At 66.6% G+C, this 50341-nt stretch carries 56 protein-coding genes; 18 read left to right on the top strand and 38 right to left on the bottom strand.

Going from position 1 to position 50341, the window contains the following annotated elements; genetic code table 11:
- The 5 genes from KNW02_RS13705 to KNW02_RS13725 form a co-directional block, all read right to left on the bottom strand.
- Positions 1 to 259 (bottom strand): electron transfer flavoprotein subunit beta/FixA family protein (locus KNW02_RS13705; protein WP_431356759.1); only part of this gene is annotated, 259 nt, incomplete at its 3' end.
- A gap of 132 nt (positions 260 to 391) precedes the next feature.
- The gene (locus KNW02_RS13710; protein WP_216033847.1) at positions 392 to 964 is read right to left on the bottom strand and encodes a cob(I)yrinic acid a,c-diamide adenosyltransferase; all 573 of its coding nucleotides are present in this window, start codon (positions 962 to 964) and stop codon (positions 392 to 394) included.
- Complete coding sequence (locus KNW02_RS13715; protein ID WP_216033848.1) at positions 964 to 1164, bottom strand: twin transmembrane helix small protein; 201 nt, start codon at positions 1162 to 1164, stop codon at positions 964 to 966. Before KNW02_RS13715 ends, KNW02_RS13710 begins: the two co-directional genes overlap by 1 nt.
- Before the next feature lie 24 nt (positions 1165 to 1188).
- A complete protein-coding gene (locus KNW02_RS13720) occupies positions 1189 to 2007 on the bottom strand; it encodes an SDR family NAD(P)-dependent oxidoreductase (RefSeq protein WP_216033849.1) in 819 nt (272 codons plus the stop codon).
- Between the two features lies 1 nt (position 2008).
- A complete protein-coding gene (locus KNW02_RS13725) occupies positions 2009 to 2521 on the bottom strand; it encodes an SH3 domain-containing protein (RefSeq protein WP_216033850.1) in 513 nt (170 codons plus the stop codon).
- A 155-nt stretch (positions 2522 to 2676) separates the two neighbouring features.
- Here KNW02_RS13725 and parC point away from each other — a divergent pair, with 155 nt between their 5' ends.
- From parC to rfbA, 5 genes are all read left to right on the top strand, one after another.
- Entirely contained in the window at positions 2677 to 4899 is a 2223-nt protein-coding gene (parC, locus tag KNW02_RS13730) for a DNA topoisomerase IV subunit A (protein WP_216033900.1), read from the top strand.
- A 154-nt stretch (positions 4900 to 5053) separates the two neighbouring features.
- Entirely contained in the window at positions 5054 to 5614 is a 561-nt protein-coding gene (gene rfbC / locus KNW02_RS13735) for a dTDP-4-dehydrorhamnose 3,5-epimerase (RefSeq protein ID WP_216033851.1), read from the top strand.
- The gene (gene rfbB, locus KNW02_RS13740) at positions 5611 to 6648 is read left to right on the top strand and encodes a dTDP-glucose 4,6-dehydratase (protein ID WP_216033852.1); all 1038 of its coding nucleotides are present in this window, start codon (positions 5611 to 5613) and stop codon (positions 6646 to 6648) included. The genes rfbC and rfbB overlap by 4 nt, the downstream gene beginning before the upstream one ends.
- Positions 6648 to 7502, top strand: a complete 855-nt coding sequence (gene rfbD, locus KNW02_RS13745; protein WP_216033853.1) for a dTDP-4-dehydrorhamnose reductase — start codon at positions 6648 to 6650, stop codon at positions 7500 to 7502. The genes rfbB and rfbD overlap by 1 nt, the downstream gene beginning before the upstream one ends.
- Positions 7499 to 8380, top strand: a complete 882-nt coding sequence (rfbA, locus tag KNW02_RS13750; RefSeq protein ID WP_216033854.1) for a glucose-1-phosphate thymidylyltransferase RfbA — start codon at positions 7499 to 7501, stop codon at positions 8378 to 8380. The genes rfbD and rfbA overlap by 4 nt, the downstream gene beginning before the upstream one ends.
- Here rfbA and KNW02_RS13755 read toward each other — a convergent pair.
- The 15 genes from KNW02_RS13755 to KNW02_RS13825 all read right to left on the bottom strand — a co-directional run bounded on the left by KNW02_RS13755 (position 8347) and on the right by KNW02_RS13825 (position 18820).
- Positions 8347 to 9372, bottom strand: coding sequence for a glycosyltransferase (locus KNW02_RS13755; protein WP_216033855.1), 1026 nt, complete (start codon positions 9370 to 9372; stop codon positions 8347 to 8349). The two genes, rfbA and KNW02_RS13755, sit on opposite strands and share 34 nt — an antisense overlap.
- Positions 9373 to 9466: 94 nt before the next feature.
- Positions 9467 to 9985: a hypothetical protein gene (locus KNW02_RS13760; RefSeq protein ID WP_216033856.1), complete on the bottom strand. Its 519-nt coding sequence runs from the start codon at positions 9983 to 9985 to the stop codon at positions 9467 to 9469.
- Positions 9986 to 9996: 11 nt separating this feature from the next.
- Positions 9997 to 10722: a flagellar basal body L-ring protein FlgH gene (flgH, locus tag KNW02_RS13765; protein WP_216033857.1), complete on the bottom strand. Its 726-nt coding sequence runs from the start codon at positions 10720 to 10722 to the stop codon at positions 9997 to 9999.
- A 27-nt stretch (positions 10723 to 10749) separates the two neighbouring features.
- Complete coding sequence (gene flgA, locus KNW02_RS13770) at positions 10750 to 11169, bottom strand: flagellar basal body P-ring formation chaperone FlgA (protein ID WP_216033858.1); 420 nt, start codon at positions 11167 to 11169, stop codon at positions 10750 to 10752.
- A complete protein-coding gene (flgG, locus tag KNW02_RS13775) occupies positions 11169 to 11954 on the bottom strand; it encodes a flagellar basal-body rod protein FlgG (RefSeq protein WP_216033859.1) in 786 nt (261 codons plus the stop codon). The genes flgA and flgG overlap by 1 nt, the downstream gene beginning before the upstream one ends.
- 11 nt (positions 11955 to 11965) lie before the next feature.
- Positions 11966 to 12682: a flagellar hook-basal body complex protein gene (locus KNW02_RS13780; RefSeq protein ID WP_216033860.1), complete on the bottom strand. Its 717-nt coding sequence runs from the start codon at positions 12680 to 12682 to the stop codon at positions 11966 to 11968.
- Between the two features lie 3 nt (positions 12683 to 12685).
- Positions 12686 to 12952 (bottom strand): flagellar biosynthetic protein FliQ, encoded by a 267-nt coding sequence (locus KNW02_RS13785; RefSeq protein ID WP_216033861.1) that lies wholly within the window; start codon positions 12950 to 12952, stop codon positions 12686 to 12688.
- Between the two features lie 9 nt (positions 12953 to 12961).
- Positions 12962 to 13252: a flagellar hook-basal body complex protein FliE gene (gene fliE / locus KNW02_RS13790; protein WP_216033862.1), complete on the bottom strand. Its 291-nt coding sequence runs from the start codon at positions 13250 to 13252 to the stop codon at positions 12962 to 12964.
- Between the two features lie 11 nt (positions 13253 to 13263).
- Positions 13264 to 13656 carry a flagellar basal body rod protein FlgC gene (flgC, locus tag KNW02_RS13795; protein ID WP_216033863.1) on the bottom strand — a complete coding sequence of 131 codons (393 nt, stop codon included), beginning with the start codon at positions 13654 to 13656 and terminating at the stop codon, positions 13264 to 13266.
- Positions 13657 to 13667: 11 nt separating this feature from the next.
- The gene (locus KNW02_RS13800) at positions 13668 to 14060 is read right to left on the bottom strand and encodes a FlgB family protein (RefSeq protein WP_216033864.1); all 393 of its coding nucleotides are present in this window, start codon (positions 14058 to 14060) and stop codon (positions 13668 to 13670) included.
- Between the two features lie 70 nt (positions 14061 to 14130).
- A complete protein-coding gene (locus tag KNW02_RS13805) occupies positions 14131 to 14619 on the bottom strand; it encodes a dihydrofolate reductase (RefSeq protein ID WP_216033865.1) in 489 nt (162 codons plus the stop codon).
- A gap of 6 nt (positions 14620 to 14625) precedes the next feature.
- Positions 14626 to 15432, bottom strand: a complete 807-nt coding sequence (locus KNW02_RS13810) for a thymidylate synthase (RefSeq protein WP_348524733.1) — start codon at positions 15430 to 15432, stop codon at positions 14626 to 14628.
- 64 nt (positions 15433 to 15496) lie between these two features.
- Complete coding sequence (locus tag KNW02_RS13815; RefSeq protein ID WP_216033866.1) at positions 15497 to 16918, bottom strand: M10 family metallopeptidase; 1422 nt, start codon at positions 16916 to 16918, stop codon at positions 15497 to 15499.
- A gap of 113 nt (positions 16919 to 17031) precedes the next feature.
- Positions 17032 to 17715 carry a YggS family pyridoxal phosphate-dependent enzyme gene (locus KNW02_RS13820; RefSeq protein WP_216033867.1) on the bottom strand — a complete coding sequence of 228 codons (684 nt, stop codon included), beginning with the start codon at positions 17713 to 17715 and terminating at the stop codon, positions 17032 to 17034.
- Positions 17716 to 17785: 70 nt separating this feature from the next.
- Entirely contained in the window at positions 17786 to 18820 is a 1035-nt protein-coding gene (locus tag KNW02_RS13825; RefSeq protein WP_216033868.1) for a porin, read from the bottom strand.
- Between the two features lie 267 nt (positions 18821 to 19087).
- Here KNW02_RS13825 and KNW02_RS13830 point away from each other — a divergent pair, with 267 nt between their 5' ends.
- From KNW02_RS13830 to KNW02_RS13855, 6 genes are all read left to right on the top strand, one after another.
- Positions 19088 to 19564 carry a DUF3576 domain-containing protein gene (locus KNW02_RS13830; protein WP_216033869.1) on the top strand — a complete coding sequence of 159 codons (477 nt, stop codon included), beginning with the start codon at positions 19088 to 19090 and terminating at the stop codon, positions 19562 to 19564.
- 75 nt (positions 19565 to 19639) lie between these two features.
- On the top strand, positions 19640 to 22177 hold the full coding sequence (gene leuS, locus KNW02_RS13835; RefSeq protein ID WP_216033870.1) for a leucine--tRNA ligase: 2538 nt from the start codon (positions 19640 to 19642) through the stop codon (positions 22175 to 22177).
- Positions 22164 to 22658 (top strand): LPS assembly lipoprotein LptE, encoded by a 495-nt coding sequence (gene lptE, locus KNW02_RS13840; protein WP_216033871.1) that lies wholly within the window; start codon positions 22164 to 22166, stop codon positions 22656 to 22658. The genes leuS and lptE overlap by 14 nt, the downstream gene beginning before the upstream one ends.
- Positions 22655 to 23683: a DNA polymerase III subunit delta gene (holA, locus tag KNW02_RS13845; RefSeq protein ID WP_216033872.1), complete on the top strand. Its 1029-nt coding sequence runs from the start codon at positions 22655 to 22657 to the stop codon at positions 23681 to 23683. Before lptE ends, holA begins: the two co-directional genes overlap by 4 nt.
- Positions 23680 to 24909 (top strand): BaiN/RdsA family NAD(P)/FAD-dependent oxidoreductase, encoded by a 1230-nt coding sequence (locus KNW02_RS13850; RefSeq protein WP_216033873.1) that lies wholly within the window; start codon positions 23680 to 23682, stop codon positions 24907 to 24909. The genes holA and KNW02_RS13850 overlap by 4 nt, the downstream gene beginning before the upstream one ends.
- Positions 24910 to 24996: 87 nt before the next feature.
- Complete coding sequence (locus tag KNW02_RS13855; protein WP_216033874.1) at positions 24997 to 25215, top strand: hypothetical protein; 219 nt, start codon at positions 24997 to 24999, stop codon at positions 25213 to 25215.
- A gap of 11 nt (positions 25216 to 25226) precedes the next feature.
- On the opposite strand, the gene KNW02_RS13860 is transcribed toward KNW02_RS13855, so the two are convergent.
- The 11 genes from KNW02_RS13860 to glpD all read right to left on the bottom strand — a co-directional run bounded on the left by KNW02_RS13860 (position 25227) and on the right by glpD (position 36241).
- Positions 25227 to 25814: a glutathione S-transferase family protein gene (locus KNW02_RS13860; RefSeq protein ID WP_216033875.1), complete on the bottom strand. Its 588-nt coding sequence runs from the start codon at positions 25812 to 25814 to the stop codon at positions 25227 to 25229.
- Between the two features lie 8 nt (positions 25815 to 25822).
- Positions 25823 to 26242 carry a PaaI family thioesterase gene (locus KNW02_RS13865; protein WP_216033876.1) on the bottom strand — a complete coding sequence of 140 codons (420 nt, stop codon included), beginning with the start codon at positions 26240 to 26242 and terminating at the stop codon, positions 25823 to 25825.
- A 66-nt stretch (positions 26243 to 26308) separates the two neighbouring features.
- Entirely contained in the window at positions 26309 to 26890 is a 582-nt protein-coding gene (locus KNW02_RS13870; RefSeq protein WP_216033877.1) for a transglycosylase SLT domain-containing protein, read from the bottom strand.
- A gap of 70 nt (positions 26891 to 26960) precedes the next feature.
- The gene (glpK, locus tag KNW02_RS13875; protein ID WP_216033878.1) at positions 26961 to 28436 is read right to left on the bottom strand and encodes a glycerol kinase GlpK; all 1476 of its coding nucleotides are present in this window, start codon (positions 28434 to 28436) and stop codon (positions 26961 to 26963) included.
- 127 nt (positions 28437 to 28563) lie between these two features.
- Positions 28564 to 30276, bottom strand: coding sequence for an ABC transporter substrate-binding protein (locus KNW02_RS13880; RefSeq protein WP_216033879.1), 1713 nt, complete (start codon positions 30274 to 30276; stop codon positions 28564 to 28566).
- Between the two features lie 37 nt (positions 30277 to 30313).
- On the bottom strand, positions 30314 to 30577 hold the full coding sequence (locus KNW02_RS13885) for a DUF2160 domain-containing protein (protein ID WP_348524734.1): 264 nt from the start codon (positions 30575 to 30577) through the stop codon (positions 30314 to 30316).
- 244 nt (positions 30578 to 30821) lie between these two features.
- Entirely contained in the window at positions 30822 to 31643 is an 822-nt protein-coding gene (locus tag KNW02_RS13890) for a carbohydrate ABC transporter permease (protein ID WP_216033881.1), read from the bottom strand.
- Positions 31643 to 32509, bottom strand: coding sequence for a carbohydrate ABC transporter permease (locus KNW02_RS13895; protein ID WP_216033882.1), 867 nt, complete (start codon positions 32507 to 32509; stop codon positions 31643 to 31645). The genes KNW02_RS13890 and KNW02_RS13895 overlap by 1 nt, the downstream gene beginning before the upstream one ends.
- Entirely contained in the window at positions 32509 to 33600 is a 1092-nt protein-coding gene (locus KNW02_RS13900; protein WP_216033883.1) for an ABC transporter ATP-binding protein, read from the bottom strand. The genes KNW02_RS13895 and KNW02_RS13900 overlap by 1 nt, the downstream gene beginning before the upstream one ends.
- Positions 33601 to 33623: 23 nt before the next feature.
- Positions 33624 to 34694, bottom strand: coding sequence for an ABC transporter ATP-binding protein (locus KNW02_RS13905; RefSeq protein WP_216033884.1), 1071 nt, complete (start codon positions 34692 to 34694; stop codon positions 33624 to 33626).
- Positions 34691 to 36241, bottom strand: a complete 1551-nt coding sequence (glpD, locus tag KNW02_RS13910; protein WP_216033885.1) for a glycerol-3-phosphate dehydrogenase — start codon at positions 36239 to 36241, stop codon at positions 34691 to 34693. The genes KNW02_RS13905 and glpD overlap by 4 nt, the downstream gene beginning before the upstream one ends.
- Positions 36242 to 36382: 141 nt before the next feature.
- Here glpD and KNW02_RS13915 point away from each other — a divergent pair, with 141 nt between their 5' ends.
- Together KNW02_RS13915 and KNW02_RS13920 are read left to right on the top strand one after the other, a co-directional pair.
- Positions 36383 to 37144 carry a DeoR/GlpR family DNA-binding transcription regulator gene (locus tag KNW02_RS13915; RefSeq protein WP_216033886.1) on the top strand — a complete coding sequence of 254 codons (762 nt, stop codon included), beginning with the start codon at positions 36383 to 36385 and terminating at the stop codon, positions 37142 to 37144.
- 356 nt (positions 37145 to 37500) lie between these two features.
- Complete coding sequence (locus tag KNW02_RS13920) at positions 37501 to 37701, top strand: hypothetical protein (protein WP_216033887.1); 201 nt, start codon at positions 37501 to 37503, stop codon at positions 37699 to 37701.
- 62 nt (positions 37702 to 37763) lie between these two features.
- Here the strand turns inward: KNW02_RS13920 and KNW02_RS13925 are convergent, their stop codons facing one another.
- Positions 37764 to 38129: a winged helix-turn-helix domain-containing protein gene (locus KNW02_RS13925; protein ID WP_216033888.1), complete on the bottom strand. Its 366-nt coding sequence runs from the start codon at positions 38127 to 38129 to the stop codon at positions 37764 to 37766.
- Positions 38126 to 39391, bottom strand: coding sequence for a glycosyltransferase family 4 protein (locus tag KNW02_RS13930; protein WP_216033889.1), 1266 nt, complete (start codon positions 39389 to 39391; stop codon positions 38126 to 38128). Before KNW02_RS13930 ends, KNW02_RS13925 begins: the two co-directional genes overlap by 4 nt.
- 176 nt (positions 39392 to 39567) lie before the next feature.
- Here KNW02_RS13930 and KNW02_RS13935 point away from each other — a divergent pair, with 176 nt between their 5' ends.
- Positions 39568 to 40749 (top strand): acetyl-CoA C-acyltransferase family protein, encoded by a 1182-nt coding sequence (locus KNW02_RS13935; RefSeq protein ID WP_216033890.1) that lies wholly within the window; start codon positions 39568 to 39570, stop codon positions 40747 to 40749.
- A gap of 332 nt (positions 40750 to 41081) precedes the next feature.
- Here KNW02_RS13935 and KNW02_RS13940 read toward each other — a convergent pair whose 3' ends face one another.
- From KNW02_RS13940 to KNW02_RS13960, 5 genes are all read right to left on the bottom strand, one after another.
- Positions 41082 to 41684 carry a queuosine precursor transporter gene (locus KNW02_RS13940; protein ID WP_216033891.1) on the bottom strand — a complete coding sequence of 201 codons (603 nt, stop codon included), beginning with the start codon at positions 41682 to 41684 and terminating at the stop codon, positions 41082 to 41084.
- A 202-nt stretch (positions 41685 to 41886) separates the two neighbouring features.
- Positions 41887 to 42798, bottom strand: a complete 912-nt coding sequence (locus KNW02_RS13945; protein WP_216033892.1) for an esterase-like activity of phytase family protein — start codon at positions 42796 to 42798, stop codon at positions 41887 to 41889.
- Positions 42771 to 43634 (bottom strand): penicillin-insensitive murein endopeptidase, encoded by an 864-nt coding sequence (mepA, locus tag KNW02_RS13950; protein ID WP_216033893.1) that lies wholly within the window; start codon positions 43632 to 43634, stop codon positions 42771 to 42773. The genes KNW02_RS13945 and mepA overlap by 28 nt, the downstream gene beginning before the upstream one ends.
- Positions 43631 to 45001, bottom strand: coding sequence for an MFS transporter (locus tag KNW02_RS13955; protein ID WP_216033894.1), 1371 nt, complete (start codon positions 44999 to 45001; stop codon positions 43631 to 43633). The genes mepA and KNW02_RS13955 overlap by 4 nt, the downstream gene beginning before the upstream one ends.
- 47 nt (positions 45002 to 45048) lie before the next feature.
- Positions 45049 to 45609, bottom strand: a complete 561-nt coding sequence (locus tag KNW02_RS13960) for an acyl-CoA thioesterase (RefSeq protein ID WP_216033895.1) — start codon at positions 45607 to 45609, stop codon at positions 45049 to 45051.
- 130 nt (positions 45610 to 45739) lie between these two features.
- Here KNW02_RS13960 and KNW02_RS13965 point away from each other — a divergent pair, with 130 nt between their 5' ends.
- The 4 genes from KNW02_RS13965 to msrQ all read left to right on the top strand — a co-directional run bounded on the left by KNW02_RS13965 (position 45740) and on the right by msrQ (position 50004).
- On the top strand, positions 45740 to 46033 hold the full coding sequence (locus KNW02_RS13965) for a YggT family protein (RefSeq protein WP_216033896.1): 294 nt from the start codon (positions 45740 to 45742) through the stop codon (positions 46031 to 46033).
- On the top strand, positions 46033 to 48066 hold the full coding sequence (recQ, locus tag KNW02_RS13970; protein ID WP_216033897.1) for a DNA helicase RecQ: 2034 nt from the start codon (positions 46033 to 46035) through the stop codon (positions 48064 to 48066). Before KNW02_RS13965 ends, recQ begins: the two co-directional genes overlap by 1 nt.
- Before the next feature lie 406 nt (positions 48067 to 48472).
- Entirely contained in the window at positions 48473 to 49369 is an 897-nt protein-coding gene (gene msrP / locus KNW02_RS13975; protein WP_216033898.1) for a protein-methionine-sulfoxide reductase catalytic subunit MsrP, read from the top strand.
- Positions 49369 to 50004, top strand: coding sequence for a protein-methionine-sulfoxide reductase heme-binding subunit MsrQ (gene msrQ, locus KNW02_RS13980; RefSeq protein WP_216033899.1), 636 nt, complete (start codon positions 49369 to 49371; stop codon positions 50002 to 50004). The genes msrP and msrQ overlap by 1 nt, the downstream gene beginning before the upstream one ends.
- Positions 50005 to 50341: the final 337 nt, after the last annotated feature.

A 50341-nucleotide genomic window follows, 5' to 3' on the forward strand; every position in this document is an offset into this window, starting at 1 on the left:
CCACCAGGATCGCCCGGTCGGCGCCCATCGCAAGCGCGGTGCGCAGCGTCTCGGCCGCCTGCTTGACCCCGATCGAGACGGCGATGACCTCCTCGGCCACCCCCTTCTCCTTCAGACGGATCGCCTCTTCCACCGCAATCTCGTCAAACGGGTTCATCGACATCTTCACATTCGCAAGATCGACACCCGACCCGTCCGCTTTCACGCGGGCCTTCACGTTGTAGTCGATCACGCGCTTCACCGGCACGAGGACTTTCATGCGCCTCTCTCCCTTGTTTGCGTCATATGTCGGGGCTTTGTTAGCGGCAGGATTTGCCGCTTTACAATGAAAAAACGTCAAACGACGCTGCGTTCGCGGCAATTTCATGCCGCACCGCAGAGATGTCCGGCGCTAACGGCTGGCGCCGGGAACCCAGAGGATGTCCTCGCTGCCGCCGCCATTGGACTGGCGGGCGGCCACGAACAGCCAGTCGGACAGGCGGTTGAGATAGCGCACCGCCGCCGGGTTCACATCGCCGCCTGCCGCCAGTTCGGTCGCGCGGCGTTCCGCCCGGCGGGCGACGGTGCGCGACAGGTGCAGATGCGTGGCCAGGGCGGTGCCGCCGGGCAGGATGAAGCTGCGCAGCGGCTTCAGATCCGCGTTCATCTCGTCGATCTCGGCTTCCAGCCGCGTCACCTGCGAATCGATGATTCGCAGCACCGGATAGCCCGCCTGATCGTCGGCAGCCATGTCGGGACGCGACAGGTCGGCGCCCAGATCGAACAGGTCGTTCTGGATCGTCGACAGGCGTTCGGCCATCAGGTCGGCGGCATGCAGCCGGCAGAGGCCCAGCGTCGCGTTCAACTCGTCCACCGTTCCATAGGCCTCGACGCGGGGATCGTGTTTGGCGACGCGCGTGCCATCGGACAGGGCCGTGTCGCCCTTGTCGCCGGTGCGGGTATAGATCTTGTTCAGCACGACCATCAGCCGGACCTCATCCAGATGAACAGGAGAATCAGAACGATGGCCACGGCCTGTGCGATGATGCGCCAGCGCATCAGCCGGTTGCCATGTTTGCGGTTGAACTCGCCACCGCGCGCGAAGCCGCCGATCCCGGTGGCAAGGATCACCAGCACGATCAGCACCGCGAGAACGACGACATAGAACAGGGGTTGGTCTTGCATCGGTACCGCCTTTCGCGGGCGAGCCTAGCTGCGCCGGGCGAACCAGTCCAGAGCGCGGGTCGGCAGCAGCCGCCTGCCGACGGCCGACAGCCGGGTCGGCGTGGTGACATGATAGCGCGGGCGCGGGTTCGCCGCGGTCAAAGCCTGAAGGATCCGGTCGCTGACGGCTGCGGGCGGCAGTTCGAACCGGTCCTTGCCCGCAGGTCCGTAGAGCCGCTTCAACAGGCTGGCGCGGTATTGATCGGCCCGGGCGCTGGCCTGCCAGTTCACCCAGCGTTCGAAATGCGGGATGGCGTTGGCGCGGATCCGGCTGGTGATCGGGCCGGGCTCGATCAGGATCACCCGGACCCCGGTGCCCGCCATTTCCAGCCGCAGCACGTCGGTCAGCCCTTCGAGGGCGAATTTCGTTGCCACATAGGCGCCGCGCCAGGGGATGCCGACCAGACCGAGGACCGAACTGATATTGACGATCCGCCCGCCACGGGCACGGAAATGCGGGATCAGCCGCATGCTCAGGTCATGGGCGCCGAAGAGATTGGCCTCGAAGATCGCCCGCAGCGCGCCGCGCGGCAGATCCTCGACCGCGCCGGGCAGGGCGAAGGCCGCGTTGTTGACCAGCGCGTCCAGCGGCCCGCCGGCCAGCACCTGATCGACCAGCCGGGCCACGCTGTCGTCATCCGCCAGTTCGAGATGGCGGCATTCCATCCCCTCGGCGCGACGGGCGGCGATATCCTCGGGGCGGCGGCAGGTGGCGACGACCTGCCAGCCTTCGGCCTGCATCCGCCGCGCCGCGTCCAGCCCGATGCCCGATGAGCATCCGGTGATCAGAACCCGGCCCGCCATGTCAGTTTGGCGCCTCGGACGACAGGAACTGCCCCGAGATATAGCCGATGCGCCCGTCGATATCGCGGATATTGACCCAAGGGGTATCGGTCGGCCCCAGGGCCTCGACCGCCGCGCCGCCGTCCAGCGCCCCGATCACCCGGTCCCCGGTCGAGGGGCCGGCGCGGAAATTCACCCGGTTGCCGGTGACATAAAGGATCGGCCCCTGTGCGCCGGGCGGCGGTGGCGCAGGGGCATCCGGCGTCCGTCCCGCATGTTCGGGCGAGGGGCGCAGGGGCGGGCCGGGAAACCGCTGGACCTGTTCGGGGGTCTGGGTCGAGGCCTGCACCAGATCGGCGGGCGGGTCGGCCGCCGGGCTTTCCTGCGCCGCGGGTTCGGTCAGTATCGGCAGCAGACCACCGCCGCCGTCCGCGGGGCGCGACGCCTGGACCGTCGGCGGGCGGCTGGCCGCGCGCGGATCGCCCCGGCCAAAGACCGACAGCACCAGGAACAGTGCCGTCAGGGTAAGCGTCATCAGCAAGACCAGCCGTATCATCGCGTTGCCATAGTCCCTCGCAGGCCGCCTTTTCCCTGCTTAGCGGATCTGGCGGGACAACGCCAAGCAGCGGCCCTGCGTTCCGGGTGAAATTCCATCTGGACCGTCGCCGCGCCGCGCCCTATCCCATGGACATGTCCGACGATCAGCCTTCCGACCCCGAACAGAACACGCAGGCCGAACCGCTGAGCCGCGCCATCGGCGAGCGTTACCTGACCTATGCGCTGTCAACGATCATGAACCGGGCGCTGCCCGATGCGCGCGACGGCCTGAAGCCGGTGCATCGCCGCATCCTCTATGCGATGCGCGAGTTGCGGCTGTCACCGACCGGCGCCTTCCGCAAGTCCGCCAAGATCACCGGCGACGTGATGGGCAACTATCACCCGCATGGCGATGCCGCGATCTATGACGCGATGGCGCGCCTGGCGCAGGATTTCGCCATGCGCTATCCGCTGGTCGACGGGCAGGGCAATTTCGGCAATATCGACGGCGACAACCCCGCCGCCAGCCGTTACACCGAGGCGCGTCTGGCGCAGGCCTCCGAGGCGCTGATGGAGGGGCTGGCCGAGGATTCGGTCGATTTCCGCCCCAATTATGACGGCACGCTGACCGAACCCGTGGTCCTGCCCTCGGCCTTTCCGAACCTTCTGGCCAATGGCGCCTCGGGGATCGCGGTGGGCATGGCGACGAATATCCCGCCGCATAACCTGCACGAGGTGATCGATGCCTGCCTGCATCTGATCAAGACGCCCGAGGCACGCGACGACACCCTGGCCGGAATCATCCAGGGACCGGATTTTCCCACCGGCGGCGTCATCGTCGAAAGCCGCGACTCGATTGCTGAGACCTATCGCATCGGCCGCGGCGCCTTCCGCGTTCGGGCGAAATGGGAGCAGGAGGATCTGGGCCGCGGCCAGTGGCAGATCGTGGTCACGGAAATTCCCTATCAGGTCCAGAAGTCCAAGCTGATCGAACGGCTGGCCGAACTGATCCAGACCAAGAGGATCCCGATCCTGGCCGATGTCCGCGACGAATCGGCCGAGGATATCCGCATCGTGCTGGAGCCGCGCGCCCGCAACGTCGATCCCGAGCAGATGATGGCGGCGCTGTTCCGGGTCAGCGATCTGGAGGTGCGGTTCAGCCTGAACATGAACGTGCTGATTGACGGCCGTGTGCCCAAGGTCTGCTCGTTGAAAGAGGTTCTGCGTGCCTTCCTCGACCACCGCCGTGACGTTCTGGTCCGGCGCGCGAATTTCCGGCTGGACAAGATCGCCGCCCGGCTGGAGGTGCTGGAGGGCTATCTGGTCGCCTATCTCAACCTCGACCGGGTGATCGAGATCATCCGCTATGAGGACGATCCCAAGGCGGTGATGATGGCCGAGTTCGGCCTGTCCGATGTGCAGGTCGAGGCGATCCTGAACATGCGCCTGCGCGCCCTGCGCAAGCTGGAAGAGATCGAGCTGCGCGCCGAGCGCGACAGCCTGCTGGACGAGCGTGAGGGCCTGCAGGCGATGCTGGCCGATGAGGCCGCGCAATGGGGCCGGATCGCGGACCAGTTGAAGGAGGTTCGCAACCTCTTCGGCAAATCCACGCCCGAGGGCCAGCGCCGCACCGTCTTCACCGATGCCGCCGATGTCGAGCCGATCGACCTTGATGCGATGATCGAGCGTGAGCCGCTGACCGTGATCCTGTCGAAGATGGGCTGGATCCGGGCGATGAAGGGCCATCAGCCACTGGACGCGGAGCAGAAGTTCAAGGATGGCGACGGGCCGGGCCTCGCGCTGCATGCCGAGACGACCGACAAGCTGATGATCTTCGCCAGCAATGGTCGCTTCTACACGCTGCCGGCCAACAATCTGCCCGGCGGGCGCGGCATGGGCGAACCCCTGCGGCTGATGATCGACCTGCCCAACGAGGCCGAGGTGATCGCGCTTTTCCCCTGGCGCGAGGGCGAGAAATATCTGGTCGCCTCGAAGGCGGGCGACGGGTTCGTGGTCGCGGCGGGCGACATTCTGGCCCAGACCAAGACCGGCAAGCAGGTGCTGAACGGCGACGCGCTGCTGTGCAGGCTGGTCAGCGGCGACCATGTCGCGGTGGTGGGCGAGAACCGCAAGATGCTGGTCTTCCCGCTGACCGAACTGCCCGAGATGGCGCGCGGCAAGGGGGTCAGACTGCAGAAGTTCAAGGATGGCGGGCTGTCGGACGCGATCTGCCTGACGCTGGCCGAGGGACTCAGCTGGCCGATGGGCGGCGGCAAGACCCGCACCGAAAGCGATCTGACCGAATGGCTGAACAAGCGCGCCACCTCCGGGCGCATGGCGCCGCGTGGCTTTCCGCGCGACAACAGGTTCGCCTAGGCGCGGTGCCGTGCGCGGGGATTAACCACGAAGGCCCTGAGGCGTTTTCCTTCGCGTCCGGCCTGATTATTCTGGCAGGGGGGCAAGCTGCCGCGTGACATGATGAGGCGGCTTGCCTATACCGTGCGTAAGCCTGTGGTAAACGGTTGAACGGATGCAGATCGAACATACCGCCCTTGCCGGCGTCCTGATCGTCACGCCGGCGCGGCACGGCGACGAGCGCGGTTTCTTCTCGGAAAGCTGGAACCGCCGCAGCCTCGAAGCTGCCGGTGTGAACCTGCCCGAATTCGTGCAGGACAATCACTCCCTGTCGCGCCAGACCGGGACGCTGCGCGGGTTGCACTACCAGGCGCCGCCCCATGCACAGGGCAAGCTGGTCCGCTGCGGCCGCGGCCGGCTTTTCGATGTGGCCGTCGATGCCCGGCGCGGCAGCGCCACCTATGGCCAGTGGATCGGGGTCGAGCTGTCCTTCGAGAATGGCCGGCAGATCTGGATCCCGGCGGGTTTCCTGCACGGCTTCGTGACGCGCGAGCCCGAGACCGAGGTGATCTACAAATGCACCGCGCATTACGACCGTGCCAGCGACGGCGGCGTTCGCTGGGACAGCCTCGGGATCGATTGGGGGATCGCGGATCCGGTCCTGTCCGAAAAGGACCGCGCGGCCCCTGGCTTTGCCGAATGGACCACGCCTTTCAACGCGGATGGTGACGCATGAAGATACTTGTAACCGGCGGGGCGGGGTTCATCGGCTCGGCCGTGGTGCGGCTGGCGGTCGCGCGCGGGCATGAGGTGGTCAATCTGGACGCGCTGACCTATGCCGCCAATCTGGCCAATGTCGCACCGGTGGCCGACAGCGATCTCTATCGTTTCGAGCAGGCCGATATCCGCGATCGCGCCGCGCTGGACCGGATCTTTGCCACCCACCGGCCCGATGTGGTCATGCATCTGGCGGCCGAAAGTCATGTCGACCGGTCCATCGACGGCCCGTCGGCCTTTATCGAAACGAATGTGATCGGCACCTTCAACCTGCTGGAGGCGGCGCGTAGCCACTGGCTGTCCGAAGGCAGGCCCGCGGGCTTTCGCTTTCACCACATCTCGACCGACGAGGTGTTCGGCAGCCTCGGCGAGACCGGCCAGTTCACCGAGGACACGCCCTACGACCCGCGCAGCCCCTATTCGGCCAGCAAGGCCGGCTCGGATCACCTCGTGCGTGCCTGGCACGAGACCTATGGCCTGCCGGTCGTGCTGACCAACTGTTCCAACAATTACGGCCCCTATCATTTCCCCGAAAAGCTGGTGCCGGTGGTGATCCTGAAGGCGCTGGCCGGCGAGCCGATCCCGGTCTATGGCGACGGCGGCAATGTCCGCGACTGGCTTTATGTCGAGGATCATGCCGATGCGCTGCTGCTGGTGGTCGAGAAGGGCGAAATCGGCCGCAGCTACAATATCGGTGGCGAGAACGAGGCGCGGAATATCGACCTCGTGCGCACCATCTGCGCCCATATGGACGCGCTGCACCCCGAAGGCGCGCCGCATGCCGACCTGATCAGCTTCGTGCCCGACCGGCCCGGCCATGACCGCCGCTATGCCATCGACCCGGCACGGATCCGCGAGGAACTGGGCTGGCGCCCCTCGGTCACCGTCGAAGAGGGGCTGCGCCGCACGGTCGAATGGTATCTGGACAACCGCGAGTGGTGGCAGCCGCTGCTGTCGCGCGACGGCGTCGGCAAGCGGCTGGGAACCGGCTGATGCAGGGGCTACTGGTCTTTGGCCGGACCGGGCAGGTGGCGCGCGAACTGGCGCGGGTGGCGCCCGCTGCGCGCTGTCTGGGCCGCGACGCGGCCGATCTGAGCGACCCCGCGGCCTGCGCCGCGGCGCTGGCCCAGGCTCAGCCCCGGCTGGTCATCAACGCGGCCGCCTATACCGCCGTGGACCGCGCCGAAACCGAGGCCGGGACCGCGCGGCTGGTCAATGCCGAGGCCCCGGCGGCGATGGCGGCCGAGGCGGCGCGGCTGGGGGTGCCCTTCCTGCATGTCTCGACCGACTACGTCTTCGATGGCAGCGGTCAGGTGCCGTGGCGCGAGGCCGACCCGACCGGCCCGCTTGGTGTCTATGGTGCGACCAAGCTGGCGGGTGAGGAGGGGGTGATGGCCGCTGGCGGTCAGACGGCGGTGTTGCGCACCTCATGGGTATTTTCCGCCCATGGCGCCAATTTCGTGAAGACCATGCTGCGGCTGGGGCGCGAACGCGATCAGCTTGGCATCGTCGCCGATCAGATCGGCGGGCCGACCCCGGCGTCAGCCATCGCCGCCGCGCTGCTGGTGATGGGTCGCGCCATGCTGGCGGATCGCGACAAGGGCGGGATCTATCACTTCGCGGGCGCCCCCGATGCAAGCTGGGCCGATTTCGCGCGTGAGATATTTTCGCAGGCGGGCGTCTCCTGCGCGGTGCGGCCGATCGCGACGGCGGACTATCCGACCCCGGCGCGGCGGCCGGCCAATTCGCGGCTGGACTGCCGCCGCATCGCGGAAGATTTCGGCATCGACCGGCCCGACTGGCGCGCCGGGCTGGCAGAGGTTCTGAAGGAACTGGAGGACGCATGACTGAGCGCAAGGGCATCATTCTGGCAGGCGGCTCGGGCACGCGGCTCTATCCGATCACCATGGGCGTGTCGAAGCAGCTTCTGCCGCTTTATGACAAGCCGATGATCTACTACCCGATCACCGTGCTGATGCTGGCCGGTATCCGCGAGATCGCCATCATCACCACGCCCGAGGATCAGGCCCAGTTCCAGCGGCTGCTGGGCGATGGCGGCCAGTGGGGGCTGCGGTTCGAATGGATCGTCCAGCCCTCGCCCGACGGGTTGGCCCAGGCCTACCTGCTGGCCGAGGATTTTCTGGCCGGCGCGCCCTCGGCGATGGTTCTGGGCGACAATATCTTCTTCGGCCACGGCCTGCCGGTGCTGTTGAACGCGGCGGATGTGCGGCCCTCGGGCGGGACCGTCTTCGGCTATCGGGTCAGCGATCCCGAACGCTATGGCGTGGTCGATTTCGACGCCGATGGCCGGGCGCGCGCGATCATCGAGAAACCCGCCAGGCCGCCCTCGAACTATGCGGTGACGGGGCTTTATTTCCTGGACGGCACGGCGCCCCGGCGCGCCGCCGAGGTCAGACCGTCCGAGCGGGGCGAGCTGGAAATCACCACGCTTCTGGAAAGCTATCTGGCCGACGGCTCGCTGACCGTGGAAAAGATGGGCCGTGGCTTTGCCTGGCTGGATACCGGAACCCATGCCAGCCTGCTGGATGCGGGGAATTTCGTGCGCACGCTGGAAAACCGGCAGGGCCTGCAGACCGGCTGCCCGGAAGAGATCGCCTTCGAGGCGGGCTGGATCAGTGCCGACCAGCTGCGCGAGCGTGCCGGGAAATTCGCCAAGAACGACTATGGCGCCTATCTGTTGCGGGTACTGGCCGAGCGCGCCTGACGCAGGCGACCCGTCGCAGCCGCAAGGTAGAGTGCGGCCGTCCCGGCCCGCGTATGGCGATAAAGACCCAGGCCATGCATCCGTTTCGCCGCCAGTGGCGGCGACAGGTGCAGGGCCGCCTCAAAGCCCTGCAGAATGGCAAGGTTCTCTGGCGTCAGCAGATCGGTGACCGGCGACAGCGCCCGGATATTCGCCCCCAGCCAGGCACCGTAATCGCCCGCGAAAAGCTGGCCAAGTCGCCTCGCCATGGCGCCGGGGGTGTCGTTGCGGCCCATCTCGCTCTCATCGTGCTGGCGATACATCAGTGCCGGCCTCGGATCGTGAACAAGCCTCGCTCCGGCCCCGGAGGTCAGCTGATAGGCCCACCAGTCATGCGATTCGATCCCGGCCGCGCGGGCGGCGGGCACCGCCGCCTGCAGCAAGGCTGCCGCGGGCGCGTTGAACACCGAGGTATTACCGGCCATGCAGGCCTGAACCAGCGCGTTGCGAAATCCGAAAGGGCGCTGAAACCGGCGCGATTCCCCGGCCGGTTTCAGGTCGTGCCGCGCGATGATCGTCCGTGCCGCATAATGCGCGGGTCCCTCGATCCCCTCCAGCGCCGCGACGGCGCGGGCCAGCTTTTCGGGAAACCACATGTCGTCCTGATCGCAGAAGGCCAGCATCTGCCCCGCCGGGGCCTGCCCGATCAGGTGAAGGAAATTCCGCGTCGCCCCCTCGGCGGGTCCCTCGATCAGCCGCACCCGATCAGGGGGTTGCCGCGCCGCAAATTCGGTCACGATCTCGCGCGTCCCGTCCCGCGAGCCATCGTCGGAAACCAGAAGCCGCCAGTCAGGATGGGTTTGCCCGGCGATGCTGTCGAGCTGTGCCTGAATGAAGCGCGCACCCTGATAGCTGGCCAGCAGGATCGTCACGCAGGGCATGGCCTGCGTGGTCTCGTCGCCCCGGCGCGGCGTGATCCGCGACGAAAGGCTGTTCTGAGGTTGCCGGGACAAGGGGCGCTCCGTGCGAATCCTCCTGCTTCTGCCGCGTCCCGTCCCGATAGGCAATGTGGTGATGGCGCGCCGCAGGGGTCGGCCGGCAGATCGCCTATCCCGCCTGCCGCGCGATATCCTCGATCAGCACCCGCGACACAGGAAGTGCTGTCGCCTCGCGCACGGCGCGCAAAAGCTGTTCGCGCAGGACCCGGGTGCTGGCTTCGGCGGTGAAGTTCCCGTCGAAGCCACCGGTATTCGCCTGGATCATCAGCTGCCGCAGCAGGGCGTCGCGCAGGCGGTGTTCCTGCTGCTTCATCGCCTCCAGCTGATCTTCGGTCGTCTCGATGCTGAGCGTCAGGATCATGACCGCGCCCATATCGCCATTGCGCATCAGCGGAACGAAGAACTGCGCCGGAAAGGTGAACCAGGCCGCGCTGCCGGTTTCGGCTTGCTGGGTGTCCGGGGGCCCGGCGTCGCCGGGGTCCGGCTCGGACTTCGGGTCGTGGCCCTCGGATGCGCCGGAGGCTGCGACCTCGCTGGCGGCCTCATCGGCGGGCCGCAGAAACTCGCCGCCGGCGATGCCGCCGACAAGGGCCAGAACGGGCAGGATCAGGGTCAGGATTTTCTTCATGCGTCGCGACCTCAGTAGGGGAGCAGGATATCGCCGACCTGCTGGCCATAGCGCGGTTGCTGGACATCGGTGATCTGGCCGCGCCCGCCATACGAGATACGGGCACCGGCGATCCGGTCATATTCGACCTGGTTATCGCCGTCGATGTCGCCCGGGCGCACGAATCCTGCCACGGTCAGTTCGCGAAGCTCGAAATTGACCCGCACCTCCTGGGTGCCCTCGATCTGCAGCACGCCGTTGGGCAGCCGGTCGATGACCGTGGCTGCCACCCGCAGCGTCAGCTTGTCGCGGCGGGAAATATTGCCACTGCCCTTGTAGGTGGAGGAGGAGGACATATCCACCAGCGGGTCGACGCTTGCCCCCTCGGGCAAGCGTTCGGCCAGACGCTGCGGGATGCCCAGCATCTGCGGCATGCTGAATTCATCACCCGCGCTGCGGGCCCGGTCGGAACTGTTGCTGATCTCGGCGCGGTCGTCGATCTCGATCACCACGGTCAGGATGTCGCCACGCCTCGAGGCGCGCCGGTACTGCATCAGCGACGAGGTGGTTCCGGCCCAGAGCGATGCGGCGGCTTCCGGACGGCCGGAATCGACGGGGATTTCCAGCGGCGGATTGATCATGGCAACGAATTCCTCGCTGTTGCGGGGCGAGGTCAGATCCGGCGGCTGCCCGATATTGGCCACGCGCGAACAGGCGCCGAGGGCAAGTGCGATGCAAAGCAGATATGCGGGTTTCATGGCAGAGTCCTCGTTCCGGCCGTGGCGTCAGTCGTTGATCAGCAGGCTTCCATCGGGCTGGACGCGCGCGGTGACCGTATTGCGGGAACCGACATTCATCACCCGGATCAGTTCCCCGGCGGCGCCATCGTCCAGGGCGCGCCCCTCGGTCTCGATCCGCAGCGCCGCGCGATGGAACGACAGCCGCACGATCTGGTTGCGGGACACGAGCCTTGGTGGCCGCAGCAGGTTGGCATGGATCGGGCGCCCCTCGTAGATCGTGATCCGCGTTTGCAGCCCGATCGCTTGGGAGGGATCGGTGAGGCCGGGCCGGTCGCTGTTCTCGGCGCGCAGATCGGCTGCCGTGATCACCGTGCCGGCCGGCAAGGTCCGTGCCGCCGCCAGAACGCCGGCCAGCGCCAGCGAAGGAAAAAGCGCCATCACCAGCGCAAGGATGATCCGGTTCATCAGCGCACCTGCGTCGTGGCGCCAAGCATCTGGTCGGCGGCGGTGATGACCTTGGCGTTCAGTTCATAGCCGCGCTGAGCCTTGATGAGTTCGGTGATCTCGCGCACGGCATCGACCGAGCTTTCTTCCAGATAGCCCTGCCGCAGGGTGCCCAGCCCCTCCTGTCCGGGGGTGTCGACCTGCGCGGCCCCCGAGGCCGCCGTTTCCAGAAACAGGTTCGAGCCGATCGCCTCGAGGCCCTTTTCGTTGGTAAAGCCCGCCAGCGTGAACTGCCCCAGCATTTCCGGCTCGACCCGGTCGCTGAAATAGGCATAGATCTCGCCATCCGCGCTGATCGAGATCGACCGGGCATCTTCGGGAATGGTGACGCCGGGCACCACCGGATAGCCGTCCGAGGTGACGATCAGACCGTCTGCCGAGCGTTTCAGCCCGCCGTCGCGGGTATAGCCCGAAAGGCCCGAGGGCAGCGTCACTTCCAGATATCCGTCGCCGTCGATGGCCACGTCCAGATCGCCCCCGGTCTGCGAGAGCGAGCCCTGCTGAAGGTTGATGCTGACCGCACTGGGGCGCACGCCGAGGCCAAGCTGGATACCGGCCGGGATCACCGTGCCATCGGCCGCGCTGACCGTGCCGGGGCGCGTGGCCTGCTGATAGTGCAGGTCGGCGAATTCGGCGCGGCGGGCGTTGTAGCCGGTCGTCGACATGTTGGCGAGGTTGTTCGAGATCACCTCGACCCGGGTCTGCTGCGCACTCATTCCGGTGGCGGCGATTTGCAGGGCTCTCATGGCATATCCTCTCAGCGTGTCATGGCAGTGATGGCGGCGCGGATGCGCTGATCCTCGCGGTCCAGAAAGGACTGGCCCAGTTCATAGGCGCGCTGGACCTCGATCATGCGGGTGATCTCGAAGACCGGATCGACATTCGATTCCTCGAGATAGCCCTGGCGGATACTTGGGAACTCGACTGGTTCGGGATCGCCGTCCAGCGAGAATCCGGTGCCGCCCTGATGGCTCAGCCGGGCTCCCTCGGGCGCGTCGAAAACGCCGATGCGCCCGAAGCTTACGCCATTGGCCGACAGGGTGCCGTCGGCGCCGACGGCAACGCGGCTGGCGCCGGCCGGAATGATGATCGGCGCCTGCCCCTCATCCAGCAGGCGGTGGCCGTCGGCGGTCATCAACTCGCCTTCGGGCGAAGGCAGGAAGGCGCCGGCGCGGGTCAGGCGCAGCCCCTCGGGCGTGTCGACCAGGAAGAAGCCGTCGCCGTCGATGGCCAGATCGAAATTGCCGCCGGTCTGGGTCAGGCCACCCTGACCCAGATCGACCAGCCGGCCGCGGGCATGGGCCATGGAAAGGGTGTCGCCTTGCCGATCCAGGGCCGAGAGATGCTCGGCGAAGACGACCCCTTCGCGGCGAAATCCCGTCGTGTTCGCATTGGCGATGTTGTTGGCGACGATGCGCATTTCATTCATCAGCCCGGATTGACGGGTCAGCGTGGCATAGATGGCGTTGTCCATGGCTCAGCTTCCGGCGATCAGCGGGATGATCTGGCCGAGATAGAAATCGGACAGGGCGGTGGTCATGAAACTCATCGTGACCCAGAACACGACCAGCATCAGCCCGACCTTCGGCACGAAGGTCAGGGTCATCTCCTGCACCGAGGTCAGGGCCTGGAACAGGCCGATGACGACCCCGGCGACCAGCGCGACACCCAGCATCGGGGCCGAGATGCGGACCGAGATCAGCAGCGCCTGGCGCAGCATGTCAAAGAGCAATGTCTCGTTCATGGGGCGATCTCAGACCGGCATCCGCAGGATTTCCTGATAGGCCTCGACGACCTTGTCGCGGATCGCCACCACCGTCTCGAGGGCCAGCTCGGCTTCGGCGATGGTCTGGACCAACTGATGCGTCTCGGTCTTGCCGGTCATCGCGCCGGTCGAGACGGCATCGACCTGGGCCATCTGGGCGGTGAATTCCTCGGCCGCCTCGCCGATCTTCTGGATCGGGGTGGGACCGGCCGGGGCACCCGGCTGGACCGCGCTGCGGGCGGCGGAATAGGCGTTCGCGGCGTTGATACTGGTGAACATGGAAAATCCTTTCAGCGACGCAGAAGTTCCAGAAGGGACGCGCCCATCTGTCGGGTCTGTTCGAACATCTTCAGATTGGCTTCGTAACTGCGGCCGGCCTCGCGGGAATCGGCGATCTCGACCACCAGGTTGACGTTCGAGCCGAGGTAATAGCCCTCGTCATCGGCCATCGGATGCGCGGGATCGTAGATGCGCGGCAATTCCGTGCGATCGAGGATCGTCGGCGAGGCTTCGACCTCGCCCGTGGCGCGCCCGAAGCGGATGGCCTCGTCGAAGGTGACCAGCTTGCGGCGATAGCCGGGGGTGTCGGTATTGGCGATGTTCTCGGCGGTGCGGCGCAGTCTTTCGCTTTGCGCCTGCATGCCGGAAGCCGAGAGCCGGAGCGGAGAGACGGGATCGGTCATGGAATGTTCCTTCAACTGCGGCGGCCGATGCTGGTGCGCATCAGGTCCAGTGCCGAACGATAGATGCCGAGCGAGAGGTCATGGCCGCGCTTGAGTTCCGCCGCCTTCAGCATCTCGGCCTCAAGTGAGACCGAGTTTCCGTTGGGCGACACGCCACCCTCGGCGCTCAGCCGCCGGGCGGCGCCTGGCGACCAGTCCGGCGTGGCGAGATGGCGGGGATCGGTGGTGCGCAAGGGGCCAAGCCCGTCGCGGCTGCGATAGCTGTCCTCGAAGCTTTCGAGGTCCTGCGCCTTGTAGTCCGGGGTGTCCGCATTCGCGATATTGCGCGCGACGATGGCCTGCCTCTGGGCGACATGATCGCCCATGGAGCGGGCCATCCGAATCATTTCGATCTTCTCAAACATGAGGCTTCTCCTCACTGGCGATAGCCGCCTTGTAAGGTCAAATGGTTGAGATTCGGTTTAGCGGGCCGGGTCAGGCCGGGATGCGACGATATTCTGTCAGGATGCAGGTCGGGTCCGCCTCGCGCAGGGTCTGCCTGTCGGTCTCGCGCCACTCGGTCGGGGCGATCTGCGGAAAGAACGTATCGGCGCCGTCGATCCGAAGCCCGACGGTCGACAGCAGGATCCGGTCGGCCTGCGGCAGCATCTGCCGATAGATGTCACCGCCGCCGATGCAATAGATGCGATCATTGCCGGCGGCGCGTGCCAGCCCGACCGCCTCATCGAAGCCAGTGAAGACGACCCCATCGGCGGGGGGGCGTTTCTGCCGGCTGATGACGATGTTCAGGCGGTTCGGCAGTGGCCTGCGCGGCAGGCTGTCCCAGGTCTTGCGGCCCATGATCACCGCTCCGCCCGTCGTCTCGCGCCGGAAGAAGGCGAAATCCTCGGGGACGTGCCAGGGGATCGTATTGTCCCGGCCGATGGCGCCGGCCAGATCCTGGGCCGCGATCAGCGTCAGCATGGCGGATCAGACCGCCACCGGGGCCTTGATGGCCGGGTGCGGATCGTATCCTTCGATCACGAAATCCTCGTAGCGGAACCCGGCCAGATCCGAGACCGGCCTTGCGATCTTCAGATGCGGCAGCGGGCGCGGCTTGCGCGACAGCTGGATGCGGACCTGATCGACATGGTTGCTGTAGATATGGGCGTCGCCGATGGTGTGGACGAAATCGCCGGGCGCATAGCCGGTCACATGGGCGATCATATGCGTCAGCAGGGCATAGCTGGCGATGTTGAAGGGAACGCCCAGGAACATGTCGCCCGAACGCTGGTAAAGCTGCAGATGCAGACGGCCGCCGAGGATCCGGACCTGCCACAGCGTGTGGCAGGGGGGCAGGGCCATTGCCTTCATCTGCAGCGGATTCCAGCCCGAGACGATCAGGCGGCGGCTGTCCGGGGTGGTGCGGATCGCCTCGATCAGCGCGCGGATCTGGTCCGCCTCGGGCGGGGCTTCCGCGCCCGGCTCGGTTCCGAAGCGGCGCCATTGATGGCCATAGACCGGCCCCAGATCGCCATGTTCGTCGGCCCATTCGTCCCAGATGGTGACGCCATGCTCGCGCAGATAGCCGACATTGGTGTCACCCGAGAGGAACCACAGCAATTCGTGGATGATCGAGCGCAGATGCAGCTTCTTGGTGGTGACCAGCGGAAAGCCCTGCGACAGGTCGAAACGCATCTGCATGCCGAAACAGGACCGGGTTCCGGTGCCGGTCCGGTCGGTCGAGATCTCGCCCTGTTCCATGACATGGGCAAGGGCATCCAGATATTGTTTCACGAATTGCTCTCCCCCGATCGGCCCCGCTTTGGCTGGCGGCAAGGTTTCATAAAACCGCGCCGGGTTACAGCAGGAAGTCGCGCAAAAGCACCGATTCGCCGTCGAGCAGGACGATGCGCAGATCGGCGCGACCATCGCCATCCAGATCCGCGACGACATGCAGATCGTCGTCCTGATCGACGACGCGAACCAGCCCCCCGGTCAGCCGCCCGCCGCCGAACCTGACCGCGTCGAAATCGAAATGACGCAGGTCCAGCCGATCCTCGCCCGAGGTGAAGTCGGTGATCTGGTCGACGATCGATTGCGGCGATAACTCGTCACGGCGGAAGATGAAGACGTCGGCGCCCTGACCGCCCCTCAGCCTGTCGCCTCCGGCGCCGCCCCACAGGGTGTCGGCGCCGATCTCGCCCAGAAGATGGTCCGCCCCCGCCCCTCCGTTCAGCCGGTCGTTGCCCGGGCCACCGATCAGCAGGTCATTGCCCGGATCGCCGATCAGGCGGTCGTTTCCGGCGCCGCCGAGAAGCCGGTCATTGCCGAGGCGGCCGAACAGGGTGTCGTTGCCCGCCCCTCCGGTCAGGCGGTTTGCCACCCAGTTGCCCGTGACCACATCATTGCCGCGCCCGGCATCGACATCCTCGATCACCGTCCCATAGGCGATCCCCAGTGTCCCGACCGCTCCAAGCACGTCCGAAAAGGCACCCGGAGCGAGGTTGATGCGCTGATTGTAACCGTCCCTCGACAGGTTCAGCCGGTCGTGGCCGCCGGGATCGTAGATCGTGACCAGCGCCGGAAGGTCGTAGCCGCCAGTGTCCAGCATGTCGCCGAACAGTTTGTAGATCCCCTTGGCGGTGCCGTTGAAGCCATAGACATCGGGGCCCAGCCCGACATTCGCCGGCTTTCCATAAAGCTGGTGAATGGCCAGAATGTCGGACGGCATCGGCGTCAGCACGAAGCCATAGCTGGCCGAGACATGCGGGTTCTCATATGGCGCGAAATAGGACATCACCGACATCTGCCAGCTGTCCAGGGCAAATTTCTGGTCGCCCCAGCTTGCCCGGCCGTTATAGGGGCCGGCATGGCCAAGCCCCAGGGCGTGGCCGATCTCGTGGATCCAGGTCTGGGTATAGTAGCCGACCACCTCGTTGCCATAGGCGTTCAGCCAGTCCCGGCCGACATTGACCACGGCCGAGATCCGTTCGCCATCTGCGGCGTGATAGCTGTAGGAATAGGCGCCGCGATCGGAATCCGTCAGCCGCAGGTCGTGACTGCCGGCACGACCGCCGAGATCGAATTTCAGCCCGGTGATGCTGGTCCAGGCGTCAAGCGCGATCTTGACGATGCGCCGGTCCGCACCGCCCGAGAAATCCAGAAAGACCTTGAGCGTGTCGCCGGCGCGCTTGTCGAAAGGACCGGCAACATAACCCCGGTCGGCATAGAAGCCGCGGGTCAGATAGTTGGCGATGCTCGAGGCGGAAGCCAGGGTCACGGCAGAAAACCTGAATGCTCAGACGGATGCGGGTTGCCGGGGGCAGTGTCGACCGATCGGCCGGACGGGGCAAGCGGATCGGTCAATCTTTCGATATCGGTTTGGCGGGGCACTCATACCAGCGGCCCTGTGGACTTGACCGTCTGGCCATAGCTCCGCGCGCCGAAGATGGCCGAGCCGACGCGCACATGGGTCGCGCCCTCGGCGATTGCCGCCTCGAAATCGGCGCTCATCCCCATCGACAGCAGCGCAAGGCCGTTCTCGTCGGCCAGTCGCCGCAGCAGCCTGAAATGCGGCACCGGATCCTCGTCCTCGGGGGGGATGCACATCAGCCCCTCGGGGCTCAGCCCCAGGTCGCGGCACGAGACCAGAAAGCCCGGCAGTTCATCGGCCAGGATACCGGCCTTTTGCGGCTCATCGCCGGTATTGACCTGCACGAACAGTTGCGGCGACCTTCCCTGTTCGGCAACCTGATGTGCCAGCTTGCGGGCCAGCGAAATCCGATCCAGCGTGTGGATGGCGTCGAACAACTCGACCGCGGCCTTGGCCTTGTTCGACTGCAACGGCCCGATCATGTGCAACTCGACGCCGTCGAAACGCTCGCGCCAGCCGGGCCATTTGCCCTGCGCCTCCTGCACGTAATTCTCGCCGAAGACCCGCTGCCCGGCGCCCAGCACGGCTTCGATCCGGTCGGCGGGCTGCACCTTGCTGACCGCGATCAGCGTCACCGATCCGGCCGCGCGTCCGGCGGCCCGTTCTGCCGCGGCGATGCGGCCTCTGATGTCATCCAGTCCCATGGCGCGACCAAACAAAAAGAAAAGAGCGGGCGCAAGGCCCGCTCTTCCGGATTTTCAGGGATCGTTTCGATCAGAAGTCGAAGCGAACACCCAGGTCGGCCGTGTACAGCTCGTCATAGCCGCGCTGGATCGAACCCGACAGGCGGGCGCCGCCCAGATCGTAGTTGGCGCCGAGACCGAAGGAGGTGTCGGTTTCGTTTTCGGCGATGCCGTCAACCAGAACCACGTCGGAAGCGTCGTTCCAGGCGACGTAGCCGTTGATGGTGGTCAGACCGAAGGTGTAGTCGCCATACAGCGTCCAGGTATCGCCGAGGTTGAGGCTGAGGTTGCGGACAGTCGTACCATCGTCAACGTCGTGGCTGAAGTCGCCGTTGTCGTTGTAGTTCAGGCCGACATGGGCAACGTCGTTGTAGTTGTAGCGCGCACCGACGAAGAACTGGTCGTTGTCCTTGATGCCGGCACCATCCCAGACAGCGGCGGCCGCCAGCTCGATGTTGTTCCAGGTGTAATCAGCCGAAATGCCGATTTCCTTTTCGAACAGGCTGTTCTTGTTCACCTGATCCGGGTTGATGACCGAGCCGCGAACGACCAGATCGCCCATGGTGTAGGAGGCGAAGACACCCATGTAGTCCTGCAGGCGCAGACGCTCTTCCTGCTCGGCGGTCAGGGTGTGGGTCGGATAGCCGTCGGTGTTGTAGGCGAAGAACAGGCCGCGCGGGTCACCGAACGAACGGTCGTAGACGCCGATTTCCGGATCATAGATCAGGCCGACCGAGTCGAAGGCGGTGTTCGAGTTACCGATCTCGACGCGGAACCCCTGCGTGGTCATGTAGATGTAGCCCGGCGCGAGGGTGGTCGCGGCGTCGCCCTGGTCCCACTGGACGCGGATCCGGCCACCGAAGTCGATGCCCTGATCGGTCGAGGTCGAGGCGTCGACGTTCATGCGCAGACGCGACTGGACGATGGTGTCGTTGGTGCCTTCACCGTCGATGCCATCTTCCTGGTACAGAAGACCGGTGCGGCCATAGCCCGAGATGGTCACGTCGGCGGCGGCGATGCCAGCGGTCAGGACCAGTGCGGTCGAGGCAATAAGAGCCTTTTTCATGGTAGTGTTCCCTCTTGATCTCTCTGATGCCCAGAACGGAAACCCGCTATGGGTATGGAATGTATTTCCTCCTTCTGCCCCGGGGATGCAACGAAATCGCCGACCGGCCCGGCCTTTCATCAATGCTGTGATGCACAAGGGCCACACATCGTCGCCGGGCCGGAGGGTGCCGGGGCAGGGCCGGCCCGGCGGTTGCCGCCAAGGCGCTTGTGGCGGCAAGGCGATCCGCGCTAAAGCTGCCACTGACGCGAAAACCCGGGGGACTGCATGAAGACCGCACGCGCCGCGCGCCTGATCATCGCAACGACGCTTTGCGCCGGATTGGCCGCCTGTGGCGGCAACGGGAGCGGCGAGAACGTCCAGCAGCTTGAAGGCGACATGCGGCCGGGCGTCCGCCAGTCGACGATCTGGGACGTCTTCGCCAACAACGAGAATCCGAACTATACCGTCGCGGTCAACAAATACCTGTGGAATGCCAGCCTCGAGGTGCTGAACTTCCTGCCGATCCAGTCGGTCGATCCCTTCACAGGCGTGATCGTCACCGGCTATGGCACACCGCCGGGCGGCGGGCGTTCCTACCGCGCGACCATCAAGATCAGCGATCCTGCGCTGGATGCGCGCAGTCTCAGGCTGTCGCTGCAGGGCGCGGGCGGTGCGGCCATCGCGCCGGGCACGGTGCGCGCGGTCGAGGATGCGATCCTGACCCGGGCCCGTCAGCTGCGGATTCAGGACGGCCGGCTCTGAGATCACCCGGCGGCTGGACCTGACCTCGCAGGCCCTATAGATCCTGCGGCCAGAGAATGACGCCCGAGGTTCGACATGCCCTATGATCCCTCCAGCAGCGAAGCCCGGTGGCAGCAGGCCTGGGCCGATGCCGGCAGCTTCACCGCCACCCGCGACGAACGGCCGAAATATTACGTGCTGGAGATGTTCCCCTATCCGTCGGGGCGGATCCATATGGGGCATGTGCGCAACTACACCATGGGCGACGTGGTGGCGCGGTTCAAGCGCGCGCAGGGGTTCAGCGTGCTGCATCCGATGGGCTGGGACGCCTTCGGCATGCCGGCCGAGAATGCCGCGATGGAGCAGGGCGGGCATCCGCGTGACTGGACCTATGGCAATATTGCAACAATGCGTGACCAGTTGCGACCGCTGGGCCTGTCGATCGACTGGTCGCGCGAATTCGCCACCTGCGACGACGACTATGTGGCGCAGCAGCAGGCGCTGTTTCTGGATTTCCTCGAGGCCGGGCTGATCACCCGCAAATCGGCGCAGGTGAACTGGGATCCGGTCGACATGACCGTTCTGGCGAACGAGCAGGTGATTGACGGCAAGGGCTGGCGTTCCGGCGCCCCGGTCGAGCGGCGCGAACTGACGCAATGGTTCTTTCGCATCTCGGATTATTCCGAGGAACTTTTGTCGGCGCTGGACGGGCTGACCGGCTGGCCCGACAAGGTGCGGCTGATGCAAGCCAACTGGATCGGCAAGTCGCGCGGGCTGCAATTCCGCTTTGACACCGTCGATGCACCCGAGGAATTCGCGCAGATCGAGGTTTATACGACCCGCCCCGACACGCTGCGGGGGGCCTCTTTCGTGGCCCTGTCGCCGGATCATCCGCTGGTCCGGGCGCTGGCGGCGGCGGATCCGGCCGTTGCCGATTTCGTCGAGGAATGCCGCCGCATCGGCACCACCGAAGAGGCGATCGAGACCGCGCCCAAGATGGGCTTCGACACCGGGCTGAAGGTTCGCCACCCTCTGGACCCGGACTGGCACCTGCCGATCTGGATCGCCAATTTCGTGCTGATGGATTACGGCACCGGCGCGATCTTCGGCTCGCCCGCCCATGACGAGCGTGACCATGAATTCGCCACCAAGTACGGGTTGCCGATTCCGGCGACCTTTGGCGAGGCCGGCATGACGCTGGAACAGGCCGATGCGCTGGTCTCGACGGCCCCCTTCGTGCCGCTGAAATCCGAGACCGTGACCTATGTGCGCGGTTTTGCCGGCGCCGCCGATCAGACCGGCGAGGCGGCGGTCGATGCCGCGATTGCCCATGCCGAGGCGGCGGGCTATGGCGAGGGCGTCACCAAGTTCCGCCTGCGCGACTGGGGCATCTCGCGGCAGCGCTATTGGGGCTGCCCGATTCCGGTAGTGCATTGCGATACATGCGGCACCGTGCCCGAGGCCAAGCAGAACCTGCCGGTCCTGTTGCCGCAGGATGTCACGTTCGACGTGCCCGGCAACCCGCTGGACCGGCATCCGACATGGCGGCAGACCGCCTGCCCGAACTGCGGCGGCGCGGCGCGGCGCGAGACCGACACGATGGACACCTTTGTTGATTCGTCCTGGTATTACGCGCGGTTCACCTCGCCCCACGCGGCGACGCCGACGGATCGCGCGGATGCCGATTACTGGATGAATGTGGACCAGTATATCGGCGGGATTGAACACGCGATCCTGCATCTGCTCTATTCCCGCTTTTTCGCCCGCGCGATGGTCGCGACCGGGCATCTGCCGGACACCGCGAAAGAGCCCTTTGATGCGCTGTTCACGCAGGGCATGGTCACGCATGAGATCTACATGACCCGCGATGACCGGGACCGCCCGGTCTATCACCTGCCCGAGGATGTGACCGAGGGACGGCTGGCCGATGGAACGGAGGTCGAGATCGTTCCTTCGGCCAAGATGTCGAAGTCCAAGAAGAATGTTGTCGACCCGGTGAATATCGTCGCCAGCTTCGGCGCCGATACCGCGCGCTGGTTCATGCTGTCGGACAGCCCGCCCGAACGCGACGTGGAATGGACCGCCGCCGGGGCCGAGGCTGCGAACAAGTTCCTTGCCCGGGTCTGGCGTCTTGCCGATGAAAACCCGGAGGGCGGCGACGATCCCGACCTGACCCGCGCGGCGCATCGCGCCATCGCCGAGGTGACGAAATCCATCGAGGGCTTTGCCTTCAACAAGGCGGTGGCGAAGATTTACGAACTGGCCAATGCCATCGCCAGGTCGAAGGCCGGGGGTGATTCGCGCAAGGCGGTGCTGCGGATCATCGCGCAATTGATGGCGCCGATGGTCCCGCATCTGGCCGAGGAGGTCTGGGCCAGGGCCGGGGGTGAGGGAATGGCCGTCGATGCGCCCTGGCCCAAGGCGGATCCGTCGATGCTGGAGGATGGCACGGTGGTGCTGCCGATCCAGATCAACGGCAAGCGCCGGGCCGAGATCAGCGTCGCCAAGGACATGCCCAAGGACCAGATCGAGGCGCTGGTGATGGCCGATGAGACGGTGCTGCGATTCCTTGACGGGGCCGCACCGAAGAAACTGATTGTCGTGCCCGGGCGAATCGTCAATGTCGTCGCCTGAGCGCCTGCCGCGCCGCGCAGCCCTTCTGGGGCTGCTTGCGGTTTCGGCCTGCGGGCTGAGCCCGGTCTACGGCCCCGAGGGCAAGGCCGCGCAGCTGTTCGGCAGGGTCCGGCCGCGCGATCCGGTGACCTATGAGGATTTCGTCTTCAACCGGCGGCTGGCCGAGCGGTTGGGGCCCGAGGATGCCGCCGCCTTCGATCTGGACTATCGGATCAGCGTCGGCGTGGTGCCGCAGGCGATCACCCAGGATCAGGTGACCACCCGCTATTCGCTGAACGGAACCGCCGATTTCGCCCTGTCCGACGACTCGGGACGGGTTTTGGCGCAGGGGCGGGTCAGCAATTTTTCGTCCTTCTCCACCACCGGCACCAGCATCGCCACCCTCGCGGCCGAGGGCGATGCCCGCGAACGATTGTCGCGGATGCTGGCCGATCAGGTGGTGACGCGATTGCTGGCGGCCTCGGCGCAGTTGCCGGGATGAACCTGAAGGGTGCCGAGATCGCCCGCTATCTGGCGCGGCCCGATCCGTCCCGCCCGGCGCTTCTGATCCATGGTCAGGACGCCATGCGCGTGGCGCTGAAGCGGACCGAGGCGGTCAAGGCGCTGACCGGCAAACAGGCCGAGGAAGAGATGCGGCTGACGCGGCTGGCCGGGGCCGGGCTGAAGAAGGATCCGGCCGCGCTGATGGATGCGATCAAGGAGGTCGGCTTCTTTCCCGGCCCCCGCGTCGTGCTGGTCGAGGATACGCCCGATTCGGCCGCGGATGCGGTCGGCTCGGCGCTCGGCGCCTGGCAGCCGGGCGATGCGGTGATCGTGGTGACGGCCGGCGGGCTTTCCAAATCCTCGGCGCTGCGCAAGCTGTTCGAGGCGCACAAGCAGGCGGTGGCGGCGCCGATCTATGACGACCCGCCCGGCGAGGACGAGATTCGGCGCTGGCTCGAGGCCGCCGGTCTGCGCGAGATCCCGCGCGATGCGATGCGCGACCTGATGGTTCTGGCCCGGGCGCTGGATCCGGGCGACCTGCGCCAGACGATCGAGAAGATCGGGCTCTACAAATATGGCGATGACAGCCCGCTGACGCCCGCCGAGGTGGCGCTGATGGCACCGGCGACGATCGAGGCCGATCTGGACGAGTTGCTGCACGCCGTGGCCGAAGGCCGTTCGGACGAGTTCGGTCCGCTGATGCGCCGGATCGAGGGGCAGGGCACCTCGCCGGTGACGCTGGCGATCAGCGCGCTGCGGCATTTCCGGGCGCTGCATCTGGCCGCCGCCGATCCGCAGGGGCCGGGGGCGGGGCTGTCGCGGATGCGGCCGCCGGTCTTCGGCCCGCGCCGCGACCGCATGGCCCGGCAGGCGCAAAGCTGGGGCGTGGGACCGCTGGAAGAGGCGGTACATGCGCTGCTGGACACCGATCTGGCGCTGCGCAGTTCAACCCGCGCGCCGCAGATGGCGCTGGTCGAGCGGGCGCTGATCCGGCTGGCGATGCTGTCGCGGGGGCGGCGGTGAATGAGGCGGTTGACGCGCTGGTGATCGGCGCGGGCCCGGCCGGGCTGATGGCGGCCGAGATGCTGGCCGGGGCCGGACGGCGCGTCGTCGTGGCCGAGGCGATGCCGACCCCGGCGCGTAAGTTCCTGATGGCCGGCAAGTCGGGGCTGAACCTGACCAAGACCGAGCCGGCGCAGGATTTCGCCCGCCATTTCCACTGTGGCGCAGGGGCCGGCCTGCCCCCGGACCCGGCGGGGTATTTCGGCGCGGGCGATGGGGCCTTCGGTCCTGCCGAGGTGATGGCATGGGCGCGGGGACTGGGCGTTGATCTGTTCGTGGGCTCGACCGGACGGGTCTTTCCGGTGGGCATGAAGGCCTCGCCGCTGCTGCGGGCCTGGCTGGCGCGGCTGCGCGGCGCCGGGGTCGAGTTGCGCAACCGCTGGCGCTGGGTCGGGATCGATGACGGGTTCTGCTTTCAGACGCCGGACGGTATCCGGCGGCTGAGCCCCGCCGTGACGGTGCTGGCCTTGGGCGGCGCCAGCTGGCCGCGGTTGGGGTCCGACGCCGGCTGGGTGCCGATGCTGCGCGCGGCGGGGGTTGAGATCAACGATTTCCGGCCGGCGAATATGGGCTTTCGTGTCAACTGGTCGGCGCCGATGGCACGGCATTTCGGAGCCGCCGTGAAGGGGGTGGCGATCCATGCCGGCGGCCGGGTCAGCCGCGGCGAATGGGTGATCTCGGCCACGGGAATCGAGGGCGGCGGCGTCTATGAGGTCTCGGCGCCGATCCGCGATGGCGCCCCGGCCATGGTCGATCTGGTGCCGGATCAGGACGAGGCGGCGCTGATCCGGCGCTTTGATCGCCCGCGCGGCAGCCTGTCGGTCGGCAACTGGCTGCGGCGGGTGCTGGGTGATCCGGTCAGGGTGGCGCTGCTGCTGGAATGGGGCCGTCCGCTGCCCGAGACGGCGGCGGGCTGGGCGGCGCGGGCGAAGGCTCTGCCCCTGCGCCACGATGGTCCGATGGATATCGCCCGGGCGATTTCATCGGCGGGCGGCATCTGCTGGCGGGCCGTCACCGTCGATCAGGAATTGCGGACCCTGCCGGGGGTATTCGTCGCCGGTGAGATGCTGGACTGGGAGGCGCCGACCGGCGGCTATCTGCTGACCGGATGCCTGACCCAGGGCCGGCGCGCGGGGCTTGCGGCGGCGGCGCGGGCCGGTGTTGCCGGATCGCAACGGGTGCCGTGATCGCGGCCTTGTCATGAAGGGCAGGGCCTCGCCGGCCTATAATCGCGGCATGGGAGGAAACCGCTCGACGAAAGAAAAGGGTTTCCGATGACACAGGCGACGACCCACTTCACCACCGAAATCCGCGACCGTATCGATGCCTTCTTCGCCCGGCTTGGGCAGGGGCTGAATGCCTATCTCGAATCGCGCTGCCGCCGCGACCGGATCGAGGCGCTGGAGGCGAAATCGGACGAGGAACTGGCCCGGATGGGGCTGACCCGAGACGGCATCCCGGCCTATGTGTTCCGCGACATGATCTGGCTGTAACGGCCCGCGGGTCAGAGGGCGGCGGCCCGCAGGAAGGCGGGCCGCCGCCGCATCCGGTCGAGATAGGCGGTCAGCCGTGGCTCGATCACCGGAAAGCGCGCCGTCAGCGCCCAGGTCAGGCAATGGGCCAGGATGAAATCGGGCACCGTCATCCGCTCGCCCATCACGAATTCACCCTCGCCGATCCGGTGCACCAGGGTCTTCTGGCTGCGCTCGAACTCCCATCGCAGGGTGTTCTTGATCGCGCCCAGCCGCATCTCCTCGGGCAGCACGAAGCTGTGCCGCGCGGCCAGCCACAGGGCCGCGTCGAATTCGTCCAGCAGGAACTGGGTCAGGCTGTCCTGCCGGGCGCGGTCCAGCGTTCCGGCGGCATAGGTGAGGCCGCCATGGCGGTCGGCCAGATAGGTCAGGATGGCGGTGGAATCGGTGACCGGGGTGCCGTCGTCGATCAGCACCGGCACCTTGCCGGCGGGATTGAACTCGACCACGCCCTCGCCATGCGGATTGGCGGGGATATGGCGATAGGGCTGGCCCAGTTCTTCCAGCATCCACAGCACCCGCAGGCTGCGGCTTTTCGAGGTGCCGATCACGGTATACATGCCGGTCGCTAGTCCTTCCATTCCAGCACCAGCTGCGTCTGGGTGACGATGGCGGCGACCTTGCCGTCGCCGCGATAGATCGTCGTCTGCCAGATCTGCGTGGTGCGGCCGCGATGCAGCGGCTCGGACACGGCGCGGGCGGTGTCGCCGATGCGGATCGGCCGCAGGAAGTTGGTCTTGCTTTCCACCGTCGTGGTCGCGCGGTCCTCGGGCAGGTTCAGGAAGGTCGCGGTGCCGCCGGCATTGTCGGCCAGCCCCATGATCGCGCCGCCATGCAGCACCCCGTTGCGATTGGCCAGAAGCGGCGTCACCGGCATCTCGAATTCGACCCGCTCGGGCGTGGCCGCGATCAGCCTCGCGCCCAGATGCAGGGCGAATTCCGGCTGGTCTTCGGCCCCGCGCCGCGGGTGTTGTGCCTTGTCGTTCATGCTTGCCCTGCCAGATGGTTCGGCCCCATCTCGCCCGGCCGGTGCGGAAAAGACAAGACCGAAGCGTCAGGTCCGCCCGCAGGAGGCCAGTTGCGCGCGATACATCTGCGCGCGCTGGCCGACATTGGCCGAAACGCGCACCAGCCAGTCCTTCGACCGGTACGAGCCGCGCGCAAAGCCCGAGCGCCCCTCGTGATAGGCCAGGTATTGCGAGCGCGCATCCCATCTCGAGATGCCAAGCGCCTTGCTCGAGCCGTCCATGTACCAGCCCATGAAATCCGTCGCGTCGTCGATATCGTTGCGCTTGGCGCGGCGATTGCCGGTCTCGCGCATGTATTCCTCCCATGTGCCGTCCAGCGCCTGGCTATAGCCATAGGCGCTGCTCTGCCGGCCGATGGGGATGACCCCAAGCGCGTATTGATGCGGGGTGCGGGCGTCGCCCACGAATTTCGATTCCTGATGGATCGCGGCCATCTGCACATGGACCGGCACGCCCCATCGCCGCTCGGCCCGCTTCATGGCGCTGAAATAGGCCGGCCGTTCCGAGACCAGCGCGCAGGCGTTGTCGAGATTGCGCGGCGCCTTGTAGCTGCCACCGCCGCAGGAGGCGACCAGCGCGACGATCGCGAGTTTCAGAAGCCTGTTCATCCTGCCCTCTTGTCGTTTTCCGGCGATCTTACGGGAAAACGCGGCGGGTTGGAATCACAAAGCCGGAACCTCAGACCGACAGCACCGCCTGCACCGCCCGCCGCCAGGCGGCATAGCGCCGGTCGCGGGTCGCGGCTTCCATTGCCGGTTCGAAGCGCCGGTCGAGGCGCCAGGCTTTGGCATATTCGGCCGGGCCGGGGCAGAGGCCGGCGCGATAGCCGGCCAGCCAGGCGGCGCCCTGCGCGGTCGTCTCGGTATTCTTCGGGCGGTCCACTGGGGCGCCGAGGATATCGGCCAGGAACTGCATCGCCGGCTCGCTGGCGGTCATGCCGCCATCGACGCGCAGGACCGCATCACCCGCATCCGACCAGTCGGCGCGCATCGCCTCCAGCAGGTCGCGGGTCTGGAAGCCCACGCTTTCCAGCGCCGCGCGGGCCAGCTCGGCCGGGCCGGTATTGCGGGTCAGCCCGAAGATCGCGCCACGGGCTTCCGGCACCCAGTAGGGGGCGCCAAGGCCGGTGAAGGCCGGCACCATGATGATCTGCTGGCTGGCATCGGCCTGCGCGGACAGCGGCTGGGTTTCCTTCGCCTCGCGGATGATCTTCAGCCCGTCGCGCAGCCATTGCACCACCGCCCCGGCAATGAAGATCGAACCTTCAAGCGCATAGACCGGCTGTCCGCCCAGCTGATAGGCGATGGTGGTCAGCAGTCGGTTGTTCGACCGCACCGCCTGTTCGCCGGTATTCAGCAGCGCGAAGCAGCCGGTGCCATAGGTCGATTTCATCATGCCCGGATCAAAGCAGGCCTGGCCCACGGTTGCCGCCTGCTGGTCGCCCGCGACGCCGAGGATCGGGATCTCGCGGCCGAACAGATCGGCGCGGGTGGTGCCGAATTCGGCGGCGCAGTCGCGCACCTCGGGCAGCAGGGCGCGGGGCACGCCGAACAGCCGGCACATGTCCCCGGACCATTCGCCCCTGTGGATGTCATAGAGCATCGTGCGGCTGGCATTGGTCGCATCGGTGACATGGCCCCGCCCACCGGTCAGCTTCCAGATCAGGAAGCTGTCCACGGTGCCGAAGGCCAGTTCGCCCGCCTCGGCCCGCGCCCGCGCGCCCTCGACCTGATCGAGGATCCAGCCGATCTTCGTGGCGCTGAAATAGGGGTCCAGCAACAGCCCGGTGGTGGCGGTCACCTGATCCTCGACGCCTTCGGCCTTCAGCCGCGCGCAGAGATCGGCGGTCCGGCGGTCCTGCCAGACGATGGCGCGGTGGATCGGATGGCCGGTCTCGCGGTCCCAGATCACCACGGTCTCGCGCTGGTTGGTGATGCCGATGGCGTCGATGCGCGCGGTCTCGGCCTTCTCGATCGCCGCCCGGGCGGTGCCGGCGCTGGTCGTCCAGATGTCGTCCGGGTCATGCTCGACCCAGCCCGAGCGCGGGAAATGCTGGGTGAATTCCTGCTGGGCGCTGGCCAGCACCTGCAACTCGTCGCTGAAGACCAGCGCGCGGGAGGAGGTGGTGCCCTGATCGAGCGCGAGAATGGTCATGGCGATCCTCCTGCAACTTCTTCTTCAGTCAAATATCCCCGCCGGAGGCACCCGGCATCGGCCGTCAGCATGGATATTTGAATGAAGAAGAAAGGGGGCAGGATCGCGCCTGCCCCCCTTGTCGTGCCTATTGCTGCCAGCTTTTCACCAGTTCGTCATAGCTGACGGTTTCCGGCTGCGGCTTTTCGTTTTCCAGCTTCAGCTGCGGTGCGACGGTGCCGTTCTCCTTGGCGAAGTTGTTCCACCATTCCAGGTCGTGCTCCTCGGCCATCTTCGGGCCGATATCGCCCTGGATGCCTGCGCGCTCCAGCCGCTCAAGCACCTGCTCCTGTTCGGCGCAGAGGCTGTCCATGGCTTCCTGCGCGGACTTCGCCCCCGAGGAGGCATCCCCGATGGCCTGCCACCAAAGCTGCGCCAGCTTCGGATAGTCGGGCACGTTGGTGCCGGTGGGCGACCAGTTCAGCCGGGCGGGCGAGCGGTAGAATTCGACCAGACCGCCCAGTTCCGGCGCGCGCTCGGTGAAGCTTTCGTGCTGGATGGTGGATTCGCGGATGAAGGTCAGGCCGACATGCGCTTTCTTGGTGTCGACCGTCTTCGAGGTCACGAATTGCGCATAGAGCCATGCGGCCTTGGCGCGGTCATCCGGCGTCGATTTCAGGATCGTCCAGGACCCGGCATCCTGATAGCCCAGCTTCATGCCGTCCTGCCAATAGGCGCCGTGGGGCGAAGGCGCCATGCGCCATTTCGGGGTGCCGTCCTCGTTCATCACCGGGGTTCCGGGCTTCACCATGTCGGCGGTGAAGGTGGTATACCAGAACATCTGCTGGGCGACCTCGCCCTGTGCAGGCACCGGGCCGGATTCGCTGAAGGTCATGCCCTGCGCGGCAGGCGGGGCGTATTTGTTGATCCAGTCCAGATATTTCTGGATCGCATAGACCGAGGCCGGGCCGTTGGTGTCGCCGCCGCGGGCGACGCAGGAGCCGACCGGGCGGCTGTTTTCGTCGACCCGGATGCCCCATTCATCGACCGGCACGCCGTTCGGGATGCCCTTGTCGCCATTCCCGGCCATCGACAGCCAGGCATCGGTGAAGCGCCAGCCGAGGCTGGGATCCTTCTTGCCGTAATCCATGTGACCATAGACCGGCTTGCCGTCGATCTCGCGGCCGGTGAAGAATTCGGCAATGTCATCATAGGCGGACCAGTTCACCGGAACGCCCAGATCATAGCCGTATTTCGCCTTGAAATCGGCCTTGTTCTGCTCGTCGTTGAACCAGTCATAGCGGAACCAGTAGAGGTTCGCGAATTGCTGGTCGGGCAGCTGGTACAGGCTGCCGTCCGGCGCGGTGGTAAAGCTCTTGCCGATGAAATCGTCCAGATCGAGGCCCGGATTGGTCACATCCGCGCCCGCATTCGCCATCCAGTCGGTCAGGTTGCGGGCCTGCTGATAGCGCCAGTGGGTGCCGATCAGGTCGGAATCGTTGACATAGGCGTCATAGATATTCTCGCCCGACTGCATCTGGGTCTGCAGTTTCTCGACCACGTCCCCCTCGCCGATCAGGTCATGGGTGATCTTGATGCCGGTGATCGCGGTGAAGGCCGGAGCCAGCACCTTGGATTCATATTCATGCGTGGTGATGGTTTCCGAGACGACATTGATCTCCATCCCGGCGAAGGGGGCGGCGGCGTCGACGAACCATTGCATCTCGGCCTCCTGCTGCTCGCGGGTCAGGACCGAGTTGTCGATCTCTGCGTCGAGGAAGGCCTTGGCCTCCTCGATGCCCGCCTGCGTGGCGGTGGCCATCAGCGCAAGCGCCATGGCGGTTGTCAGGTGAAGTTTCATGGTTTCCTCCCTTTGGTGCCGATTGCTTCGGCGGTTTTCACACCCAGCGGAACACCGCTGCGGCGTAGATCAGGGCGACGGCCAGCCCGCCCCAGACCGGCATCCCCATCACCCCGAGCCAGATGAGGCAGATGAAGGCCGAGCCGAGCAGGCTGATGAACAGCCGGTCGCCGCGTGTGGTCATGATCCCGAGACTGCCCTTGCAGGGCGTTTCGGGAAAGCGGATCGCGAGCCATGTGAACAGGATCAGCAGCCCGGCGATGATGGTGAAGAACAGTGCGGTCGGAAAGACCCAGGCCATCCAGCCGCCCGGATCGAGGCCGCCGAACCAGTCCTTCGCCTCGTCCCGCACCGGCACCTGCGTGGTCAGCCAGAAGATGAGCCCAAGCCAGATCAGGCCGAGGATGGTGAAGCCGGTATTGATGGATCTGCGCATCAGTCTGCCCCCCCGGTTGCGTCCCGCGATGGCCGGGGGCGCTGCCCCCGGACCCCCGAGGTATTTGGAAAGAGGGCGAGGAGGGCGGGGTCATGGACCGGCTGCGGCATCACACCCTCCCCAGGGCGAAGCCCTTGGCGATGTAGTTGCGGACGAACCAGATCACGAGCGCGCCCGGAATGATGGTCAGGATGCCCGCCGCCGCCAGCACGCCCCAGTCGAGGCCCGAGGCGCTGACCGTGCGGGTCATCGTCGCCGCGATCGGCTTGGCGTTCACCGATGTCAGCGTACGCGACAAGAGCAGTTCCACCCAGGAGAACATGAAGCAGAAGAAGGCAGCGACGCCGATACCGGATGCGATCAGCGGCATGAAGATCTTCACGAAGAAGCGAGGAAAGGAATAGCCGTCGATATAGGCGGTCTCGTCGATTTCGCGCGGGACGCCTGACATGAAGCCTTCGAGGATCCAGACCGCCAGCGGCACGTTGAAGAGGCAATGCGCCAGCGCCACCGCGATATGCGTGTCGAAAAGCCCGATCGAGGAATAGAGCTGGAAGAAGGGCAGGGCGAAGACCGCCGCGGGCGCCATGCGGTTGGTCAGCAGCCAGAAGAACAGGTGCTTGTCGCCGAGGAAACGATAGCGCGAGAAGGCATAGGCCGCGGGCAGCGCCACGGTGATCGAGATGACCGTGTTCATCACCACATAGATCAGGCTGTTGACATAGCCCATGTACCATGAGGGATCGGTCAGGATGGTGCGGTAATTGGCCAGTGTCGGGTTCTGCGGCCAGAGGCTGAAGACGCCGAGGATCTCGCGGTTGGTCTTCAGGCTCATGGTCAGGAGCCAGTAGATCGGCAGCATCAGGAACAGCAGGTACAGCACCATGACGACGGCGGCGCCGCGGCCCCTGGATTCGGCAACGGCAGCCATCAGGGTGTCTCCTGTTCTTTGGTCATGACGGTGTAGAAGACGAAGGAGATCAGCAGGATCACGAGGAAATAGATCAGGCTGAACGCCGCCGCCGGCCCGAGGTCGAACTGGCCCACGGCCATCTTCACGAGGTCGATGGAGAGGAAGGTGGTGGCATTGCCCGGACCGCCGCCGGTCACCACGAAGGGCTCGGTATAGATCATGAAGCTGTCCATGAAGCGCAGCAGCACGGCGATCAGCAGCACGCCCTGCATCTTCGGCAGTTCGATATAGCGGAACACCTTCCAGCGGCTGGCCTGATCGATGCGCGCGGCCTGGTAATAGGCGTCGGGGATGGATTGCAGCCCGGCATAGCACAGAAGCGCGACGAGGCTGGTCCAGTGCCAGACATCCATGACGATCACCGTCACCCAGGCGTCGATGGGATCGTTGACATAGTTGTAGTCGATCCCGAGGCTGCTCAGCGCATAGCCCAGAAGCCCGATATCGACGCGGCCGAAGACCTGCCAGATGGTGCCGACGACGTTCCACGGGATCAGCAGCGGCAGCGCCATCAGCACCAGGCAGAAGGACGCCCAGACGCCCTTTTTCGGCATGTTCAGCGCGACGAAGATGCCCAGCGGGATCTCGATCGCGAGGATGATGGCCGAGAACAGGATCTGCCGGCCGAGCGCGGCGCGGATGCGGTCGGAATGGATCACCTCCTCGAACCATTCGAGGCCGGCCCAGAAGAACTGGTTGCCGCCGAAGGTGTCCTGGACCGAGTAATTGACCACGGTCATCAGCGGCAGCACGGCGGAAAACGCGACCAGCGCCAGAACCGGCAGCACCAGGAACCAGGCGCGGTTGTTGAGCGGCTTGTCCATCAGGCGGCCCTTTCCTGTGTGGCGGGATCGACGCGCCAGTCATCGGCATAGACATGCGCATGGGCCGGGTCGGGGATCACCCGGTCCGCGGCTTCGGGGATCGGCTGGCCTTCGGGGACGATCACGTTCACCTCGGCGCCGCCGACATGGCCGCGCACGATGCGGTGATGGCCGACATCCTCGATCCGGCGGAGAGCGAAGGGCAGCCCCGCGCCGCCCGTGCCGAGGCGCAGGAATTCCGGGCGGATGCCCAGCTGGGTCTTGCCCGACAGCGGCGCATAGCCATGGGCCAGCGCGACGCTTGCGCCCTCGACATGCGCGGTGGCGCCCTCGACGCGGGCCTCGATCAGGTTCATGCCGGGCGAGCCGATGAAATAGCCGACGAAGGTATGTTCGGGCGCGTTGAACAGTGCCTCGGGAGTGCCGGCCTGCACCACGCGGCCGTCATACATGACCACCACCTGATCGGCGAAGGTCAGCGCTTCGGTCTGGTCATGGGTGACATAGATCATCGTATGGCCGAAGCGGCGGTGCAGATCCTTCAGCTGGGTCCTGAGTTCCCATTTCATATGCGGGTCGATGACGGTCAGCGGCTCGTCGAAGAGGATCGCGTTCACGTCCTGCCGGACCATGCCGCGGCCGAGGCTGATCTTCTGCTTGGCATCCGCCGTCAGCCCCTTCGCGCGGCGGTCCAGCACGTCGCTCATGCCGATCATCTCGGCCACCTCGGCGACGCGGGCGCCGACCTCGGCCTCGGCCAGCCCGCGATTGCGCAGCGGGAAGGCCAGGTTGTCGCGCACCGACATGGTGTCGTAGACGACCGGGAACTGGAACACCTGCGCGATATTGCGCTCGGCCGTGGGTAGGCCGGTCACGTCACTGTCGCCGAACAGGATGCGCCCCTGCGAAGGCACCAGCAGCCCCGAGATGATGTTCAGAAGCGTAGATTTCCCGCAGCCCGAGGACCCCAGCAGCGCATAGGCGCCGCCATCCTGCCAGGTCAGCGTCATCGGCTTCAGCGCCCAGTCCTCGTCCCGCGACGGGTTGGGCAGATAGCTGTGGGCCAGGTTTTCAAGTGTGATCCGTGTCATGGTTTCCTCCCCTCCGGCATCCCTTACGCGGCGGCGGCGTAGGGGGCGGCGCGGGCCAGCGCGCCCTCGGGCGTGAACAGGTAGATATGGGCGGGGTCCAGCCAGACGGTCAGGTTCTGGCCGTGGTCCAGCTTGTGGACGCCCTCGACCAGCCCGACCCAGCGGTCCTGTCCGTGGCGCAGATGCAGGAAGGTTTCGGCGCCGGTGATCTCGGTCGTGTCGAGAACCGTGGCAAGCGGCACCGAACCCGGCGTCTCGTGCAGCGACAGATGGGCGGCGCGGAACCCGGCCAGATAGCGTCCATCGCGCAGATCGCCCGCGTCCCATTCGGCGGAATGGATGCCGGCGCGGCCGGATTTCAGCGCCACTTCCTTGAAATTCATCGGCGGATCGCTGAACACCCGCGCGGTGATGGCATCCCGCGGGGCGCGATAGACCTGCGGGGTGGGGCCGAACTGCGTCACCCGGCCCTCCCACAGCGCCGCGGTATGGCCGCCCAGCAGCAAGGCCTCTTCGGGTTCGGTTGTGGCGTAAACGAAGATCGCGCCCGATTCCTCGAAGATGCGCGGGATCTCGGCCCGCAATTCCTCGCGCAGCTTGTAGTCCAGATTGGCCAGCGGCTCGTCCAGCAGCACCAGACCGGCGCCCTTGACCAGCGCGCGGGCCAGCGCGCAGCGCTGTTGCTGGCCGCCCGACAGTTCCAGCGGACGGCGCTGCAGCATCGGCGTCAGGCGCATCATCTCGGCGGTCTCGCGGACGCGGCGGTCGATCTCGTCCCGGGCGACGCGCATCAGCCGCAGGGGCGAGGCGATGTTGTCGTAAACGCTCATCGAGGGGTAGTTGATGAACTGCTGATAGACCATCGCCACCCTGCGGTCCTGCACCCGCTGGTCGGTCACGTCCTGACCGTTCCAGAATACCCGGCCCCCGGTCGGACGGTCCAGCCCGGCCATCAGCCGCATCAGCGTGGTCTTGCCGGCCAGTGTCGGGCCCAGCAGCACGTTCATGCTGCCGGGGCGCAGGGTCAGGTCGGTCGAATGGACATGCACGCGCCCGCCGACCGATTTCGAGATGCCGCGAAGTTCCAGTGTCATGCGGCGGCCCTCTGCTGCGTCATCCATTCCTCCAATGCACCGATCCGGGCCGCATCCAGCCGCAGCCCCAGCTTGCTGCGCCGCCAGACCACATCCTCGGCATGGTGGGCGAATTCGTGATCCATCAGCCAGCGCGTCTCGGCCTCGGTCAGCGTGGCGCCGAAATCGCGGCCAAGATCGGCGGCGACCTTCGCCCCGCCCAGCATCCGGCCCGCGTCGGTGCCATAGGCGCGCACCAGCCGCGTCGCCCATGGCCGATCCAGAAACGGAAATTCCGCCCGCAGCCGGGCAACCAGCGCCTCGACCCCATCGACCGGGAAATCGCCGCCGGGCAGCGGCACGCCTGCCGTCCATGCCGGGCCGGCCCTGTCGAAATGCGGGGCCAGCTTTTCCAGTGCATGTTCGGCCAGCCGGCGATAGGTGGTGATCTTGCCGCCGAAGACATTGAGGCAGGGCGCCCCCGCTGTGTCCAGCGACAGCACATAGTCGCGCGTCGCCGCCGTGGCCGATTTCGCCCCGTCATCATAAAGCGGGCGCACCCCGGAATAGGTCCAGACGACCTGATCCCGCGTCACCGGCCGGGCGAAATAGCGTGAGGCGAAGGCGCAGAGATAGTCCTGCTCCTCGGGCGTGCATTCCGCCGCCAGCGGGTCGCCATGATGATCGCGGTCGGTGGTGCCGATCAGGGTGAAATCCTCCTGATAGGGGATCGCGAAGATGATCCGCCCGTCGGCGCCCTGAAAGAAATAGGCCTTGCCGTGATCGAACAGCTTCGGCACCACGATATGGCTGCCGCGGACCAGCCGCACGGTCTCGGTGCCGGGCAGATGGGCCACGTCGCGGATCACCTGCCCGACCCATGGCCCGCCGGCATTGACCAGCGCGCGGGCACGAAAGACGCGCCCATCCTCCAGCGTCACCCGCCACGATCCGCCCTCGCGCGCGGCCTCGGACACAAGGGCGCCGACCATGATCGCGGCCCCGCGTTGGGCGGCGTCGCGCGCGTTCAGCGCCACCAGCCGCGCATCGTCCACCCAGCAATCGCTGTATTCATAGGCCTTCTGCAGCCGGTCCTGCAGGGGCGCGCCCTCGGGCGTGCCCTTCAGCGACAGGCTGGCGGTGCCCGGCAGGATCTTCCGCCCCCCCAGATTGTCATACAGGAACAACCCCGCCCGGATCAGGAAATTCGGCCGGTGGCCCCTGTTCCATGGCATCATCAGGCCCAGCATCCGGCTGACCGGCGTGTCGGATTCGAAGGTCATCTGCGGGTCCAGCGGCAGCACGAAGCGCATCGGCCGGCTGATATGCGGCATAGCGCGCAGCAGCACCTCGCGTTCCTTCAGCGCCTCGCGCACCAGCCGGATTTCCAGATATTCCAGATAGCGCAGGCCGCCGTGAAACAGCTTGGTGGATTTCGAGCTGGTGGCCTGCGCCAGATCGCCCATCTCGGCCAGCCGCACCGACAGGCCCCGGCCCGCCGCATCCCGCGCGATGCCGCAGCCATTGATGCCGCCGCCAATGATGAACAGGTCGGTGATCTCCGACATGGGCCTCCCCCTCGCTTGGCGCATCCGATCATGAACGCGCGCGGTCTGTCAACGTGGATTTTCGCTAATGCGCGTTTATATTCGAATTGACAAAAGCCGCGCATGGCGTTTCCGTAAGGGCATGTGGGAAGGGGGCCGTTCATGGCATTGAACATCCGCCAGATGGAAATCCTGGATCTGGCGCGGGCCACGGGCCGGGTCGGCGTCGAGGATCTGGCCGGGCGATTCGAGGTGACCTTGCAGACCATCCGCCGCGATCTGGGCGAACTGGCCGATCAGGGCATGCTGGACCGCGTCCATGGCGGCGCGGTGATGCGCTCGGGCGTCAGCAATATCGGCTACGAGGAACGACGGCGCATGAATGACGAGGCCAAGGCCGCCATCGCCCGGGCCTGCGCCGCCCAGATCCCCGACAATTGCAGCATCGTCATCAATCTCGGCACCACGACCGAGGCGGTGGCGCGCGAGTTGCTGAGCCACCGCAACCTGACCGTCATCACCAACAACATGAACGTGGCCAATATCCTCGTCGCCAACGAATCCTGCGAGATCATGGTGGCGGGCGGGGCGCTGCGGCGTTCGGATGGCGGGCTGGTGGGCGACCTGACCACCGAGTTCATGGCCCAGTTCAAGCCCGATTACGCCATCATCGGCACATCGGCGCTGGATGCCGATGGCGATCTGCTGGATTTCGACATGGCCGAGGTGCGGGTCAGCCGGGCCATCGCCGGGCTGGCGCGCAAGACCTATCTGGTCACCGATGTCAGCAAGCTGGAACGTTCGGCGCCGATCCGCATCATCTCGATCGGGGATCTGGATTCGGTCTTCGTGGACAAGCCCCTGCTGAGTTCGCTGATGCAGCGATGCGTCGAATGGGGGACACGGGTGATCGTGGCCGGCTGAAGGGCGCCCTGCCGGAAAGCCGGGTCCGGGCCGGCGCCGCCTGCGCGGGTTCACCTCCGTGCCTGCGACATATCGTCTGAATTGCCGGAACGGTGCATTCAGATGCCCCGCAGGCGGTCTTTTGTGATATGATCAACTTGTCCGGGATGGTCCCGGTACGCGACTGCTTAATTGCAACAGTCGCGTGGCGCTGGAAGGCCGGGGAGGAAGCTGCGCCGCGTGAACCTAACCACGACGCCGTTACTCGTATCACGAGTTTGCTTTCGTTATCCGCACTTGCGCCGCCCGTCTCCTCATTCTGGCCTGCGTCTTCGGCGGCGCATTCCTATATTCTCACGTCAGAAGGCGGGGCTGCCATGACCCAGACGAACTTGGAAGATACGCTGACCACACTTGCGACTCACCTCCGGGAAGCTGACCGCCGGGATCAGACCGATGCGCTGACCCGGCTGCGCCAACTCATCACGATGGCCGGTCCGACGGGTGCCGTCACGACCAAGGTCGGTGCAGACGAGGACGACGAGGAAGATCTGCTGCTGGACAACGTTCCGCTTTGATACCCCCCAGAATCGGCATCAAGGCGGAGGGCGCCGCCGGGCTCACCACGGCGGCGCCGATCTCACTTTGGCGCGGCGGGCGGCTTCAGCAGGGTCGCAAGCGCCGCGATCTCGTCCGCGCCGCGCGTTGCCAGCAACTGTTCCAGTCGCCGGAAACGGGTCAGGACCTCGTGGCCGGTCGCCGTCACGGTCGCACCGCCTCCGCCCGGCCCGCCGCGGCTGCTGTCGACCAGCGGTGTGGCGAAGGCCGCGTTCATCTCCTCGACCAGTGACCAGGCCCGCTTGTAGCTCATCCCCATCTCGCGCCCGGCCGCACTGATCGAGCCGAGCCGGTCGATCAGGGTCAGCAGTTCGGCCTTGCCCGGACCCAGTACCAGAGGTGCGTCATATTCCAGCCGCAGCTTGATGCGCGGGGTTGAATGATTCATTGGCCCGATCCTTTCGCACGGCGCGGCATTCGCCCGTCCAGCGCCCGCACCAGCAGGCCGGCGCGCCGCTGGTGCATCATTTCATGGGTACAGCTTTCGGCCTGCACGCGCGCGGCCCCGGCAAGACCGCGCAGGCGCGCGGGCGTAAGCGCCGGGTCCGAGATGCAGCGCGCCAGCGCCGCCGCATCGCCGCGGGGCACGAAGACCGCATTCACGCCGTTCGCCGCCACCTCGCGGTTGCCCGGCGTATCCGAGGCGATGACCGGCACGCCCTGCGAGAAGGCGTCCAGAATGATCCGCGGCTGCTCGTCATTCGTTGTAGGCACCAGCACGGCGTGATAGCCGCGCAGCAATGGCAGGAACTCGGTGGCATAGGCCACCTCGCGCAGCATGTTCACGCGGACATGGCGGGCATGGGCGGCGAATTCGGCCAACTCCGCCTCCATGGTCCCCTTCCCGATGATGTCCAGCCGTGCCGCGATGCCATCGGCCTCAAGGGCTTTCAACGCCTCGAGCACGACATCGGTACCCTTCTGCACCGCCAGCCGCGAGGCGAGAAGAAGCCGCAGATCGGCGGACTTTTCGTCCCAGCTCTGCTGCAACTCGGCCTCGGACACGACATCCTCCTGACGTATCCACGAGGCCGGGGTCACTGCCGAGATCCCGTCGGGGCCGACCGGCAGGGATTCGGCATAAGAGCGGTGGGTATAGACGGCAAGCCGCGCCCGGGCACAGCTCCAGCGGGCAAAGCGTTCGGTCAGTGCGGCCTCGGCCCGGCGTCGCGCACTGGCCTCGGTTCCTTCCGGAACGCGCCAGAACGCGCCCTCGATATTGATCACCAAGGGCAGGCCACGGCGCAGCGTCATCGGGTTCAGAAACACGCCCGGCGGCACCGGCCAGCCGGCCACGCCGCTATGGACCACATCGGCCTGCGCCAGCCCCTGCCGCATGGCGCGAATCATGCCCGGCGCATGGCGCGGCACCTGGCGGCGGCTGGTCATGACCGGACCCGTGGTGATGAAATCGATGCTCTGGCCGGGGTCTGGTTCGACCGGAAACTGATGCTCATCGCCCAGATCGTCCACCTCGACGGCAAGGATCAGCATGTTCGGCAGATAGGCCAGATGCGTCATCAGGTCACGATGCCAGCGGTCCCCGATCCAGACCCTGCCGCCCGCATCGCGGCGGAACGGCACCAGCGAACTGAGCAGATAGGTGCGGTCGGACATCATGGCACGGCAGGCCGCGAAATGGTCGCTCATCGGTTTCCTTCTCTGTGACGGCCTGACCGGAATTTCCGCGCCTGCGGCGCAAGATAGGCGATTTCCTGCCACGCCGCAATTTTCCGGGTCGCTTCGCTGCGTCACTTCAGCCGGAACTTGCGGTGCGGTCGCCACCGGCTATGCTTCCCTCGGATTTGCTGCTGGAGGAAGCCGCCATGTCTGATACCCAAATCGTCATTCTGTCGGGCGCGCGCAGCGCGATCGGCACATTCGGCGGCAGCCTGGCTGCCATTCCGCCGATCGATCTCGCGACCGCCGTCACCAGGGCCGCGATCGAACGCGCCGACATCGCGCCCGATCAGGTCGGGCAGGTGGTCTTCGGCCATGTCATCAACACCCAGCCGCGCGACGCCTATCTCAGCCGCGCGGCGATGCTGCAGGCCGGCGTGCCGCATACCACGCCGGCGATGAACGTGAACCGGCTGTGCGGCTCGGGCGCGCAGGCGGTCGTCTCGGCCACCCAGGCGCTGCTGCTGGGGGATGCCGATTTCGCCGTCGCGGGCGGCGCCGAAAGCATGAGCCGCGCGCCCTATATCGTGCCCTCGGCCCGATTCGGCGCGAAGATGGGCGACCAGCAGATGCTGGACATGATGGTCGGCGCGCTGACCTGCCCGATGGGCACCGGCCATATGGGCGTCACCGCCGAGAATGTCGCGGCCGAACATGACATCAGCCGCGAGGCGCAGGACGAATTCGCGCTGGAATCGCAGAAACGCGCGGCGGCGGCGATCGCGGCCGGGCATTTCAGGGATCAGATCGTGCCGATCGAGGTCAAGTCGCGCAAGGGCCCGGTCGCCTTCGACACCGACGAACACCCGAAGGAGACGACGCTGGACAAGCTCGCCGGGCTGAAGGCGGTGTTCCAGAAGGGCGGCTCGGTGACTGCGGGCAATGCCAGCGGCATCAATGACGGCGCCGCAGCCCTGGTTCTGGCGCGCGCCGACGCGGCCGAGAAGGCCGGCCTGACCCCGCGCGCCCGCATCCTCGGCTACGCGGTCGCGGGCGTGCGCCCCGAGGTGATGGGCATCGGCCCGATCCCGGCGGTCGAGGCGCTGATGAAGCGCACCGGCCTTTCGGTGGGCGATTTCGACGTGATCGAATCGAACGAGGCCTTCGCCTCGCAGGCGCTGGCGGTCAGCAAGGCGCTCGGCCTTGATCCGGCGAAGGTGAACCCGAACGGCGGCGCCATCGCGCTCGGCCACCCGGTCGGCGCGACCGGGGCGATCCTGACCGTCAAGGCGCTCTACGAGCTCGAGCGGACCGGCGGCCGCACCGCGCTGATCACCATGTGCATCGGCGGCGGGCAGGGCATCGCCCTCGCGATCCAGCGTATCTGACGCACCCCGGCCCAGCCGGAAACGCAGCAAGAAGGCCGCCTTCGGGCGGCCTTGCCATGCGGGATCCGGCGTCGTGAGGGCCGCTCGCCCCGAAATGGAACGGGCCGCCTCAGATCAGGGCGGCCCGCGAGATCCACGGAGATGGTCCGGTTAGGGATGGATAGGATCCGTCCGGTCCCAATCAGGGTTTACGACCCTTGGGGCTGCCCTCAGGCCACGGCCCCCCTGACTGTTCCGACACCTCTCTCCAATATCACTCTCGACACTGGACCACCTCCTTTCAATAAGTTGCCGTTGTATTGAAAGGGTGCCACAGATCCGAAATCTGTCAATCAGATTTCGCGCCGAACCCGCAACAAATTGCGGACAATGAGGCGGAAAGGCACAAGGGCAAGTAGGGCCAGACCCAGCTTGACCAGCCAGTCGGCCATTGCCAGGGACATCCACAAGGCCATCTCCGGGCCGGCGCCAAGCAGCGGCACGGCTTCATTCGCCCAGCCTGTATTGGCGTCCACGGGCAGGCTGGCCGAGAAGGCGATGCCGAAGAACAGCAGCGTGTCGACCACCGAGCCGACCAGCGTCGAGGCCAGCGGCGCCACCCACCAGCGGGCCTTGCGCAGCATGTCGAAGATCGCCACATCCAGCATCTGGGCGACCAGGAAGGCCGTGCCCGAGCCGATGGCGATGCGCAGCGTGGTCTTGTCGAGGCCGGCCGCGACCAGCGAGCACAGGACCCCGACGACAAAGCCCGACAGCACCACCCGGCGCGCCGGGGCCGCGCCATAGACGCGGTTCATCACGTCGGTGACAAGGAAGGCAAGCGGATAGGTGAAGGCGCCCCATGTCAGCCAATCGCCGATGACGAACTGCACGAGGATGTTCGATGCCACCACGATGGCGGCCATGGCAAGAATGCCGGGCAGATAGCGGATCATAAGATTTTTTCCGTTTTACAAGGTCGCGGAACAACTCGGCCCCGCCGACGGGCGGAACAGCGCGCGGATACGCGCTGCAGGGGGGCGTTGTCAATCGCCGCGCCCTGTCTTCCGGGGCCTCTCGCGCTCTTTGCAAATACCTGCGGGGTGAATTGGCCGTAGGCCAAGAGGGGGCGGCGAGCCCCCTTTTTCCCGGCCGCGCTCAGTCGCGCAGCCGGTATTCGACCAGTTCGGTGCGCTGCAGGATCAGGAAATTGTCGTCCGACACCATGGTCAGGCGGATCCCCTGACCGTCATGCCAGACCGCCAGCCCTTCCAGATTGTCATATTGCAGCGGCTGGCTCTCCAGCAGGATCTCCTCGTCGCGCGGCCCGTCCTCGGTCAGCCGCATGCGCCGGACGCGCGAGGCAAAGCCCAGGACGCCGCGAAAATCGCGCTCCAGCAGATAGAAGAACCCGTCGGGGCCGAGATCGGCGCCGACCGGCAGCCAGCGCGGGTCGCGGCGAATCTCGGTGAGCCGGCGCCATTCGCCCTCGGAAAACTGCAGGACCGGAAACGGCCGGGCCTCGCCGCCCGACCGCTCGGGCAGGGCGATCAGGCCGCCGTCGCGGCGAATCGCCAGGGCCTCCAGCCCGGCATTGACCCGCATCCCCGGCAGATCCGGCGGCCGCGGCTGGCGGATCGCGGCGGCATCGGGGTCGTCATAGGCGGCCAGCCGGTCAAGCCCCTCGAAGCTGACCCAGATGCGGCCGTCCCCGCCGATCGCCAGTCCTTCGCTGTCGCCCAGATAGCCCGGCTTCAACGGCACACCCTTGCCGTCGCGCAGATGCGCCCGCCCGGCGATGCTCATGCCGCGAATCACGCCCTGCGGGTCGCGCTCGATGCTGCCCCAGTAAAGCCAGGCCCGGTCGCTGAGGACATGGAAGCCGCTGCCGTCCGGGCTGATCTCGATGCCGGAAAAGCCGCCGAAACTGGCCTCGCCGCCATGCCAGACATAGGTGCCGACATAGTCCAGCGTCGCCGCCGGGGCGGGGCCGCCGGCGGCCGAGATCAGGGCGGCCGACATGAAGACCGCGAGGGCCGCGCTCAGGGCGCGGCGGCGACGGTTCGGCATTGCGCGGGCAGTTCGCTCAGCCGATAGCTGCGCGGATGGCGGTAATTCGGATCGGGCGGGGCGGGCTTGACGCGGCTAGGATCCATCCGGTTCCGGATCCATTCGGCCGCCTCGGCACAGCCATCGCCCTGCGGCGGCGCGTCCTGGGTGCTGCAGATCGATCCCTTCGGGCAGGCCAGCCGGACGTGGAAATGATAGTCATGCGCGTTCAGGGGCCGGACCTTGCGCAGCCAGCTGCGGTCGCCGGTCTCGGTCTGGCACATGGCCAGCTTGACCACCGGGTCGGTAAAGACCCGCTCGACCCGCGGATCGCGGGCGGCGGCGCGCAGGATCGCCATATGGCCCGGATTGTAATTGCCCGACAGCGCCGTGCCGCCGCGCGCCACCGCCGATACCGACGAGATATTCTCGCGCTGCGACGGCGACAGGTTCAGCGATGCGGGCGGCAGCATCCAGATATCCGCGTCCAGCCCCAGCTGATGGCTGGCATGGCCCGAGATCATCGGCCCGCCGCGTGGCTGGCTGATATCGCCGATATAAAGCCCCTTCCAGCCGGCCCGCTGCGCCGCCTGCGACAGCCCGACCAGAAAGTCGATCATCTGCGGGTGGCCCCAGTTGCGGTTGCGCGACAGCCGCATCGCCTGCCAGCTTGGGCCGGATTCGGGCAGTTGCACGAAGCCCTGCCCGCAGCCCTTGGAATAGAAGCCGATCGAGACGGCGGGCCCCTGCGAGGCGCTTCGGAATCCGCCGAACACATCCTTGGCCAGGGGTTCGGACAGCGCGGGCGAAGCCAGCCCCAGGATCAGGGCGGCGGCGGTCAGGATGTTGCGGATCACTGCTTTGCCTCTCCTTCGGGTCGGACCCAGACTAGCAGAACCAGTGCCAGAAGAAACAGCGCGATCAGCGGCGAGATGCCGATGCGCTGGTTTCCGGTCCAGCCGGTGACCACGGCGATCAGGAACGGGGCGAGGAAGGCCGTGGCCTTGCCCGACAGCGCATAGAGGCCGAAGCCTTCGGTGGCGCGCTCCTCGGTCGTGTGGCGGACCATCATCGTGCGGCTGGCCGCCTGCAGGGCGCCGCCGGCGCCGCCGATCAGCGCGCCGCAGAAGAAGAAGACCAGATCCGGCAGCCGCAGCGATCCCAGCAGCGGCGCCTCGGGCATGGCGATGCCGAACAGGGTCGCCGGATCCATGCCGACCAGGGTCACGCAGACCGCGATCAGCACCAGGATGCAGGCGATGATCACCGGCCGCGGCCCCCAGCACCGGTCCGCGCGCCCGCCGATCCAGCTGATGATCGCGGCCGAGATGGCGCTGATGACGCCGAAGACCCCGGCCAGAAAGACCGGCCAGCCGAGGACGGTGCCGGCATAGACGCCGCCAAAGCCGTAAAGCGCGTTCAGCGCGTCGCGCGACAGCATCGACGAGACCAGCCAGCTGGCGAGGCTCGGGCGATGCCGCAGGCTGCGGATCAGCGCCCAGAGGTCGCGCATCGCCACGCCCGGCCGGATCGGCCGGCGCGGCCCCGGCGCCTCCTTCACCCACAGGAAGAAGGGAATCATGAAGACCGCGTACCAGATCGCCACGAAGGGGCCGACAAAGCGGGTGCCCTCGCGCTCGGCCGGATCGAGGCCGAACAGCGGCTCGATCCCGATCAGCGTGCGGCCGCTGGGCGTTTCCTGAAACAGCGCCAGCATGATCGCCAGCGCGGCGACGCCGCCCAGATAGCCGAAGGCATAGCCCGAGCCGGACAGCCGCCCGATCTCGTCGCGCGGGGCGAGGCCGGGCAGCATGGCATTGGTGAAGATCGCCGCGAACTCGACGCCGATCAGGCCGATCCCGAACAGCACCACCGCCTGGATCAGCGCCGGCTGCTGCGGCATCAGCAGCCACAGCCCGGCCGCGCCGATGACATAGAGGCCCGAGAACAGCCAGACCCAGGGCATCCGCCGCCCCGAGGTATCGGCGACCGCCCCCAGCACCGGCGCCAGCAGGGCGATGACGATACCGCTGACCGACAGCCCGTAACCCCACAGGCTCTGCGCATGCGCGCCGGCCAGCGAGACGCCGTCGCCGATGGCGATGAAATGGCGTTTGGCCACCTCGGCGAAATAGACCGAGAAGATGAAGGTCAGCAGCAGCGTGTGATAGGGCTGGCTGGCCCAGTCGAAGAACCACCAGCCCCAGATCCGCCTGCGATCCATATGCTGCCCCTTCCTGTCGCGTTTTGGCCCATAAGGCCCAAGGGCGGTCAGGCTGGCAAGCGTCCTCTTGCCGCGTCGGGGATTTCCGGCGGCCATGGCCGGGTAGCGTCGGCCTCGATCCACGATCCGACCCAGCCGGGCAGCGCCGGGCTGACCCCGGAATGGCCCAGGGCCTGTGCCAGCGTCGCCGGCGCGACGATGCCCTGCGCCGAGGTGACGGCCGAGCGGATCATCACCTGATTGCAGCAGTCCCGCCCCTTCCACATCGACTGGTCCATATAGATGAAGCGCTGGTCCCAGCCGACCATGCGCGAGACCATGGTGAACCGCTCGAACGCCCGGATCCGGCGGCGATATCGGGTCGAGTTGCCGGCGACGGTGATCCCCCAGCCGTTCTGCCGCAGCACCGGGATCAGCCCGGTGCGATGCGCCAGCGGCAGCCGGCCCAGATCGAACAGGGTCAGGGTGCGGCCGTTGTTCAGCTCGATCCAGGGATCCAGATCCCAGGGCCAGCACATATGGGTCGAGACATGCGCGTCCAGAAGGCCCAGTCGGGGCGCGTTGCGGAACTTGATCATTTCCTTGGCAAAGCGGATCAGCGGATACATGGCATTCCCCTTCTGTTGCGCCCTGGCTGAACGCTGTTGCCCTTCGCGTCAACCCGGACGCTGCGGCAATCGGCTTGCGCCCCGCCGCGCCCGCCGCCATACAAGGGCCAATCGCTGCGAAGAGGCCAAGATGGGAACGCTGTACGAAGCCCTGCAACTGATCCTGCAGGTGGTGTGGTTCATCATGATCGTCCATATCATCATGTCCTGGCTGATCAATTTCCAGGTGCTGAACCTGCGCCAGCCGCTGGTCGCGCAGCTCTGGGACGGGCTGAACCGGATGCTCGAGCCGCTGTACCGGCCGATCCGCAATATCCTGCCCAATACCGGCGGGCTGGATCTGGCGCCGCTGGTCGTGTTCATCATCATCATCATCCTGCAACGCGCCCTGGCCAACAACGCCGGCTTCTTCTACGGGATGTGATGCCGGCGGATCTGCTGCGACAGGTCTGGGGCTTCGACGGTTTCCGCCCCGGCCAGCAACAGATCGTCGAGACGGTCGCCCAAGGCCGGGACGTGCTGGCGATCATGCCCACCGGCGGCGGCAAGTCGCTCTGCTATCAGCTTCCGGCGCTGATGCGCGAGGGCGTGACCGTGGTCATCTCGCCGCTGATCGCGCTGATGCGCGATCAGGTCCGGGCGCTGCGCGAGGCGGGCGTGGCCGCCGGCGCGCTGACCAGCGGCAATACCCAGGACGAGACCGATCAGGTCTTTCAGGCGCTGGGGCAGGGCGGGCTGAAACTTCTCTACATGGCGCCCGAACGGCTGGCCTCGGGCGGTACGGTGAACCTTCTGCGCCGCGCCGGCGTCACCGCCATCGCCGTGGACGAGGCGCATTGCGTCAGCCAGTGGGGCCATGACTTCCGCCCCGACTATCTGCGTATCGGCGAATTGAAGCGCGCCCTGGACGTGCCGCTGGCCGCCTTTACCGCCACCGCCGACGCCGAGACCCGGGCCGAGATCGTCGCCCGCCTGTTCGACGGGCGCGAGCCGATGACCTTCCTGCGCGGCTTCGATCGCCCGAATATCCGGCTGGCCTTCCAGCCCAAGGACAGCCCGCGCCGGCAGTTGATGGATTTCGTCGCCGCCCGCCGCGGCCAGTCGGGCATCATCTATTGCGGCAGCCGCGCCCGGACCGAGACATTGGCGGCCGCGCTGAACGAGGCCGGCCATTCCGCCGTCGCCTATCACGGCGGCATGGAGGCCGAGCCGCGCCGCGAGGTCGAGGCCCGGTTCCAGCGCGAGGACGGGCTGATCGTGGTGGCGACGGTGGCCTTCGGCATGGGCATCGACAAGCCCGATATCCGCTGGGTCGCCCATGCCGACCTGCCGAAATCCATCGAGGCCTATTATCAGGAGATCGGCCGCGCCGGCCGCGACGGCGATCCGGCAGAGACGCTGACGCTTTACGGCCCCGACGACATCCGCCTGCGCCGGACCCAGATCGACGAGGGGCTGGCCGACGCCGCCCGCAAGGGGGCCGATCACGCGCGGCTGAACGCGCTTCTGGGTCTGGCCGAGGCGACCGGCTGCCGCCGCCGCCGACTGCTGGCCTATTTCGGCGAGGAGATGTCCGGGGATTGCGGCAATTGCGACCTCTGCCAGAGCCCGCCGCAGCTGTTCGACGGCACCGAGGCCGTGCGCAAGGCGCTGTCGGCGATGCTGCGCACGGGCGAATGGTTCGGCAGCGGCCACCTGATCGACATCCTGACCGGCAGCGCCACCGCCAAGGTGCGCGAGCGCGGCCATGACCGCCTGCCGACCTTCGGCGTCGGGCAGGACTTCAGCCGCAGCCAGTGGCAGGCGATCTTCCGGCAGATGATGGGGCTCGATCTCTGCCGTCCCGATCCCGAACGCCACGGCGCGCTGCACCTGACCGATGCCGCCCACCCGATCCTGCGCGGCGAGGACCGCGTCACCCTGCGCCATGACACCGCCATGCGCGCCAGGGCCGGCAATGTCGTCCGCGCGCAGGTGCCCGATGAGGACGAGCCGCTGTTCTCGGCCCTGAAGGCGAAACGCCGGGCGCTGGCCGAGGCCGCCCGCGTGCCCGCCTATGTCATCTTCCCCGACCGCACCCTGATCGAGATGGCCGGCCGCCGGCCGCAGACGCTGGACCAGATGGCGCAGGTCAGCGGCGTCGGCGCGAAAAAGCTGGAAAGCTATGGCCGCGACTTCCTTTCGGTGATCGCCGGCGACCAGCCCGACATGCACCCGCATCGCCGGGCGTTGGCCGGCCGCCCGGAAGGTGCGTTGTTCGACCGGCTGGCCGAGACCCAGACCCGGCTGATGCGCGGCGAGGACGGCACCGAAAAGCCGCTCTCCTGCTCGACCGCACAGATCCGCCGCATCGCCGAGGCCCGTCCCGCCGATCGCTCGGCCCTGTCGCGCCACCTCGACGCGCCCCGCCTCGACCGTTTCGGCGCGGCCTTCCTGCAGGAAATCAACGGGGCCTGATCCGGGCTGCGCGCCGGCGCGGCCGTCGGGTCGGGCCGATTCCGGTCAGCAGGACTTCCCCGATGCAACGGCCACCGTGCGCAAGCTGTGTACGGCCTGTGCACATCCTGTGCCCGCCCGGTGTATGCCCTGAGATCGGCTGTGCCCAGCATTTGCTGGGCCTTCCGCGCTCCGCCCGAAAATCCCCGCAACAGGCAACCCGCGCCCGTTGCGCGGCCCCCGCCTCGCCCTCGACCTGCGGCATGAGGGGCGCGATCACGGGCATGTCATCGGCCGCACCTGTAACGCCCGGCCACGCCGGGACGAAGGGTAATAGGAATGTGATACGCAATTCGGCCGCCCGCACCCGGTCTGTGCGATGATGGGTCCGCATCGGCCGCCGGGAAAGAACCATCGGAGAGAGAAGATGAAACTGACATGGTCCGACGTCACCCCGCTATCCGCCCGGCTGAACCGCCGCGGCTTCCTCGCGGCCGGTGCGGCGCTGGCGGCCTCACCCGCGCTGGCCCTGACCGGGGCGCCCTCGTCCCTGTCCACCGATCAGCCGCCCAACAGTTTTGAAGAAATCACCAATTACAACAACTTCTACGAATTCGGCACGGCCAAGGAGGATCCCGCGCGCCATGCCGCCAACATGACCACCGATCCCTGGTCGGTCGAGATCGGCGGCCTGGTCGAGCGTCCCGGCAGCTATGGCGTCGAGGATATCGCCCCCGAGAACGCGCTCGAGGAACGCATCTACCGGCTGCGCTGCGTCGAGGCCTGGTCGATGGTGATTCCCTGGATCGGCGTGCCGCTGGCCTCGGTCCTGCAGAAGGCCGGGGTGCAGCCCGGCGCGAAATACGTCGCCTTCGAGACGCTCTATCGCCCCGACGAGATGCGCGGCCAGCGCTACCCGATTCTCGACTGGCCCTATCGCGAGGGGCTGCGGCTGGACGAGGCCATGCACCCGCTGACGATTCTGGCGACCGGCCTCTATTCCGATCCGCTGCCCAATCAGAACGGCGCCCCGATCCGGCTGGTGGTGCCATGGAAATATGGCTTCAAATCGATCAAGTCGGTGGTGAAGATCACCCTGACCGACAATCAGCCGGTCTGCACCTGGCAGAAGATGCAGCCTTCGGAATACGGCTTCTTTGCCAATGTGAACCCCGAGGTCGATCACCCCCGCTGGAGCCAGGCGACCGAACGCCGGATCGGCGCCGGGCTGTTCGGCGGCCGGCAGGAGACGGTCAGGTTCAACGGCTATGGCGATCAGGTGGCCTCGCTTTACGCCGGCATGGATCTGGCGAAGAACTACTGATGGTCCGCTGGCTGAACGACAGGTTGCGCCGCCTGCCGGTCTGGGCGGTCTGGCTGGGCGGTCTCATTCCGCTGGCGCTGCTGGTCTGGGACACCTTCACCGGCGGGCTGGGAATCGATCCCGTCCGCGACATCGAGTTCCGGCTTGGACGGACCGCGCTGTATTTCCTGATCGCCAGTCTCGGCGTGACGCCGCTTCTGCGCCTCTCGCGCATCAGCCTGATGCGGTTCCGCCGGGCGCTCGGGCTTTTGTGCTTCACCTATGCCGTGCTGCATGTGCTGGCCTGGCTCAGCATGGATATGGGGTTCCTCTGGGCGCAGATGGCCAAGGATATCGTCAAGCGCCCCTATCTGCTGTTCGGCATGACCGCGTTCCTGCTGCTGCTGCCGCTGGCGCTGAGTTCGAACAACCTGTCCCTGCGGCGCATGGGCGCGCAGGCCTGGCGGCGCCTGCACCGGCTTGTCTATCTCGCGGCACCGCTGGTGGCGCTGCACTGGATCTGGTCGCTGAAGACGTTTCCGGTCGAACCGTTGCTGTGGCTGGCCGTGATTCTGGCGCTTCTGGCGCTGCGGCTGGCGGTCCCGCGCCCCCTGCGCCGCGGAGGGTTGCGCGGCTCTGGAAAAGAAATGGCGTGAAATCAGTCTGTTAAGATAAAAACGGCAATTCCGCGAAGATTCTTGTCGAATCCCTCTTGCGGGTCCCGGCGCCGGTCCGTAAATACCCGCTCACCGAGACGGCGGGAACGCAGGAACGGGACGGAGCGAAGGCCAACGGGCTGAAACTTCGGAAGAAATCAGGAAGCAAGCGGCTGGATCAAGCGCTAAGAGATTGGCGCTCCGGTTGTATTTGTTTCCTTTGCTTTTTGACATTATTGGATTGAATGAAGGGATATGCGGGCGGTTTGGTCGTTTTTCGACTGAGGAGTTTGCATATCGGCCTGGTAGGGGTTTCCCGATGATCCAGGTGTCAGCT

The organism is Paracoccus marinaquae (assembly GCF_018860165.1).
GTDB classification, from domain to species: Bacteria; Pseudomonadota; Alphaproteobacteria; order Rhodobacterales; family Rhodobacteraceae; genus Paracoccus; species Paracoccus marinaquae.

Excerpts from the sequence above, each read along its gene's own strand:
- KNW02_RS13710 (WP_216033847.1), bottom strand. The coding sequence starts at position 964 with ATGGTCGTGCTGAACAAGATCTATACCCGCACCGGCGACAAGGGCGAC.
- KNW02_RS13715 (WP_216033848.1), bottom strand. The coding sequence starts at position 1,164 with ATGCAAGACCAACCCCTGTTCTATGTCGTCGTTCTCGCGGTGCTGATC.
- KNW02_RS13720 (WP_216033849.1), bottom strand. The coding sequence starts at position 2,007 with ATGGCGGGCCGGGTTCTGATCACCGGATGCTCATCGGGCATCGGGCTG.
- KNW02_RS13725 (WP_216033850.1), bottom strand. The coding sequence starts at position 2,521 with ATGACGCTTACCCTGACGGCACTGTTCCTGGTGCTGTCGGTCTTTGGC.
- parC (WP_216033900.1), top strand. The coding sequence starts at position 2,677 with ATGTCCGACGATCAGCCTTCCGACCCCGAACAGAACACGCAGGCCGAA.
- rfbC (WP_216033851.1), top strand. The coding sequence starts at position 5,054 with ATGCAGATCGAACATACCGCCCTTGCCGGCGTCCTGATCGTCACGCCG.
- rfbB (WP_216033852.1), top strand. The coding sequence starts at position 5,611 with ATGAAGATACTTGTAACCGGCGGGGCGGGGTTCATCGGCTCGGCCGTG.
- rfbD (WP_216033853.1), top strand. The coding sequence starts at position 6,648 with ATGCAGGGGCTACTGGTCTTTGGCCGGACCGGGCAGGTGGCGCGCGAA.
- rfbA (WP_216033854.1), top strand. The coding sequence starts at position 7,499 with ATGACTGAGCGCAAGGGCATCATTCTGGCAGGCGGCTCGGGCACGCGG.
- KNW02_RS13760 (WP_216033856.1), bottom strand. The coding sequence starts at position 9,985 with ATGAAGAAAATCCTGACCCTGATCCTGCCCGTTCTGGCCCTTGTCGGC.
- flgH (WP_216033857.1), bottom strand. The coding sequence starts at position 10,722 with ATGAAACCCGCATATCTGCTTTGCATCGCACTTGCCCTCGGCGCCTGT.
- flgA (WP_216033858.1), bottom strand. The coding sequence starts at position 11,169 with ATGAACCGGATCATCCTTGCGCTGGTGATGGCGCTTTTTCCTTCGCTG.
- flgG (WP_216033859.1), bottom strand. The coding sequence starts at position 11,954 with ATGAGAGCCCTGCAAATCGCCGCCACCGGAATGAGTGCGCAGCAGACC.
- KNW02_RS13780 (WP_216033860.1), bottom strand. The coding sequence starts at position 12,682 with ATGGACAACGCCATCTATGCCACGCTGACCCGTCAATCCGGGCTGATG.
- KNW02_RS13785 (WP_216033861.1), bottom strand. The coding sequence starts at position 12,952 with ATGAACGAGACATTGCTCTTTGACATGCTGCGCCAGGCGCTGCTGATC.
- fliE (WP_216033862.1), bottom strand. The coding sequence starts at position 13,252 with ATGTTCACCAGTATCAACGCCGCGAACGCCTATTCCGCCGCCCGCAGC.
- flgC (WP_216033863.1), bottom strand. The coding sequence starts at position 13,656 with ATGACCGATCCCGTCTCTCCGCTCCGGCTCTCGGCTTCCGGCATGCAG.
- KNW02_RS13800 (WP_216033864.1), bottom strand. The coding sequence starts at position 14,060 with ATGTTTGAGAAGATCGAAATGATTCGGATGGCCCGCTCCATGGGCGAT.
- KNW02_RS13805 (WP_216033865.1), bottom strand. The coding sequence starts at position 14,619 with ATGCTGACGCTGATCGCGGCCCAGGATCTGGCCGGCGCCATCGGCCGG.
- KNW02_RS13820 (WP_216033867.1), bottom strand. The coding sequence starts at position 17,715 with ATGGGACTGGATGACATCAGAGGCCGCATCGCCGCGGCAGAACGGGCC.
- KNW02_RS13825 (WP_216033868.1), bottom strand. The coding sequence starts at position 18,820 with ATGAAAAAGGCTCTTATTGCCTCGACCGCACTGGTCCTGACCGCTGGC.
- KNW02_RS13830 (WP_216033869.1), top strand. The coding sequence starts at position 19,088 with ATGAAGACCGCACGCGCCGCGCGCCTGATCATCGCAACGACGCTTTGC.
- leuS (WP_216033870.1), top strand. The coding sequence starts at position 19,640 with ATGCCCTATGATCCCTCCAGCAGCGAAGCCCGGTGGCAGCAGGCCTGG.
- lptE (WP_216033871.1), top strand. The coding sequence starts at position 22,164 with ATGTCGTCGCCTGAGCGCCTGCCGCGCCGCGCAGCCCTTCTGGGGCTG.
- holA (WP_216033872.1), top strand. The coding sequence starts at position 22,655 with ATGAACCTGAAGGGTGCCGAGATCGCCCGCTATCTGGCGCGGCCCGAT.
- KNW02_RS13855 (WP_216033874.1), top strand. The coding sequence starts at position 24,997 with ATGACACAGGCGACGACCCACTTCACCACCGAAATCCGCGACCGTATC.
- KNW02_RS13860 (WP_216033875.1), bottom strand. The coding sequence starts at position 25,814 with ATGTATACCGTGATCGGCACCTCGAAAAGCCGCAGCCTGCGGGTGCTG.
- KNW02_RS13865 (WP_216033876.1), bottom strand. The coding sequence starts at position 26,242 with ATGAACGACAAGGCACAACACCCGCGGCGCGGGGCCGAAGACCAGCCG.
- KNW02_RS13870 (WP_216033877.1), bottom strand. The coding sequence starts at position 26,890 with ATGAACAGGCTTCTGAAACTCGCGATCGTCGCGCTGGTCGCCTCCTGC.
- glpK (WP_216033878.1), bottom strand. The coding sequence starts at position 28,436 with ATGACCATTCTCGCGCTCGATCAGGGCACCACCTCCTCCCGCGCGCTG.
- KNW02_RS13880 (WP_216033879.1), bottom strand. The coding sequence starts at position 30,276 with ATGAAACTTCACCTGACAACCGCCATGGCGCTTGCGCTGATGGCCACC.
- KNW02_RS13885 (WP_348524734.1), bottom strand. The coding sequence starts at position 30,577 with ATGGCCTGGGTCTTTCCGACCGCACTGTTCTTCACCATCATCGCCGGG.
- KNW02_RS13890 (WP_216033881.1), bottom strand. The coding sequence starts at position 31,643 with ATGGCTGCCGTTGCCGAATCCAGGGGCCGCGGCGCCGCCGTCGTCATG.
- KNW02_RS13895 (WP_216033882.1), bottom strand. The coding sequence starts at position 32,509 with ATGGACAAGCCGCTCAACAACCGCGCCTGGTTCCTGGTGCTGCCGGTT.
- KNW02_RS13900 (WP_216033883.1), bottom strand. The coding sequence starts at position 33,600 with ATGACACGGATCACACTTGAAAACCTGGCCCACAGCTATCTGCCCAAC.
- KNW02_RS13905 (WP_216033884.1), bottom strand. The coding sequence starts at position 34,694 with ATGACACTGGAACTTCGCGGCATCTCGAAATCGGTCGGCGGGCGCGTG.
- glpD (WP_216033885.1), bottom strand. The coding sequence starts at position 36,241 with ATGTCGGAGATCACCGACCTGTTCATCATTGGCGGCGGCATCAATGGC.
- KNW02_RS13915 (WP_216033886.1), top strand. The coding sequence starts at position 36,383 with ATGGCATTGAACATCCGCCAGATGGAAATCCTGGATCTGGCGCGGGCC.
- KNW02_RS13920 (WP_216033887.1), top strand. The coding sequence starts at position 37,501 with ATGACCCAGACGAACTTGGAAGATACGCTGACCACACTTGCGACTCAC.
- KNW02_RS13925 (WP_216033888.1), bottom strand. The coding sequence starts at position 38,129 with ATGAATCATTCAACCCCGCGCATCAAGCTGCGGCTGGAATATGACGCA.
- KNW02_RS13930 (WP_216033889.1), bottom strand. The coding sequence starts at position 39,391 with ATGAGCGACCATTTCGCGGCCTGCCGTGCCATGATGTCCGACCGCACC.
- KNW02_RS13935 (WP_216033890.1), top strand. The coding sequence starts at position 39,568 with ATGTCTGATACCCAAATCGTCATTCTGTCGGGCGCGCGCAGCGCGATC.
- KNW02_RS13940 (WP_216033891.1), bottom strand. The coding sequence starts at position 41,684 with ATGATCCGCTATCTGCCCGGCATTCTTGCCATGGCCGCCATCGTGGTG.
- KNW02_RS13945 (WP_216033892.1), bottom strand. The coding sequence starts at position 42,798 with ATGCCGAACCGTCGCCGCCGCGCCCTGAGCGCGGCCCTCGCGGTCTTC.
- KNW02_RS13955 (WP_216033894.1), bottom strand. The coding sequence starts at position 45,001 with ATGGATCGCAGGCGGATCTGGGGCTGGTGGTTCTTCGACTGGGCCAGC.
- KNW02_RS13960 (WP_216033895.1), bottom strand. The coding sequence starts at position 45,609 with ATGTATCCGCTGATCCGCTTTGCCAAGGAAATGATCAAGTTCCGCAAC.
- KNW02_RS13965 (WP_216033896.1), top strand. The coding sequence starts at position 45,740 with ATGGGAACGCTGTACGAAGCCCTGCAACTGATCCTGCAGGTGGTGTGG.
- recQ (WP_216033897.1), top strand. The coding sequence starts at position 46,033 with ATGCCGGCGGATCTGCTGCGACAGGTCTGGGGCTTCGACGGTTTCCGC.
- msrP (WP_216033898.1), top strand. The coding sequence starts at position 48,473 with ATGAAACTGACATGGTCCGACGTCACCCCGCTATCCGCCCGGCTGAAC.
- msrQ (WP_216033899.1), top strand. The coding sequence starts at position 49,369 with ATGGTCCGCTGGCTGAACGACAGGTTGCGCCGCCTGCCGGTCTGGGCG.